We start from the raw sequence: 57671 nt of genomic DNA, 5'->3' as shown, positions 1-57671 counted from the left end.
GCGGTCGCTGGACGCGGTGGTCGAGGACTGTGTGAACGGCGTGGGTGTCGACGTCAACACCGCCTCCGCCCCGCTGCTGGCGCGGGTTTCCGGCATCAGCGCGGGCCTCGCGGAGAACATCGTGGCGCACCGGGACGCCAACGGGCCCTTCCGTTCCCGCTCGCAGCTCAAGAAGGTGCCCCGGCTGGGCCCGAAGGCGTTCGAGCAGTGCGCGGGCTTCCTGCGCATCCGCGGCGGAGACGACCCGCTGGACGCCTCCAGCGTGCACCCGGAGGCGTACCCGGTGGTGCGGCGCATGGTGAAGACCACCGGGCAGGAGGTCGCCTCCCTCATCGGCAACACGGGCGTGCTGCGGTCGCTGCGCCCGCAGGACTACGTGGACGAGACGTTCGGCCTGCCGACCGTCACCGACATCCTCAAGGAGCTGGAGAAGCCGGGGCGCGACCCGCGGCCCGCGTTCCGGACGGCCACGTTCAAGGAAGGCGTGGAGAAGATCTCCGACCTGTCCGCCGGGATGGTCCTGGAGGGCGTCGTGACCAACGTGGCGGCCTTCGGGGCGTTCGTGGACGTCGGCGTGCACCAGGACGGCCTGGTCCATGTGTCGGCGATGTCCAAGACGTTCGTGAAGGATCCGCGGGACGTGGTGAAGCCCGGGGACATCGTCAAGGTGAAAGTCCTCGACGTCGACATCCCGCGCAAGCGGATCTCGCTGACGCTGCGGCTGGACGACGAGGCGGCCGCGCAGGGGCGGCAGGGGCAGCAGCGCGAGCGCGGCGGGCGGCCCCCGCAGCAGCGGCAACGGCAGCAGCGCCAGGGCGGCCAGGGCCAGGGGCGTTCGGGGAACCAGCCCCGGCAGGGCCAGGCGGCGGCCAACAGCGCGATGGCCGACGCGCTGCGGCGGGCCGGACTGGCCTAGGCTCTCTGGTTTGGCGTACCGGCCCGGGAAGGCGGGGACAGGCTCGCCGAGGCCGGTCACGCCGCCGTGCCAGGGGCGCCCGTCCGGCGGGTGCCCTCGCCGCGAACGGTCGCTCGCCCCGCGGGTCTCCTGCCTGTCGCGCCTTGCCCGCCGGGCCGGCCCTGCCCGCCGGCGTAGGGACGCGCCCGCGGCGCCGGGCGGCGGGCGGGCCTGCCGCCCGACTCGCCGACCGCGATGAGCCGCCGTCGCGAGCAGCCCGTCCGCGCAGGGCCCCCCGGCCGAGCCGGTGGGGGCCGGAGCTCCGATGGCGGCCCGTCGTGCGTGCCGCTGCCGTACTCGCCCGTGAGACAGGCGTCCTGAGGACGCGGCCGGTGTCCCCGCGCCCGGGCCGGGGCCGCGCTCCGTAGCACGCGCCGAGGCAATCGCGGCGCGTCCAGTTCACCGTGCCTGACCGGCCGCATCCGCCGGGCAGTGGCCGGCCGGGCGCCGCCCGCTCCGGCGTGCCGCGCGCAGGCGACCGACGGGGCCACCCCTCCTCCGCGGCCCGCTCCCACCTGATCGCCATGGGGTCCCGGGCAGGCGCAGGTAACGAGTTGGTTGCCAGGAAGACGTTCCCCCTTGACGCCCCCTTCGCCGGACCCTTACGTTCCTCGCACTGATAGGAAACCTTCCTAACAGTCACAATGATGTGACGGCGCCCCCCCGCACGGACGGTGGCGGCGCGCCGGTGTACGAGGAGGCAGGTCCATGGCCGGTACGGCGGGTTCCCCCGGCACGCCGAGCGTGCTGCGCGCCATGAACGACCGCTCCGCGCTCGACCTGCTCGTCGCGCACGGACCGCTCACCCGCACCCGCATCGGCGAGCTGACCGGCCTGTCCAAGCCGACGACCTCGCAGATCCTGGGCCGTCTGGAGGCGGCCGGACTGGTGCGGAGCACCGGCAGCCAGACCGGCCGCCCCGGCCCCAACGCGGTGCTGTACGAGATCCGCCCCGAGGCCGCCCACGTCGCCGCCCTCTCCGCCGACCCGACCGGCATCACCGCCGTCGTCGCCGACATCACCGGCGCCGAGCGCGGCCGCTGCCGCATCGAGGCCGACGCCGTCGCCCAGGACGTGCGCCACCGCACCGCCCAGCTCGTCGCCGAAGCCACCGGCGGCGCCCTGCGGCAGGCCGGGCTCGGCCAGGACGAACTGACCGCCACCGTCATCGGCACCCCGGGTGCCATCGACCCGCGCACCGGCCGGCTGCGGTACGCCCCGCACCTGCCGGGATGGCATTCGCGCGCCCTGCGCACCGAGCTGGCGGAGGTGCTCGGCACCCCCGTCTCCATCGAGAACGACGTCAACCTCGCCGCGGTCGCCGAGCAGTACCAGGGCGTCGCCCAGGACCACGACGACTTCGTCCTCGCCTATGTCGACGAGGGCGTCGGCGCCGCCATCGTGCTCGGCGGCACGCTGCTGCGCGGCGCCACCGGCGGCGCCGGCGAGATCGGCTACATGCCGCTGCCCGGCGCTCCGCTGGCCCGCGGGGGCGCCGACGTCATCGCCCGGGAGGACGCGGGAGGCGGCTTCCAGAGCCTGGTCGCCGCGTCGGCGGTCCGGCGGCTGGCCGGCGGCACCGAGGACCTGGCCGAGGCGCTGGCCGACGCCACCGTGCTCGACGAGGTGGCCCGGCGCCTGGCCACCGGGCTCGCCGCCGTGGTCGCCGTCGTCGACCCCGAGCTCGTCGTCCTGTCCGGGCAGGTCGCCCAGGCCGGCGGTGACGCCCTGCGCGCCCGGGTCGAGGAGGAACTGACCGGGCTCGCCCTGCCCCGGCCGCTGCTGCGCATCAGCGACCTGGAGGGCGACCCCATCCTCACCGGCGCGCTGCGCACCGCCCTCACCCAGGCCCGCGACACCGTGTTCGACACGAGCAGCGCCTGACGCCCGGGAACCTCCCTCTCCCTCGCTCCCCTCCGATCCCCGTACACGTAAAGGACGTTCGTCATGCCGCGATGGCGTATACCCCTGCGCGCGCCCGTGGCGCTCGCCGCGGCCGGACTGCTGCTCGCAGGCTGCGCCAACCCGAGCACCGGCAGCGCCGACGACGACCCGGCCAAGCCGGTCACGCTGAAGTTCTGGCACGGCTGGTCGGCGCCCGGTGAGGTGAAGGCGATCAACGACTCGATCGCCCGCTTCGAAAAGCTCCACCCGAACATCGAGGTGCGGGCCACCGGGAACGTCACCGACGCCACCACCAACCAGGCGCTGCGCGCCGGCGGTGACGAGGCACCCGACGTCGTCTCCTCCTTCACCACCAACAACGTCGGCCAGTACTGCGACTCCGGGATGTGGGTCGATCTCGACCCGTTCCTGCGCAAGACCGGCCTGGACAAGAAGAAGGTCTTCCCCGAGTCCCTGCTGAACTACACGAGTTTCCAGGGCAACCAGTGCGCGCTGCCGCTGCTCGCGGACGCGTTCGGCATGTACTACAACAAGGACGCCTTCGAGGAGGCGGGCATCGCCCGGCCGCCGCGCACCATGTCCGAGTTCGTCGCCGCCGCGAAGAAGCTCACCGTCCGCAGCGGCAACTCCTACGAGCGCGTCGGGTTCATGCCCAACTTCCGCCTCTACCAGAACAGCCCCGACCGGCTGTTCGCGCAGTGGGGCCCGGCCTACTTCGACGAGGACGGGCACGCGCGGCTTTCGAAGGAACCGGCCGCCTACGACTTCTTCGAGACCGTGCAGAAGCTCAGGGACGCCCAGGGCGGGTACGAGGCCCTGGAGAGGTTCCGCACCTCGTTCGGCGACGAGATGTCGAACCAGAACGCCTTCCTGACCGGCAAACTGGCGATGCACCTCGACGGCGAGTGGCGCGGGCTGATGCTGAAGGATGCCGAGGCCGGCTTCGACTGGGGCGTCGCCCCGCTGCCCGTCCCCGACGACCAGGCCGAGACGTACGGACGCGGCTATCTCACCGGCACCGTCGTCGGCATCGCGCACAGCAGCAAGCACCAGAACGCCGCGTGGGAACTGGTGCGGTTCCTGACCGCGGACACCGATCAGGTCGTCGCCTTCGCCAACGCCATCCACAACGTGCCGTCCACGTACGCGGCCCTGAAGTCGCCGAAGCTGGACGCCGATCCGGCCTTCCGCACCTTCCTCGGCATCGCGCGGAACAAGTACAGCCAGGTACTGCCGCCCTCCACCAACGGCGGCATGTACATCGTGCAGTTGCAGGACTTCGCGTACGGCCAGGAGGCGGGTGAGGTCCCGGACCTGAGGAAGGGCCTGCGACGCCTGGACGAACTCATCGACGCCGACACCCTGCAGTCGCAGAACTGAGGAGCGCGCATGGCACTCACCCTTTCCCGCCCCGCGCGCCGCAGACTGCGCACGCTGGGCTTCCTCTCCCCCTGGCTGATCGGGTTCAGCGTCTTCTTCGCCTACCCGCTGATCGCCACGGTCTACTTCTCCTTCATGCACTACAACCAGATCAAGGCGCCCGCCTTCGTGGGGCTGCGGAACTGGAAGTACGTGTTCCAGGACATGCCGCTGTTCGGGCCCGCCCTGGGGAACACCCTGTGGCTGGTCGTGGTGATGGTGGCCCTGCGCGTCGTCTTCGGACTGTCGCTCGGACTGCTCGTCACCAAGATCAAGACGGGTGTGGGTTTCTTCCGCACCGCCTTCTACCTGCCGTACCTGGCGCCACCGGTGGCCGCGACGGTCGCCTTCGTCTTCCTGCTGAACCCGGCCACCGGGCCGGTGAACGAGGTCCTCTCCCACATCGGCGTCACCGGCCCCAACTGGTTCAACGACCCTTCCTGGGCGAAGCCGTCCCTGGTGATGCTCTCGCTGTGGGGCATCGGCGACCTCATGGTCATCTTCATGGCCGCGCTCCTCGACGTGCCCAAGGAGCAGTACGAGGCCGCGGAGCTCGACGGCGCCGGCGCCTGGGCCCGGTTCCGGTACGTGACCTGGCCGTCCATCACGCCGATCGTGATGTTCGCCGTCGTCACCGGTGTCGTGCAGACCATGCAGTACTACACCCAGGCCCTGGTCGCCGGGAAGATCGCCTCCGGTGTCTCCATCGGCCCCGGCACGGTCATCCAGCCCGGCTACCCCGACCACTCGACCCTCACGGTCCCCCAGCTCGTCTACTCGATGGGCTTCCAGAACTTCAACACCGGCGCGGCGTGCGTCCTCTCGCTCGTCCTGTTCGCCATCGCCATGGCCGTGACCATGCTGCTCATGCGCAAGCGCTCGGGCCTGCTCGCGGCGGAGGACTGACCGACATGACCTCTACGACACCGATCCCGGCCCCCGCCGCCGTCGCCGAGCGCGCGCACGAGAGCGGCCCGGCCGGGAAGCGCGCCCGCCGCAAGCGGGTCCTGAACTGGATCGCCGTGCACAGCATCGCCATCGCGGTGGCGCTGCTGTTCGTCCTGCCGTTCGTGTTCGTCTTCCTGACGTCCGTGATGAGCGACGACCAGGCCATGAGCGGCGAGCTGTGGCCGGACGCGTGGCACTGGGAGAACTACACCACCGTCTTCCGCACGGACGGCTTCCTGGACTGGTGGAAGAACTCCCTGATCTACGCCGGTCTGGGCACGCTGTTCACGGTCTGCTCGGCGATCCCCGTCGCCTACGCGCTCGCCAAGTTCCGCTTCCGCGGCCGCCGTACGGCGATGATCCTCGTCATCTCGACGATGATGCTGCCGCCCCAGGTCATCGTGATCCCGATGTACCTGGTGTGGGCCCAGCAGTTCCATCTGTCCGGGACGCTGTGGCCGCTGATCATCCCGATGGCGTTCGGCGACGCGTACTCGATCTTCCTGCTCCGCCAGTTCCTGCTGACGATCCCGAAGGAGTACATCGAGTCGGCGAAGGTCGACGGCTGCGGTGAACTGCGCACCCTGCTGCGGATCGTGGTGCCGATGGCCAAGCCGGGCATCGCCGCCATCGCGCTGTTCCAGTTCTTCTACTGCTGGAACGACTACTTCGGGCCGCAGATCTACGCGGCCCAGAACCCGGCTTCCTGGACGCTGAGCTACGGTCTGGAATCCTTCAAGTCCGCGCACAGCGTCAACTGGAACCTGACGATGGCCGCGACGCTCCTGGTGATGGCGCCGGTCTGCATCGTCTTCTTCTTCGCACAGAAAGCCTTCGTCGAAGGCGTCACCCTCACCGGAGTAAAGGGCTGAGAACTGCTATGAAGCTCGCTGTGGTCGGCGGAGGATCGACCTACACACCCGAACTCGTCGACGGATTCGCCCGGTTGAGGGACTCCCTGCCCATCGAGGAGCTCGTCCTCGTCGACCCGGCCGCCGACCGGCTGGAGCTGGTGGGCGGTCTGGCCCGGCGCATCTTCGCCAAGCAGGGCCACCCGGGCACCGTCCGCACCACGAGCGATGTGGACGCGGGGGTCGCCGACGCGGACGCGGTGCTGCTGCAACTGCGCGTCGGCGGGCAGGCCGCCCGCGCCCAGGACGAGACCTGGCCCCTGGACTGCGGCTGCGTCGGCCAGGAGACCACCGGCGCCGGCGGTCTCGCCAAGGCCCTGCGCACCGTGCCCGTCGTCCTCGACATCGCCGAGCGGGTGCGCCGCGCCAATCCGGACGCCTGGATCATCGACTTCACCAACCCGGTGGGCATCGTGACGCGCGCCCTGCTCCAGGCCGGGCACAAGGCGGTCGGCCTGTGCAACGTCGCCATCGGATTCCAGCGCAAGTTCGCGAAGCTGCTCGGGGTGGACCCGGCGCGGGTGCACCTCGACCACGTCGGCCTCAACCACCTCACCTGGGAGCTGGGCGTACGCCTGGGCGGCCCGGACGGCGCGGACGTGCTGCCGCGCCTGATCGGCGAGCACGGCGACGCGATCGCCGAGGACCTGCGCATGCCGCGCGCGATCGTCGACCGGCTCGGCGTCGTCCCCTCGTACTACCTGCGCTACTACTACCAGCACGACGAGGTCGTGCGGGAGCTGCGCACCAAGCCGTCCCGGGCCGCCCAGGTCGCGGAGATGGAACGGGAACTGCTGACGATGTACGGCGACCCCTCGCTCGACGAGAAGCCGGAGCTGCTGGCGAAGCGGGGCGGTGCCTTCTACAGCGAGGCGGCCGTCGACCTGGCCGCCTCGCTGCTCGGCGCGGGGGGCTCGCCGCACCAGGTGGTGAACACGTACAACAACGGCACGCTGCCCTTCCTCCCCGACGACGCGGTGATCGAGGTGCAGGCGGCCGTGGACGGCGAGGGCGCGCGCCCGCTGCCGGTGCCGCGCCTCGACCCGCTGTACGCGGGCCTGATCGCGAACGTCACGGCCTACGAGGACCTGGCCCTCCAGGCCGCCCTGCGCGGCGGGCGCGACCGCGTCTTCCGGGCGCTGCTCGCCCATCCGCTGGTGGGCCAGTTCGAGTACGCCGAGCGGCTCACGGACCAGCTGATCGCGCACAACCGGGAGCATCTGGCGTGGGCATGACGGTCCTCGCCATCGACGCGGGGAACAGCAAGACCGACGTCGCGGTGGTGACGGCCGGCGGCCGGGTCGTCGGCACGGCCCGCGGCGGCGGGTTCCAGCCGCCCAGGGTGGGCGTCGAGGCCGCGGTGGACGTCCTGGCGGACGCCGTCGGCCGCGCGTTCGCCGAGGCGGGCGTCGGCGCGGCCGGCCAGGTGTCGGCGTGCCTGGCCAACGCCGACCTGCCGGTGGAGGAGCGGGAGCTGGCGGCGGCGCTGCGCGCCCGCGGGTGGGCCCCGGCCGTCGACGTCCGCAACGACACCTTCGCGGTGCTGCGGGCGGGTCTGCTGGAGGACGCCGAACCGCGCGGCGTCGCCGTGGTGTGCGGCGCGGGGGTCAACTGCGCCGGCATGCTGCCGGACGGCCGCACCGCCCGCTTCCCCGCGATCGGGAAGATCTCCGGCGACTGGGGCGGCGGCGGGGGGCTGGCCGAGGAGGCCCTGTGGTACGCGGCACGGGCGGAGGACGGCCGCGGCGAGGCGACGGCCCTGATGCGGGCACTCCCCGCCCACTTCGGCCTGGACTCCATGTACGCCCTGATCGAGGCGTTGCATCTGGGCCGGATCCCGATGGACCGGCGCCACGAACTGACCCCGGTCCTCTTCGCCACGGCGGCGGAGGGCGATCCGGTGGCCCGCGCCCTGGTCGACCGGATGGCCGACGAGGTGGTGGCGATGTCGACGGTGGCGCTGCGCCGGCTGGACCTCCTGGACGACGAGGTGCCGGTCCTGCTGGGCGGCAGCGTCCTGGCGGCCCGCCACCCGCAGCTCAACGACCGCGTGGCCCGGCTGCTGAGGGACCGGGCGCCGAAGGCGACGCCCCGGGTGGTGACTCAGCGGCCGGTCCTGGGAGCGGCCCTGCTGGGCCTGGACGCGATCGGGGCTCCTCCGGACGCGCATGCGCGGGTGCGCCGCCACTTCGCGGGCTGACGGACGGGCCCGCGAGCGCCGGATCGCGCGGTGCGGTCCGGCGTCCGCGGACGCCCGCTGTGGTCCGGCGCCCGCGCAGGCCCCTCAGCGTTCCGTCACCTTGCCGTCGGCCACCTCCAGGCGGCGGGTCACGCGCACCGCGTCCAGCATCCGCCGGTCGTGGGTGACCAGCAGCAGGGTGCCCTCGTAGGCGTCCAGGGCCGACTCGAGCTGCTCGATCGCGGGAAGGTCGAGGTGGTTGGTCGGCTCGTCCAGCACCAGCAGGTTGACGCCCCGGCCCTGGAGCAGGGCGAGGGCGGCGCGGGTGCGTTCGCCCGGGGAGAGGCTGGCGGCGGGGCGCAGGACGTGGTCCGTCTTGAGGCCGAACTTGGCCAGCAGCGTGCGGACCTCGACCGGTTCGGTGTCCGGCACCGCGGCGCGGAAGGCGTCCAGCAGCGACTCGGGCCCGTGGAACAGCGCACGGGCCTGGTCCACCTCGCCCAGGAGGACGCCCGAGCCGAGCGAGGCGTGCCCGGCGTCCAGGGGGACCCGGCCCAGGAGGGCGCCGAGCAGGGTGGACTTGCCCGCGCCGTTGGCCCCGGTGACCGCCACCCGGTCCGCCCAGTCGATCTGGAGGGACACCGGGCCGAGCGTGAAGCTGCCGCGCCGCACCTCGGCGTCCCGGAGGGCGGCGACGACCGCTCCCGAGCGCGGGGCCGCCGCGATCTCCATCCGCAGCTCCCACTCCTTGCGGGGCTCCTCGACGGCCTCCAGGCGTTCGATGAGCCGCTGGGTCTGGCGGGCCTTGGCGGCCTGTTTCTCGCTGGCCTCGCTGCGGAACTTGCGGCCGGTCTTGTCGTTGTCGCCCGCCTTGCGCCGGGCGTTCTTCACGCCCTTGTCCATCCAGGCGCGCTGGGTCCGCGCCCGCTCCTCCAGGGCCGCCCTCCGGTCCGCGTACTCCTCGTAGTCCTCACGGGCGTGCCGCCGGGCGGTCTCCCGCTCCTCCAGGTAGCCCTCGTAGCCGCCGCCGTAGAGGTTGATCCGCCCCTGCGCGAGGTCGAGTTCGAGGACCTTGGTGACGGTGCGGGCCAGGAATTCCCGGTCGTGGCTGACGACGACCGTCCCGGCGCGCAGGCCGGACACGAAGCGTTCCAGGCGCTCCAGACCGTCCAGGTCCAGGTCGTTGGTCGGCTCGTCGAGGAGGAAGACGTCGTAGCGGGAGAGCAGGAGGGAGGCCAGGCCGGCCCGGGCGGCCTGGCCGCCGGAGAGCGAGGTCATCGGCTGCTCCAGGCCGACCGCCAGGCCCAGGGTGCCCGCCACTTCCTCGGCGCGCTCGTCCAGGTCGGCGCCGCCGAGCGCGAGCCAGCGCTCCAGGCTGGTGGCGTAGGCGTCGTCGGCACCGGGGGCGCCGTCGACCAGTGCCTGGGTGGCCTGGTCCATCGCGCGCTGGGCGTCGGCGACGCCCGTGCGGCGGGCCAGGAAGGCCCGGACCGTCTCGCCCGGGCGCCGCTCCGGCTCCTGGGGCAGGTGACCGACGGTCGCGGCCGGCGGGGACAGCCGGACCTCGCCCTGTTCCGGCGCGGCCAGCCCGGCGAGCATCCGCAGCAGCGTGGACTTGCCGGCGCCGTTGGCGCCGACCAGCCCGATCACGTCGCCGGGGGCGACGACGAGGTCCAGGCCGGTGAACAGGGAACGGTCGCCGTGGCCGGCGGCGAGGTCCTTGGCGACGAGGGTGGCAGTCATCAGACGCCGATCCTAACGGCCGCTCCCCCGCCGCCCCGGCCCGGTTTCCGGCGGGCGGCCACGAAGGCGGGCGGCCGGGGAGGCGGCCGGCACGTTTTCCGGCGCCCGCGCCGCCGCGTACGGCCGGGTGTTCCGCTACCGTCCCCGCGTGGAGACCGGACAGGGTGACGAGGTCGTCGTGGTCGGCGGCGGGGTGATCGGGCTGACGACGGCCCTCGTCCTCGCCGAACGGGGCCGGCGGGTGCGGGTGTGGACGCGGGAGCCCGCGGAGCGGACCACCTCCGCGGTCGCGGGCGCGCTGTGGTGGCCGTACCGGATCGAGCCGGTGGCGCTCGCCCGGGCCTGGGCGCTGCGTTCCCTGGACGTCTACGAGGAGCTGGCGGCGCGTCCCGGGGAGACCGGCGTGCGCATGGCCGAAGGGGTGCTGGGCGAGACCGGGCTGGACGAGGCCGTCGCGTGGACGGCGGCCCGGCTGCCCGGTCTGCGGGCGGCGACCGCCGAGGAGTACCGGGGGGCGGGGCTGTGGGCACGGCTGCCGCTCCTCGACATGCCCGCTCATCTCGCGTGGCTGCGGGGCCGGCTGGTGGCGGCGGGCGGGGTCGTGGAGGAGCGCGCGGTGTCCCATCTGGCGGAGGTCCCGGCCCGGACCGTGGTCAACTGCACGGGGCTGGGCGCCCGTGCGCTCGTACCGGATCCGTCCGTACGGCCCGTGCGCGGCCAGTTGGTCGTGGTGGAGAACCCCGGCATCCGCACCTGGCTGGTGTCCACCGGCCCGTCGGGAGGGATGGCGTACTTCTTCCCGCAGCCCGGCGGGCTGGTGCTGGGCGGCACGGCGGAGGAGGACGCCTGGTCGGCGGAGCCGGATCCGGCGACGGCCGAGGCGATCGTACGGCGGTGCGCGGCGCTGCGGCCCGAGATCGCCGGGGCGCGGGTCCTGGCGCACCGGGTGGGTCTGCGGCCGGCGCGGCACGCCGTGCGCCTGGAGCGCGAGGTGCGGCCGGACGGGCGGGTGGTGGTGCACAACTACGGGCATGGCGGCGCGGGTGTGACGGTGGCCTGGGGGTGTGCGCGGGAGGCGGCCGCGCTGGCGGAGGGCTGAGCACGGCCGCCCGGCCGCCCGGCCGCGCACGGCCGGCGGGCGAGGACGACGAGGCCCGAGGCGGCCGGCATGAACGCCGGCCGCCGGTGTGCGCCAGTCCGTCGAGCATGCGCGTCACAGGCAGCACCCTTCGGCCCGTACATGGCCGGATCTGTCCTTGGACGCGGCTTTTCTCCCCTGGGTGACGCCGCTCTCGACGCCTCAGCAGCGGGTGACGGGCTCGCCCGCCGTCAGGTGGTAGGCGGCGCGCTCGTCGAGCAGCAGCGGCACGAGAGCGCGGGCGGACTGCCGCAGGGGTATCAGGGCGCCGTCGCCGGCGCGGCGCGCGTGGACGCCGTGCAGGGCGAGTTCGTCGCCGAACTCCGCGTACTGGGCGGCGTCGAGCCGGTAGGCGCAGGGCGGGTCCGGGAGCACCTCGGAAGGCTCGGGCGGGTCGTTGTCGGCGCCGCCGAGGTAGACCGGGCCGGTGTCGCGCAGGCCCGCGGTGCGGGCGGCGCCGGTGGCCGCCCCGATGCGTCCGCGCCGCTCGTCGGCGTAGGCGAACAGGCCCTTGAGCGCCGCCAGTTGGGAGCGCACCCGGCGGCGGTTGTTGAGCGCCTCGTCGGTCCGCTCCTCGTCGGTGAGCGCGTCGACGCGGCTCTCGATGAGCAGGCCGACGGCGTGTTTGACGCCGGACATGTTCCGCAGGATGCGTTCCTGGCCGTCACCGGCGGTCTGCCGGACGGGGTCGCCGGTGACCGGGTCGGTCCAGATGCCGTAGGTGCCGGTCGAGTAGCCGGCCGCCCCCGCGGCGGGGCGCACGTACGCCCCGGACAGGACGCGGGCCTCGTCGTGGACGGCGTCCCGGGTGTTGAGGCTGCGCGGCCACAGGTCGAACAGGTCCTTGTCGTAGTACGGGGGCGTGGCGCCGTACTCGTGCAGGTCGTAGATGACGTCGGGGCGCCGGTCGCGGACGACGGCGGCCAGGGCGCGGGCCTCGGCGGTCTTCAGGGCGAGGTGGTCGCGGTTGATGTCGACGCCGTCGCCGTTGCCTCGGGTGTCGGCGGCCCGGCCGTCGGGGTTGGCGGTGGGGACGACGAGCACGGTGGTGCGGTCCAGGAAGCGCCGGGTGCGCCGGTCGGTCGCGTACGCCAGGTCGCGGACGGTGGACAGGCATGCCTCGCGGCCCGCGGGCTCGTCGCCGTGCTGGCTGCACACCAGCAGCACGGTGTGCGGGGCGGAGGCGCGGCCGAGGGTGACGAGCTGGATCGGCCGGCCCTGCCTGGTGGTGCCGACGCGGTCCACGGAGACCCGGTGGCTCGCCCGGTCGGCGGCGGCCAGGAGCCGCTGCTCCTCGGGCTGCGTGGTCCAGCGGGCGCCGTCCGACCGCTCGAAGCCGGTGCGGGGCGGGGCGGGCGCGGCGGCGCCGGCGGCCTGGGTCGGCGCCGTGACGAGGGACGCGGCGAGGGCCGCGGTGGTGAGGATCAGGACGTGGAAGCGGTTCACCGGCCTGCCCCCGGGACGCGGTGGGCGGCGGACGGCGCGGTGACGCCGTCGAGGGTGGCGGCCCCCGGCGCGGTGGCCGGGGAGCCGGCGGTGGCGCGGGCGAAGGCGGCGGGTCCGCCGGCGAACGGGACGCGGGCCGAGGTGCGGGCGAGGTCGAGGGTGAGGGTCGGCGTGTCGGCCGGGGGGTCGATGAGGTCCTTGTCCGTGCCCGCCACGATGAGCGCCAGCCGGTGCCCGGCCGGGACGACGTGATCGGTGGCGGCCAGGTCGAGGGTGATGGTGTACGGCTTGCCCGGGGTGAGCGGGACGCCCTTGCCGTCGTCGGCGTGGTTGCCGAGGTCGGCCCAGCCGCGGCTGACGATCGTGTAGTCGACGTCGGCCGTCCGGGCCGCCGTCTTCCGGAAGCAGGAGCTGTCGCCCGGTGTGCTCGCGCCCCAGCAGGTGCGGTCGGTGAGCGTGGTGATGCCCTCGCCGGCGTCGGCGTAGTCGCGGATGGTGGCGGGGCCCAGGTCGACGAGGACGGCGGACAGGTGGGCCGTCGGCGTGCTGGGCGTCGCGGTCACGGTGACCGTGGAGGAGCCGGACAGGCGCAGGTCGCGGGTGAGCGGGCCGGTGGTGAACCCGGCCTTGTCCGGTGTCGGTGTGTGGATCCGGGCCGCCCAGTCGGTCTCGCTCAGCTCCCGGTCGTCGGTGAAGGTCTCGGTGCCGCGGCCCGCGCGCAGGCCGAGGGTGCCGACGCCGGGCGCCGTGCCCCGGCCGGGGCGCAGGGTCGTGTCCCGGGTGCCGCGCGGCGGCCAGACGGCGGAGGTGACCCACTGGCCCGGGCGGCGTTCGATGTCGGCCATGGGTTCGCGGTCGATGCCGTTGTCGTAGCCGAGGAGTTCGTGGTCGAACCAGCGGTGCAGGGTGTCGACCCACTCGGCGCGGCGGAAGTCGAAGGGGTCGACGTGGCCGGTCTGGGAGAGCCAGATCTTGCGCTCGACGCCGTTCTTCGCGAGCGCGTCCCACCACGGACCGACGTGCCGCATACGGACGTTGAGGTCCTGCGTGCCGTGGATCAGGAAGACGCTCGCCTTGACCTTGCGCGCGGCGCGCACGTAGTCGCGCTCGGTCCACAGCGGGGTCCAGTCGCCGGTGCGCGGCGCCTGCTCGACGAGCTTGCGCTGCACCGCGCCGCAGGCGGCGCGGGCGTCGGGGCTGTTGACGTGGTTCGACAGCCGGTCGGGGCCGGTACCGTACAGCGGGGCGCCCTGGCTGAAGTAGTAGTCGTACCAGGAGGAGATGGCGGCGATCGGGACGATCGTCTCCAGGCCCTCGACGCCGGTGGCGGCGACCCCGTTGGCTATGGTGCCGTCCCAGCTCTTGCCGATCATGCCGGTCCGGCCGTTGGTCCAGCCGGCCCGGGCCCGCTCGGCGCCGGTGCGGGTGGTGTACGCCGCGGCGCGGCCGTTGAGCCAGTCGACGACGGCCTTGGCGGACTGGATGTCGGAGCGGCCGCCGACGTCGACACAGCCGTCGGAGCGGTTGGTTCCGGCCAGGTCCACGCCGACGAAGGCGTAGCCGCGGGGCACGAAGTAGTTGTCGTAGAACAGCGGCATCTGCACGACGTCGCCGTCGGCGTCGTATGTCTTCTTCTGGCCGTCGTTGCCGCGCCCGCAGCAGGAGTAGTACGGGCTGGCGTCCATGATGACGGGGACCTTCCGGCCCCGCTGGGCGGGTTCGGCGGGGCGGACGATGTCGACGGCGACCCGGTCGGTCCTTCCGTCGCCGTCCCCGTCGAGCCCGGTGTCCACCCATACGGCCTCGCGGATGGCGTCGCCGTACGAGTACACGGGTTCGCTCGCGCGCGGGGCGGCGGCCTGTGCCGCGGCGGGCGTGACGAGCGTGGCCAGGAGGGCGGCTGTGGCCGCCGTCGCGAGCGGTCTCCAGATCGTGCAGCGCGTGCGTGTCGGCATGCGCGGACGGTACATCGGTCAACTCCCGTACAGAAGAGGGCATCCGGACGCCGGACGGTGCTCGGGCCCGCTCGCCGGTCCGGTGGTGTGCGACGGGGACCGTGGAGCGGGGGTGACGGGAGGGGTGGCGGGGCCGGTGGCGCCGGGCGGGCGGAGCGCGCGCCGTGGTTCATGGCGGCCGAATGGCGATCGTGTGACAGGGGTGGTCATGGACATACCGGAGCCACCGGGGACTCACTAGGCTCCGAACAGACGTCCTAACTCTACGACTTGGAGTTTTCGTGCACCGCAGAATCATCGTGCCGGGAGCGCTCGCCATGGCCGCCCTGCTGCCGGCGATCCCGGCGTCGGCCGCGAGCTTCTCCCCCGGCGCGCCGGGCATCGGCGACCCCTACTACCCGGCCTACGGCAACGGCGGATACGACGTCTCCCACTACGACCTGCGGCTGAAGTACCAGCCGGCCACGGACCGGCTGGAGGGGACGGCGACGATCCTGGCCAGGACCACCCAGGACCTGTCGCGGTTCAACCTGGACTTCCTGCTGGACGTGAGCGAGGTGCGGGTGAACGGCGCCAGGGCGGCGTTCGCGACCGCCGGCGAGCACGAACTGGAGATCACCCCGAAGAGCCCGCTGCGCAAGGGCGCGCCCGTCACCGTGGTGGTGCGCTACAGCGGCGTGCCGTCCGAGCAGCGTGCCTACGGCTTCACCAGCTGGCACCGCACCCCGGACGGCGGCGTCGCGGCCAACGAGCCGGAGGCGGCCTGGTGGTGGTTCCCCGGCAACGACCATCCCCTCGACAAGGCCACCTTCGACGTCTCCGTGCAGGTGCCGGACGGCAGCCAGGCCATCTCCAACGGCACGCTCCAGTCCTCCACCTCCCGGGCGGGCTGGACGCGGTGGAACTGGCGGTCCGACAAGCCGCAGGCCACCTATCTCGCCACGCTGGCCGTCGGCCGGTTCGACCTCACCACCTCCACCACCGACAGCGGCATCCCGGTCGTCAACGCCTACAGCGAGGACCTCGGCCCGCACGCCGGCGCCGCACGGGCCAGCGTCGAGCGGACCGGGGAGATCGCCGACTGGCTGACCGGCTACTTCGGGCCGTACCCGTACAACGCGCTGGGCGGGTACGTACCGAACACCGACACCGGATACGCGCTGGAGACGCAGACCCGGCCGTTCTACAGCCCCCGGCAGTTCGCGAACGGCTCCAACACCTCCGTGGTGGTGCACGAGCTGGCCCACCAGTGGTACGGCGATCTGGTGTCCGTGACCGGCTGGAAGGACATCTGGATCAACGAGGGCTTCGCCCGGTACGCGCAGTGGCTGTGGTCCGAGCACGAGGGCGAGGGCACGGCGCAGGAGCTCGCCGATTACGTCTACGCCTCCCACCCGGCGGACGACCCGTTCTGGACGGTCAAGCCCGGGGACCCGGGGCCGGAGAACCAGTTCGACATCGCCGTCTACGACCGGGGCGCCCTGGCCCTGCAAGCGCTGCGCGACGAAATCGGGGACGAGGCGTTCTTCGCGATCCTCAAGGGCTGGCCCCGGACGTACGCCCACGGCAACGCGACCGTCGCCGACTTCCGCCGGTACGCCGAGGAGGTCTCCGGCCGGCCGCTGGCGGCGCTCTTCGACACCTGGCTGTACCAGCCGTCGAAGCCGGCCGCGCCCGCGGCACGGGCGGCGTCCATAGCGCCCGCCGCGGGCACGCCGGTGCCGCCGAAGTCCTGGAAGAAGATCGCGGCGACCAACGGCGTGCACGAGCACGGCCATGGGCAGGAGCGTGGGCAGGCGCACGAGCGCTGAGCGGGCGGCGGGGCGGCCCGCTCAGGCCCCCTTCGGCCCCCTTCGGCCGCCGTCCCCACCGGCCGTCGCCCTCGCCGGGGGCGCGGAGCCGGGTCCTCGGACGGCCGGGCGTCAGGCGCGAGGCATCGCCGGGCCCGCCCGGCCTACGCGAAGGCGGCGTCACCCCGGACACCGTGGTGTCCGGGGTGACGCCGCCGCGGGGGCCGCCACCGCCGGCGCCGGCCGGGGCGGCGCTACTTCATCAGCTCGGTGCGCTCCCCGGCGGCGTTCTGGCCGACGCGGCGGCGGACACCGAACCAGCCGGCGATCAGCATGACCGCGATCACCGGGATGAGCAGGAGGGTCTTGCGGCCGACCTCCGGGTCGTTCCACATCATGCCGAGGCAGGCCAGCAGGAACGCGATCGTGGCGATCTCCGTGACCGGGCTGCCCCACAGGCGGAAGTGGGGCCGGGTGACCAGACCGGCCTTGGCGCGGCGGACGAAGATCGCGTGGCAGATCATGATGATCACCCAGGTGCTGATGATGCCCAGGGAGGCGACGTTCAGCACGATCTCGAACGCCTGGCTCGGCACCAGATAGTTCAGGCCGACACCGAGCACACAGATCCCGCAGGTCAGCAGGATGCCGCCGTAGGGGACCTGGCTGCGGCTCATCACGCTGGTGAACTTGGGCGCGGAGCCCGCCATCGCCATGGAGCGCAGGATGCGGCCGGTGGAGTACAGGCCGGAGTTCAGCGAGGACATGGCCGCCGTCAGGACGACGAGGTTCATCACGTCGCCGGCGGCGGGGACGCCGATCTTGGACAGGACGGTGACGAAGGGGCTCTCGCCGGCCGAGTAGACCGAGCCGGGCAGCAGCAGCGCCAGCAGGACGACGGAGCCGACGTAGAACAGGCCGACCCGCCACATGATCGAGTTCACCGCGCGCGGGACGACCTTCTCCGGCTCGGCGGTCTCGCCGGCGGCGACGCCGACCAGCTCCAGCGCGGCGTACGCGAAGATCACGCCCTGCATGACCAGGACCACGGGCATCAGGCCGTGCGGGAAGACACCGCCGTGGTCCGTGATCATGTGCAGGCCGGGCTTCTCTCCGCCGACCTCGTGCTGGGTGGCCAGCAGGAAGACGCCGATCAGCATGAAGCCGACCAGGGTGGCCACCTTGACGATCGCGAACCAGAACTCCATCTCGCCGAAGATCTTCACCGAGATCAGGTTCACGGCGAGGACCACGGCGAGCGCGATCAGGGCGAGCACCCACTGCGGGATGCTCGTGAACATGCTCCAGTAATGCGTGTACAGCGCGATCGCGGTGATGTCGGCGATACCGGTCGTCGACCAGTTCAGGAAGTACATCCAGCCGGCGACGTACGCGCCCTTCTCGCCGAGGAACTCGCGCGCGTACGACACGAAGGACCCGGACGAGGGCCGGTACAGGACCAGCTCGCCGAGCGCGCGTACGACGAAGAACGCGAAGACGCCGCAGACGAGGTAGGCCAGCGCCAGGGCCGGGCCGGCGTTGTGCAGACGGCCACCGGCGCCCAGGAAGAGGCCGGTGCCGATGGCGCCGCCGATGGCGATCATGTTGACGTGGCGGGCCTTGAGGTCCTTGCTGTAGCCGGCGTCGCCCGCGTCCGCGGGCGTCTGGGCTGCCTGGGGGTGGTCGGCAGCCTGTGCCGTGTCCACGGCGTCCTTGCTCACGGGTGGTACCACTCTCTGGTGCGCCCGGGCGGGGTACGCCCGGGACGTCCGTACGTGTCCTGGCCCGCACCACCCATCAACGGGGCACAGACCAAGGCAGCACTTTCCCATACGATCGCGGTCACATGCGGTGGCGCATGTCACAGAGCGTGACTTCTCACATGATCCACGGCCGGTCTCCACCGCGGCCACCGCGCCTTCACCGCGCGGTCACGCGGGGCCGCACCGAGGTTTCACAGCACTGGTGAGACAGTGATACTGCTGCACATGACGACCGACACCGAGCAGCCGACCCTCACGATCGACGAGCTGGCCGCGCGGGCCGGTGTCACCGTGCGCACGGTCCGCTTCTACGGCACCAAGGGCCTGCTGCCGCCCCCGGCGCTCGGTCCGCGCCGGGTGGGGCGGTACGGCAGGGAGCACCTGGCCCGGCTGGCGCTGATAGAGGAGCTCCAGCACCAGGGCATGACGCTCGCCGCGATCGAACGGCGGCTGCGGCGGCTGCCGCCCGGCCTGTCCGCCGAGGATCTCGCCATCCACCGCGCGGTCGTCGCCTCCTGGGCGCCGGACGCCGTGGAGACGGTCACCCCGAAGGAGCTCGGGCGGCGGGCGGGCCGGCCGCTGACCGGCGAGGAGGTGGAGCGGCTGGCGGCGATGGGCGTCGTCGAGCGGGACGGGGACGCCTACCGCGTCGACACCGGGCTGCTCCGGCTCGGTGTCGAGCTGCTCGACGTACCCCTGTCCCACCGCACGATCCTCGCCGCCCGCACGGCTCTGCTGGAGCACTCCCGCGCCGCCGCGCAGGATCTGTCGCGGCTGCTGCGGGAGGCGGTCGGCGAACGCGGGACCCGGGACGTGAAGTCCCTGTCCGCCCACATGCAGCCGCTGGTCGTGCAGGCCCTGCTGACCACCTTCCAGCGCTCGCTGCGCGAGGAGCTGCGGGAGTGGCTCGGCGGGGACGCCGGGAGCGACGGGCCGCGGGGCTGATCGGCCGCGGGGCCGGGGGCCTCAGCGGCCGTCCGTGAAGATCTCCCCCTTCTCCGCCTTCTCCACCAGCAGGGCGGGCGGCGCGAACCGGTCGCCGTAGCGCTCGGCGAGCTCCCGCGCGCGGGCCGCGAAGCCCGGCAGGCCCCTTGCCGTCCCGGCGCCGCCGTCGTAGCCGTTGATGTACTGGAGCACGCCTCCGGTCCAGCCGGGGAAGCCGATGCCGAGGATCGAGCCGATGTTGGCGTCGGCGACGGAGGTCAGCACGCCCTCCTCCAGCAGCCGGACGGTGTCCAGCGCCTCGGCGAACAGCATGCGCTCCTGCATGTCCCGGAACGGGATCCGGTGGCCGGGCCTGGTGAAGTGCTCCCGCAGGCCCGGCCAGAGCCCGACGCGCTTGCCGTCCTCGCCGTAGTCGTAGAAGCCGGCGCCGCCGCTGCGGCCGGTGCGGCCGAACTCGTCGACCATGCGGTCGATGACGGCCTCGGCGGGATGCGGGGTCCAGGTGCCGCCCGCCTCCTCCACGGCGCGCTTCGTCTCGCCCCGGATCTTGCGGGGCAGGGTGAGGGTGAGTTCGTCCATCAGGGACAGCACCTTGGCCGGGTAGCCCGCCTGGGCGGCGGCCTGCTCCACCGACGCGGGCTCGATGCCCTCGCCGACCATCGCCACGCCCTCGTTGATGAAGTGGCCGATGACACGGGAGGTGAAGAAGCCGCGCGAGTCGTTGACGACGATCGGCGTCTTGTTGATCTGCCGGACGAGATCGAAGGCGCGGGCGAGCGCCTCCTCCCCGGTGCGCCGCCCCTTGATGATCTCGACGAGCGGCATCTTGTCGACGGGCGAGAAGAAGTGCAGCCCGATGAAGTCGGCCTGCCGCTCCACGCCCTCGGCGAGGGTGGTGATGGGCAGGGTGGAGGTGTTGGAGCACAGCAGCGCGTCGGGCGCGACGACGTTCTGCACCTCCTGGAACACCTTGTGCTTGAGGGCGGTGTCCTCGAAGACGGCCTCGATGACCGCGTCGCAGCCCGCGAGGTCCCGCGCCTCGGCGGTGGGCGTGATGCGGGCGAGCAGGGCGTCGGCCTTCTCCCGGGTGGTGCGGCCCGTGGCCACGGCCTTGTCGCAGAGCTTCTCCGAGTAGCCCTTGCCCCTGGCGGCGGCCTCCGGGGAGACGTCCTTCAGGACCACGTCGATGCCCGCGCGGGCGCACGCGTAGGCGATGCCGGCGCCCATCATCCCGGCGCCGAGGACGGCGGCCTTGCGGACCTGGCGGGGCCGGACGCCCCGGGGGCGGTTGGCGCCGGAGTTGACGGCCTGGAGGTCGAAGAAGAACGCCTGGATCATGTTCTTCGACGTCTGCCCGGCCGCCAGCTCGACGAAGTAGCGGGCCTCGATGACCTGCGCGGTCTCGAAGTCGACCTGCGCGCCCTCGACGGCGGCGGCGAGGATGTTGCGCGGCGCCGGGTAGGGGGCGCCGCCGGTCTGCTTGCGCAGGTTGGCCGGGAAGGCGGGCAGGTTCGCCGCGAACTTGGGGTGGGCGGGGGTGCCGCCGGGGATGCGGTAGCCGGGCCGGTCCCAGGGCTGCCGGGACTCGGGGTGGGCGTCGATGAAGGCGCGGGCCCGGGCGATCAGCTCCTCGCGGGTGCCGGCCACCTCGTCGACGAGGCCGTTGTCCAGCGCGCGGCGCGGGCTGTACTGGGTGCCCTGGAGGAGGACCTTCAGCAGCGCGTCGGTGATGCCGAGGAGGCGGACGGTGCGGACGACGCCGCCGCCTCCCGGGAGCAGGCCGAGGGTGACCTCGGGGCAGCCGATCTTGGAGCCGGGCGCGTCCAGGGCGATGCGGTGGTGGCAGGCCAGGGCGATCTCGTAGCCGCCGCCGAGCGCGGCGCCGTTGAGGGCGGCGACGACCGGTTTGCCGAGGGTCTCGATGCGGCGGAGGTTTCGCTTGATCGCCATGCCGCCGTCGAACAGCTCCTGCGCGGTCTCGGGGGTGACCCGGATCAGGTCGCGCAGGTCGCCGCCGGCGAAGAAGGTCTTCTTGGCGGAGGTGACGATCACGCCGCGGATGGTGTCCTGCTCGGCCTCCAGGCGGTCGGTGATCGCGGCGAGCGATTCCCGGAACGCCCGGTTCATGGTGTTGGCGGACTGGTTCGGGTCGTCGAGGACGAGGGTGACGACGCCGGTGTCGTCCTGTTCCCAGCGGATGGTGGTGCTCTCGGTCGTCATGACGGGGGTCTCCAGTGAGGTCTCGTGATTCCGCGGGGAGTTCAGACGCGCTCGACGATCGTGGCGATGCCCATGCCGCCGCCCACGCACAGCGTCGCCAGGCCGTAGCGCTTGTCCTGGCGCTCCAGTTCGTCGACGAGCGTGCCGAGGATCATCGCGCCGGTGGCGCCGAGAGGGTGGCCGAGCGCGATGGCGCCGCCGTTGACGTTGACCTTGTCCAGGGACAGCCCCATGTCCTTGACGAAGCGCAGGACGACCGCGGCGAACGCCTCGTTGATCTCGACGAGGTCGATGTCGTCGATGGTCAGCCCGGCCTTGGCGAGCGCCTTGCGGGTGGCGGGGGCGGGGCCGGTGAGCATGATGGTGGGCTCGGAGCCTGACACGGCGGCGGAGACGATCCGCGCGCGGGGGGTGAGCCCGTACCGGTCGCCGGTCTCCTTGGAGCCGATGGCGACCAGGGACGCGCCGTCGACGATGCCGGAGGAGTTGCCCGCGTGGTGGACGTGGTCGATCCTCTCGATCCAGTGGTACTTCTGCAGGGCGACGGCGTCGAAGCCGCCCAGTTCGCCGATGTCGGCGAAGGACGGCTTGAGTCCCGCGAGGGAGTCGGCGGTGGTGCCGGGGCGCATGTGCTCGTCGCGGTCGAGGACGACCAGGCCGTTGCGGTCCCTGACCGGCACCACGGACCGCGCGAAGCGGCCCTCCTTCCAGGCCGTGGCCGCCCGCTCCTGGGACAGGGCGGCGTACTCGTCGACGTCCCGCCTGGAGAAGCCCTCCAGGGTGGCGATCAGGTCGGCGCCGATGCCCTGGGGCACGAAGTTGGTGGCGAGGTTGGTCATCGGGTCGTTGAACCAGGCGCCGCCGTCGGAGGCCATCGGCACCCGCGACATCGACTCGACACCGCCCGCGAGGACCATGTCCTCCCAGCCCGAGCGCACCTTGGCGGCGGCCAGGTTGACGGCCTCCAGACCGGAGGCACAGAAGCGGTTCTCCTGCACCCCGGCCACGGTGTCCGGGAGCCCGGCGGCGATGGCGGCGATGCGGGCGATGTCGGAGCCCTGGTCGCCGACCGGGCCGACCACGCCGAGCACGATGTCGTCGATGGCGGCCGGGTCCAGGCCCGGGAAGCGGGCGCGGAGCTCGTGGATGAGTCCGACGACCAGGTCGACGGGCTTGGTGCCGTGCAGGGCACCGCCGGCCTTGCCGCGTCCGCGCGGGGTGCGGATCGCGTCGTACACATACGCTTCGGTGGTCACTGGCTGGCCTTTCACTGGGGGTTTTCGGGCGGGTCCGGCGCGGGGTCGGGCGCGGCGGGGGCCGCGGTCACGGGGTCAGGAGCCGGGGGACGTCCCAGTCGCGGGCGACGGATTCGGTGTCGGCGCCCGGCAGGGCGGGGCCGGTGCGGACGGCGGTGGCGGTCGCGGAGAAGCGGGGCGCGGGGGCGGGCTGGGTGAGGCCGCCGTGCTCGGTGAAGGTGGAGCGGGCGGCGAGGTGCGGATGGTGCGGGGCCTCGCGCAGTGACAGGACGGGCGCCACGCAGGCGTCGGAGCCTTCGAAGACGGCCGTCCACTCGTCCCTGGTGCGGGTCCTGAAGCGGGCGGCGATCGCCTCGCGCAGCTCCTCCCAGCGGGCCGGGTCGTCGCGGGCCGGGGCCTGGTCCGCAATGCCGAGGAGGTCCAGGAACTCGTCGTAGAACCGCCGCTCCAGCGCGCCGACCGCCATGTACCGGCCGTCGGCCGTCTCGTAGGCGCCGTAGAACGGGCAGCCGCCGTCGAGGAGGTTGGCGCCGCGGCGGTCCTGCCAGCCGCCGGCGGCGAGCATGCCGTGGATCATCGCGGCGAGGTGGCTGGCGCCGTCGACGATGGCGGCGTCCACGACCTGGCCGGTGCCGCTCGCACGCGCGTGGTGCAGGGCGGCGAGCAGGCCGACGACGAGGTAGAGCGAGCCGCCCGCGTAGTCGCCGAGGAGGTTGGCCGGTACGGCGGGGGGCCGGTCCGGCGCGCCGATCATGCCGAGCGTGCCGGTGAGGGCGAGATAGGAGATGTCGTGCCCCGCGCGGGGGGCGAGCGGCCCCTGCTGGCCCCAGCCGGTCATACGGCCGTAGACCAGGCGGGGGTTGCGGGCGTGGCAGGGTCCGGGGCCGACGCCCAGGCGCTCGGCCACACCGGGGCGGTAGCCCTCGATCAGGAGGTCGGCGCGGGCGGCGAGGTCGAGGACGCGGCCGGGGCCGTCCGGGGACTTGAGGTCGATCACCACCGAGCGCTTGTTGCGGTTGGTGACGTCGCGGGCGGGGTCGATCCCCAGTCCGGGGCCGCCCGGGCGGTCGACGCGCACCACGTCGGCGCCGAGGTCGGCGAGGAGCATGGCGGCGAAGGGGCCGGGCCCGATGCCGGCCAGCTCGACCACCCGCACGCCGGTGAGCGGGCCGCCGCCCGGCTCGTCCGCCTTCGTCATCGAGCCCCCAGCTCCGTGACACAACCGATGTAACACCAGTGATGCTAGGAACGCGCTCCACCCGGCACAAGGGCCTGGGCAAGCAAGCGCTTAGCCTCTTCCGTCCGGCGGTGGCGCCCCGGGCGGTCCGCCGCGCGTCCGGCTCCGCCCCGCGGCCACGGCCGCCCGCTCCGCCTCCGGGCTCGTCATCGCACCTTGCGCATCCCTCACGCTAGCCTCGGCCACCGACAACGGCGCGTGGGTGCGGACCGGCGGCGACAGAGAGGCCAGTGGGTGTCATGAGCAGGCTGGACAGGACGGACCGTCCGTACGACATCGTGCTCTTCGGGGCGACCGGATTCGTCGGCGAGCTCACCGCGGAGTACCTCGCCGCCCACGCGCCCGAGGGACTGCGCTGGGCGATCGCGGGACGCCATGAGGACAGGCTGCGGCGGCTGCGGGACGGGCTGTCCGCCCGGCGGCCGGGCGGCGTGCGGGCGGGCGTGCTGCGGGCGGACGTCACCGACCCCGCCTCGCTGCGGGAACTCGCCCGCCACGCGCGCGTGCTGGCCACGGCGGTGGGACCGTACGCGGCGTACGGGGAGCAGGTCGTCGCCGCCTGCGCCGACAGCGGCACGGACTATCTCGATCTCACGGGCGAGCCCGAGTTCGTGGACCTGATGTACGTCCGCCATGACGCACGCGCGCGGGAGACCGGTGCGCGGCTGGTGCACGCCTGCGGCTTCGACTCGGTCCCGCACGACCTGGGCGTGTACCTCACGGTGCGGCAGCTGCCCGAGAGCGTGCCGCTGACCGTGGACGGGTTCGTCACCGCGCACGCCGCCTTCTCGGGCGGGACGTTCGCCTCCGCGCTGGGGCAGTTCGCGCGCGGGCGCCAGGTGGTGGCCGCCGCGCGGGACCGCCGGCGGCACGAGCCGCGGCTGGTGGGGCGCCGCGTGGTGGCGGCGGCGGGGGCGCCGCGGTTCGCCCCGGAGGTCGGCGCGTGGGCGCTGCCGCTGCCGACCGTCGACCCGCGGATCGTGCGGTGCTCCGCGCGGGCGCTGCCCCGCTACGGCCCCGACTTCCGCTACCGCCACTACGCGGCCGTACGGCACCTGCCCGTCGCGGTGGGCGCGGTGGCGGCGGTCGGCGCGCTGGTGGCGGCGGCGCAAGTGCCGCCGGCCCGGCGCTGGCTGTCGGGCCGGATCAGGCCCGGCGACGGGCCCGGGCCGCAGCGGCGGGCACGGAGCCGGTTCTCGGTCCGCTTCGTCGGCGAGGGCGGCGGGCGGCGCGTGCTCACGGAGGTCGCGGGCGGCGACCCCGGCTACGACGAGACGGCGAAGATGTTCGCCGAGGCGGCGCTGTCCCTGGCCCTCGACGACCTGCCGCCGACGGCGGGCCAGGTCACCCCGGCCGTCGCGATGGGCGACGCGCTGATCGGACGGCTGCGGGCGGCGGGGATCCGCTTCCGGTCGGCGACGGCCGCCTGAGCCGCCGCCCCGCGGGCGCCCGGGGTGTCCGCCCGGCCCCGGACCGGGCGGGCGCCACAGCACCGCGCCGGCGGGCCGCCGCTCTACAGCCACCACCCCGCGACGGTGTAGATCATTCCCCCGACCCAGGCGAGGCCCGCCGTCACGCCGAGGACCAGCCCGGCCGTCACGGCACGCTCGGTGGGCCGGCCGGGGCGGGCCGCGGTCTTCGGGGTGCGGTGCGTCGTCATACCGCCGAGCCTGCCGGTCCGGGCGGCGGCGCCGCATCCGTACAGGTACTCAGAGGAGGTAATCGGCCGCCCTTCGGCGGACGTGCCCGGCCGCCCGGCCCGCCGGCGTACGCGACCGGTCCGCCCCAGCGGCCGCCCGCCCTCCCCCGGATTTGGGACTTCGGGGAGCCGCTCCGCCCGCCACCAGCCCGCACCCGCGCCGAACTGCCAAGAAGGAGTTCAATGAAACACTCGAAGGTATGAAATTCGTTCTCGAGGTGACCATGGACGACGGCGCGTTGGCCGAGGACCCGGCGGGCGAGCTCGGCCGGATCCTGCGGTACTGGGGCGGCAATCTGCGCCACTGCGCCCTGGGGCCCGGCGACGGCTCGGCCGTGTACGACTCGGCCTACCGGGAGGTCGGCGGCTGGCGGATCGAAGGACCCGCCGGGTGACCCCGGGCCCGCCCGGACGCGCCCGCGCGGGTCAGGCGGGCCCGGACGCCGCGCGCAGCGCCGCGCGGCACAGGGCGTCCGCCCGGCGCGTCGTCTCCGGCAGACGGTAGGCGGGGGCCAGGGCGAGGGTGTGCGCGCAGGCGTTGCCGAGGCCGACGCGGTGGCCGACGGAGACGAAGACCGGCTTGACTCCGTCCCGGGTGCGCAGCGCGCGGCCCACCTCGTCGGTTCCCGCCAGCAGCGGGGAGGTACTGCCGCGCGGCGCGGCCGGCTCGTCGTAGGCGAAGGTGAACGGGTTCTTGGCCACGCCGATCGTGGGCAGCCCCGTGAGCACGCCGAGATGGCTGGCGAGGCCGAAGCGGCGCGGATGGGCGAGGCCGTAGCCGTCGCAGACGATGAGTCCGGGCGGGCAGGGCAGGGCGTCCAGGGCGGCGAGGACGGCCGGCAGCTCCCGGAAGGCGAGCAGGCCGGGGACGTAGGGGAAGGAGACCGGGCCGACGGCGGTGGCCTCGGCGACGACGGCCAGGGTCGCGGCGTCCAGGACGACGGCCGCGGCGGCGACGAGGTCCCGCTCGTCGTCGTAGGCCACGTCGACCCCGGTCACCCGGCCGGTCCCCGGTGGCGGGCCGGGCTCGTCGAGCACCACCCGCCCGCGCAGCCGGTCCTGGACGGCGCGGGCCTGCTCCGTGGTCGCGGGCCAGTCCTCCGGAATGGGTACGGTCGTCATGGTGGGGCCGAGCGTACGGGCCCCCCGGGGCCCGCGGACCGCCGGGGGCCGGTTCGCGGTCACCGTCGAGCCGGTCCGCCCCACCCGCGAAGCGGTACCGCCGGGGGACGCCACCCGGCGTCCGGGCGGAAGGCCCCGCGACGGCGGGGTGATCACCGCGGGGGCGGCGGACCGGGCGCGGACCGGGGAGACCGACACGGGCGGTCCGTTCGCCACCGGCGGTGTGCGCCGGCACCGCGTCGCCGCGTTTCACCGCCACGACGACGGCGCCGGGAGGCACCCCGCGGAGCCGTACGGCTCACTTGCCGCCCAGGGCGCGTTGCAGCTCGCTCTTGTTCATGTGCGAACGGCCCTGGATGTCACGGCGCTTGGCCTCCTGGTACAGCTGGTCGTATGTGGCCTCCCCGGAGCCCTGGCCCGGCCGCCGGCCGCCGCCGGACGAGGTGCTCTTGGCCGAGCCGCCTCCGGAGCCCTTCGTCTCGCCGGACCGGGCGCGTTCCTTGTTCACCGTGCGGGCGGCCATCTCCTTGGCCCGTCCGGTGCTCGCGCCGCGCTCCCGCGCGCTGTCCTTGATGTGCTCGTACTGCCGCTCCCGCTTGGAGCCCGAACCACGTGGCATGTCCGTTCACTTCCTCTCACGCTCAGCGAACGGGTACCCCCGTCGCGGACACAACACGGCACATCAGTCGGGCTGCCGCCGGGCGTGCGGCACCCCCCGGAGGGCGGCGCGGTTCCCGTGCATGGCGGCGGTGACAGAGGTCACTCGTGCGGGGTGTGCACGGATCGGCTCGTTCCGTCGTCTTTTCCCGTGCCCGGCCTCACCGCCCCGCCCGAAAGCCCGTCCAGCCGACACGAGGGAGCAGGCGTTGTCCACCGTCATCGAGCAGCCCGTAGAGGCCCGCCTCGTCGCCGCCGCGCCGCGGATGCCGAACATCCCCGCCACGCTGCACTACGACCGGCGCGATCCGTTCGCCGTCCACATGACCTTCCCGGCCCCGGCCACCCTGGAGGGCGTGGACGTCTGCTGGACCTTCTCCCGCGAGCTCCTCACCGCGGGGATGGAGCAGCCCGAGGGGCACGGCGACGTACGGGTGCGGCCCTACGGGTACGACCGCACCGTCCTGGAGTTCCACGCCCCCGAGGGCACCGCCGTGGTGCACGTCCGCTCCGGGGAGCTGCGCCGCTTCCTCGCCGCCACCAACGAGCTGGTCCCCGTGGGCCTTGAGTACCTTCAGCTGGACCTGGACCGCGACCTGGAGGAGCTGATGCGGGGCAGCCACTGACCCGCGGGCCCGGGCGGCCGGTGCGGCGGCCGCCGGAGAATTCACGTTGACAGCCCTCTCCGGCCGTTCGTACCGTGGTGAACGGTCCTGTTGCCGTCGATTGGAGAAGGACGTTGCTCGTCTGAGGTCCTGAGACACCGCGTCACACCGATGAGGTGTGTGCGCCGCGTGCGACCTCGGCGTTCGAGCCGTCCCCGACGAGCAGGGCTTTTCTCATGCCCGGGGCTGCCCGGAGCTTCGCCTCTCCCCCGCGGTTCTCCCGCGGCGGTCGCCGCCTTGCGGTGTCTCGATACGCGTTCGCCCTGACCGCATCGCGCACCCGCGGAGGCCCGCATGTCTACGTCCATCAGCTGTACGTCCCTCTCGTTCGCCTGGCCCGACGGCACCCCCGTCTTCGACGGGCTCGACGTCGCCTTCGGTCCCGGCCGGACCGGACTCGTCGGCGTCAACGGGTCGGGAAAGTCCACCCTGCTGAAACTGATCGCCGAAGAACTCACCCCGTCCGACGGCACCGTCCGGGTGGCCGGCGAGATCGGCCGGCTCCCCCAGAACGTCACCCTGGACACCGCCCTGCGGGTCGACGAGGTGCTCGGCATCGCCGCGCGGCGGGCGGCGCTGCACGCCATCGAGGCGGGGGAGGTGTCCGAGGAGCACTTCGAGACCGTCGGTGACGACTGGGACGTGGAGGAGCGCGCCCTGGCCACCCTCGGCGAGCTGGGCCTCGGCCACGTCACGCTGGACCGCACCATCGGCGAGGTGTCCGGCGGCGAGTCCGTGCTGCTCCGGCTGGCGGCGCTGCTGCTCGCCCGCCCGGACGTGCTACTGCTCGACGAGCCGACCAACAACCTCGACCTGTACGCGCGGCGGCGGCTGTACGCGGCCGTCGCGTCCTGGCCGGGCGTGCTGGTCGTCGTCAGCCACGACCGGGAACTGCTGGAGCTCGTCGACCAGATCGCCGACCTGCGCTCCGGGGAGGTCACCTGGTACGGCGGCAACTACTCGGCCTACGAACGGGCCCTCGCCGTCGAGCAGGAGGCCGCCGAGCGGATGGTGCGGGTCGCCGAGGCCGACCTGCGCAAGCAGAAGCGCGAACTGACCGACGCCCAGGTCAAGCTGGCCCGCCGCAAGCGGTACGGCCAGAAGATGTGGGACCAGAAGCGCGAGCCGAAGATCGTCATGGGGGCGCGCAAGCGCGCGGCGCAGGAGTCCGCGGGCAAGCACCGGATCATGCACGAGGAGAAGCTGGCCGAGGCCCGGGAACGGCTCGACGAGGCGGCGGAGGCCGTACGGGACGACGACGAGATCCGCGTCGACCTGCCGTACACCTCCGTACCGCCGGGACGGTCCGTGCTCACCCTGCGCGATCTGGAGCTGGCCTACGGCGCCCGGGTGAAGGGCGGATTCGATCTGCACGGCCCGGAGCGGATCGCGCTGATCGGGCGCAACGGCGCGGGCAAGACCACGCTGCTGCGCACGATCGCCGGGGAGCTGCGGCCGGTGGCGGGCGAGGCGACGGCCCATGTGCCGCTGCGGTTCCTGCCGCAGCGTCTGGACGTGCTCGACGACACGCTCAGCGTCGCGGAGAACGTGGCCCGGTTCGCTCCGGGCGCCACCCACAACCGGGTCCGGGCGCGCCTGGCGCGCTTCCTGTTCCGGGGTGCCCGCGCCGACCAGAAGGCGGCGACGCTGTCCGGCGGCGAACGCTTCCGCGCCGCGCTGGCCGCGCTGATGCTGGCCGAGCCCGCGCCGCAGCTGCTGATGCTGGACGAGCCGACCAACAACCTGGACATGGCGAGCGTCCGCCAGCTCACCACGGCCCTGGAGTCGTACGAGGGGGCGCTGATCGTGGCCAGCCACGACCTGCCGTTCCTGGAGTCGGCCGGCATCACCCGCTGGCTGCTGCTGGAGGAGGTAGAACTGAGGGAAATCACGCCGGAAGCCGTCGGGTATCCCGCTTAGGGCCTGTCGTCACACTCCCGTGTGGATCATGCCGGGCTCGCGGGTCCGTCCTGATCCGGACGGAAGGCCCTGGCCCCGAAAGCGCCGCGCGGGGAGCCGGTTCGGGGGCCGCCGTACGGCCGCGGGCCGCGGATTTCGCCGCCGGGGACCCGCCCTGCATCATGACGGACCGGCGCCGCATCATGGTGCCGCAGAGACATCGCCGATACGGAGACCCCAGTGCCCAGCAAGAAGGCCCTCGTCCGCCGCCCCAGCCCGCGCCTCGCCGAGGGGCTGGTGACCCATGTCGCGCGGGAGAAGGTGGACGTCGATCTCGCCGTCGAGCAGTGGGAGGCGTACGTCGGGGCCCTGCACGCCCACGGCTGGGAGACGATCGAGGTGGACCCCGCCGACGACTGCCCCGACTCGGTGTTCGTCGAGGACACCGTGGTCATGTACAAGAACGTCGCGCTGATCACCCGGCCCGGCGCGGAGTCCCGGCGGGCGGAGACGATCGGCGTGGAGGAGGCCGTGGCCCGGCTGGGCTGCTCGGTCAACTGGATCTGGGAGCCGGGCACCCTGGACGGCGGCGACGTGCTGAAGGTCGGCGACACCATCTACGTCGGCCGCGGCGGGCGGACCAACGCGGCCGGTGTGCAGCAGGTGCGGGCGGCGTTCGAACCGCTGGGCGCGCGGGTGGTCGCCGTGCCGGTGAGCAAGGTGCTGCACCTGAAGTCGGCGGTCACGGCGCTGCCCGACGGGACGGTCGTCGGGCACATCCCGAAGATGGACACGCCGTCGCTGTTCGGCCGTTTCCTGCCGGTGCCGGAGGAGTCCGGGGCGCACGTCGTGCTGCTCGGCGGGAGCAAGCTGCTGATGGCGGCGAGCGCGCCGCGGACGGCGGAGCTCCTCTCCGGCCTCGGCCATGAGCCGGTCGTGGTCGACATCAGCGAGTTCGAGAAGCTCGAGGGCTGTGTGACCTGCCTCTCGGTGCGCCTGCGGGAGCTGTACTCCTGACGGTGGCACACCGGCCGGCCGGCCCCGGGACCCCAGCGGTTCCCGGGGCTTTTCCGTGCGCCGGGAACCACGGGAACACCGGGCCGCCGACACGCCGTCACCGCCCCCGGCCCGGCTGAACAGGCTCCTTTACGGCGCGTTTAACCTACGGACTCGTAACCTACGGATACGTAGCCTACGATTCCGTAGGTTCCGGCACCGCTCGCCGGTCGCACTTCCGCATTGCCGTACGTCCCCCTGGAGTACCCATGACGATCACTTCCCCCCAGCTCGGCAGCCCCTCCGTATGGACCGACGCCCGGCTGTTGTACGCCTTGGAGGAAGTGGTCGAGAAGGAACTGAACCGGCACCTGAAGGTCGCCAAGGACTGGATGCCCCACGAGTACGTGCCGTGGAGCGACGGCCGCAACTTCCCCGGCTTCTTCGAGGACGGCGAGTCCTGGGACAAGGAGCAGTCCAAGGTCACCGAGGTGGGCCGGATCGCCCTGGTGGTCAACCTTCTGACGGAGGACAACCTCCCCAGCTACCACCACGAGATCGCCTCGCTGTTCGGCCGGGACGGAGCCTGGGGCACCTGGGTGCACCGCTGGACGGCCGAGGAGGGCCGGCACGGCATCGTGATGCGGGACTACCTGCTCACCTCGCGCGCCGTCGACCCGGACAAGCTGGAGCAGTTCCGCATGGCCCACATGAGCGAGGGCTTCGAGTCGGACAACCGGCACTCGATGCTGCACTCGGTGGCCTACGTCGCCTTCCAGGAGCTCGCCACCCGCATCTCGCACCGCAACACCGGCCACCAGTCCGGCGACCCGGTCTGCGACCGCATGCTGGCCCGTATCGCGACCGACGAGAACCTGCACATGGTCTTCTACCGGAACCTGCTCAAGGCGGCCTTCGAGCTGGCGCCCGACCTGACGATGCAGGCCGTGCGCGACGTGGTCGTCAACTTCCGGATGCCCGGGCACGGCATCCCCGGCTTCGAGCGGGCCGCGGCCCAGATGGCGATCGGCGAGGTGTACAACCTGCGCATCCACCACGACGACGTGCTCCAGCCCGTGCTGCGCCACCTGAAGGTCATGGAGATCGACGGCCTCGGCTCCGACGGGCTGCGGGCCCAGGAGGAACTGGGCCTGTTCTTGGGCGGGCTCGACGCGCAGGCCGCCAAGTTCGACGAGAAGCTGGCGGCGCGCAAGGCGCGGCTGGCCGCCCGCGCGGGCGGCTGACGGCCCGCGGCCGGGACACGGCCGCCGCCCCCTGCGGGGCCGCGTCCCGTACGCCGCGACCGGGTGGCGGCGCGGCGCGCGGCCTGACGTCCGTACGGCCCGCGGCGCACCGGCTCGTCGGACACCGGAGGCGCCGCGGCCGGCCGCCGGGCGCGCTCGGCGCGCTCGCGTGTGCGCCCGGTGTCCGGTGGAGCGGCCGGCCCCCGCCCGTTCACCGGTGCGGGGGGCCGCTCGCGCGGGCCGGGCGGCCCGGTCAGTGGGCGGTGCGCCGCAGTTCCAGCCGTTCCTTCTCCGACAGACCGCCCCACACGCCGAAGCGCTCGTCGTTGCTGAGCGCGTACTCCAGGCAGGCCGAGCGGATCGGGCACAGACCGCAGATGCGCTTCGCCTCGCGTACGGAGCTGCCGGGCTCGGGGAAGAAGAACTGTCCGCCGGTCTGCGCGCACAACGCCTCCTGCTGCCAGTCGGTCTCGGGCGGCGACGTGATCGTTTCCAGGTGCATGGACAGGATCGTGCCCGGCGGCGAAAAACGTCCGATCAACGCGGGATCAACGGGCGGACCGGGGCCTGCGGCCGTCTCGATGGTCCCCGGTGAGGCGCCGGTGCGCACGGCGGCGCGCGGGGGCGGGGCGGCCGGTCCGCTCCGGCGGCGGGTGCCGGTGAGCGGTGCGAGACTCGGCAGAGCAGGCAAACGGGACCCTTCCGAGGAGGGCGATGATGCTCACCACCCGTTTCGTCGACGGCGCCCCGAACTGGATCGACGTCGGCACGTCCGACATCGGCGGCGCCTCCTCGTTCTACGGCGCTCTCTTCGGCTGGCGCTTCCGGTCGGCGGGGCCGGAGGCGGGCGGTTACGGCTTCTTCCAGCTGGACGGCAGGACGGCGGCCGGCGGCATGCGGATTCCCCCGGAGCAGGGCCCGCCGTCGTGGACGGTGTACTTCCGCAGCCCGGACGCGGAGGCCACCCTCCGGGCCTGCGAGCAGGCGCACGGCGGGGTGCGCATGCGGCCGATGGACGTCATGGGCAAGGGCCGCATGGCGATCCTGGCCGACCAGGCGGGCGTGCCGTTCGGCATCTGGCAGCCCGGGTCGCTGGCGGGCCTGGAGGTGGCCGGGGAGACCGGCTCGCTGTGCTGGGTGGAGCTGTACACGCCGGATGTGGCCGCCGCGGCCGCGTACTACCGGGCCGTGCTCGGCCTGGAGACCTCGGCCGTGTCCTTCCCCGGCGGTACGTACACCTGTATGAACCCCGCCGGCCGGGGAGAGGACGCCATGTTCGGCGGTGTCGTGCCGCTGGCCGACGATCCGTCCGAGACGGAGCCGTACTGGCTGCCGTACATCGCGGTGGCCGACGTGGACGCCGCGGTCTCCCGGGCGCAGGAGCTGGGCGGCACGGTGCGCTTGCCGGCCACGGACATCCCGGACGTCGGCCGCGTCGCCCGGCTCGCCGATCCCTGCGGTGCCCGGTTCGCGGTGATCCGGCCCCTGCCCCGGCAGGCGTAGGTCCCCGGGGAGTTACCGGCGACCGGACGGGGGTCCCGACCCGCGACGCGTCCCGCACGGCGGCGACGGCGTGTGGCGCCGGCCGTCGCGGGAGAGCCCGCCCCCGCCCGTCAGTGCGCGTGAGAGGCGTCCGCTCCCGGGCTCGGCGACGGCTGGGAGGCGTGTCCGCGGTCGTGCGGGTCGTACCCGGGAATCGTCCCGTCCGCCTTCTTCACCAGGAACAGCCCCACCATCCCCATGTCCGAGTGGCTCTGCACGTGGCAGTGGTACATCCACGCCCCGGCGCCCACTCCCTCGCCCGCGATCACCTGGAAGCCGAAGGAGTCCGCGGGGCCGGTGATCTTGTTGTCGATGACCTGGCTCGGGTCCTCGGGGCCGGTGAGCAGGCCCGTGCGGTTGTCCGCCCAGCGGTGACCGTGCAGGTGGAAGGTGTGGTAGTACTCGCCGTGCGTGATCACCACGAACTCCACGCGGTCGCCCACGGTGGCCTCGAAGTCCGGTCCCGTGTGCGGGGGTCTGTTGTTGATGAGCATGTCGTTGAAGACGACGGTGTGCGTCCGGTCCGGCAGGAAGTCGCCCTCGCGGCGGACGATCACCGCGCCGTACAGGCCCTTGCGGATGCCGCCGGTGCCGTGCTCGGTGCCGACCACATGGTCGTGGTAGTGCCAGTAGCCCGCGCTGCCCGCCCGCCAGGTGCCGTCCTTGCGGCGGCCGGGTGCGTGGGTGCGCCAGGTGTAGGTGCGGGTGCCGCCCGGCTCCACGTCGCTCTTGTTCGGTTTCGTGCCGTCGCTGGAGATCTCGTAGTCCAGGCCGTGGACGTGCAGGCTCGCCCGCACGTCCATCGTGTTCTCCAGCTCGACGTGCAGCGTGTCGCCCTCGTTGAGTTCGATCAGCGGGCCGGGGATGGTCGCCTTGCCCTTCTCCAGGCCGTAGCCCATCTGCCCGTCGGGCAGCTTCTCGGCGTACAGCTTGAGGTGCCTCACCTCACCCCCGGCCGGGGCCGTCCGCAGCGCGGCGGCGGTGGCGGCGTCGGCGGTGCCGGCGGACTCGGACACCAGCGGCAGCGATGTCGCCGCGGCCGCGCCCCCCAGCAGCATCCGCCGGTTGAAGCTGCGTCTGTCCATGCCGAACTCCCCACGCTGGTAAGGAACGTGCCGGGACGTGGCTGTGATGAGCCGGTGCGACCGTACCGGGCACCGACCCGTTTATCCACACTCAGGACAAAGTTCGTGGCATCCCGGTCATATCTATTGGCGAACCGCGCAAAGAGGTCTAGCTTCCATGGCGCTGTTGCTGCCGTCGCGACCCAGGAGGGGTGGGTGACCGCATGCGCTTCACATCGCATCGCGAATCCATGCGCTTACGAGCATCGAGCGCACGAAGCACCTTGAGCGCCGGGGGCCCCGGAGACACGGGTGGCACCGCGGGCGCCGCCGGCCACAGGAGACGGGTCTGGGCGGCCTCCCTGACCGCGGGGGCCGTGGCCGCCGGGCTCCTGTCGGGACCGGCGGCCAGCGCCCGCCCGGCGCCCGATCCGTCCCTGACAACGATGTCGATCACCTCGCCGCCGGGCGGCGCCAACGTCCGCGTCCTGATCTTCTACGGGTCGGCCGCGCCTGGCGACGAGTCGCCGCTCGTCAACGCCGGTATCGCGGCGATCGAGCAGATCGGCCTGTCCGGCCCGGCGGGGCAGCGCTTCCGGGTGGAGGCCACGGACGACGCCGCGGTGTTCACCGACGACCGCAGGCTCAGCCGGTACAACGCCGTCGTCTTCCTGACCGGCGGCGGCGATGTGCTCGACCCGGAACAGGAGGCGGGCCTGGAGGCGTACATGGAGGCCGGCGGCGGTTTCGTCGGCATCCACGACGCGGCGCGCGCCGAGCCGTACTCCGACTGGTTCACGGGGCTGGTCGGCGCCCGCCCGGCCACCTCCAGCCCGGCGGAAGTCCAGCGGGCCACCGTCGAGGTCGGCGACCGGCTCCACCCGGCCACCAGGGATCTGCCGGTGCAGTGGAAGCGGCCGGACACGTGGCTGAACTGGGTGAAGAACCCCTCCGGCGAGGTGCACACCGTGGCACGGGTGCGCGAGTCGACGTACCGGCCCGGCGCGAGCGCCAACGGCTGGGACCACCCGGTGAGCTGGTGCCGGGACTACGACGGCGGGCGCTCCTTCTACACCGGCATGGGCGGCACCGTGTCGTCGTACGACGAGACGGACTTCCGCGAGCACCTGCGCGGGGCGCTCCTGTGGACCACCCGGCTGGTGCGGGCCGACTGCAAGGCGACCATCAGCGGCAACTACCAGGCGGAGCGGCTGACCCGGCCCAACCAGCCGGGGCAGAATGACCAGATCGGCGAGCCGCACGGCCTGGTCACCGCCCCCGACGGCCGGGTGTTCTACATCGGCCGCGGCGGCGCCGACGCCTCCCAGCCGGTGGTCACCGACTGGAGCGACCCGGACATCGGCAAGGGCAAGGGCCAGATCCACGTCTACGACCCGGGGACGAAGAAGGTCACGCTCGCGGGCGAGCTGACGGTCTTCGGCAACAAGGGCGGCGGCGAGGAACTGGTCAAGGTGGAGGAGGGGCTGCTCGGCATCGAGCTGGATCCGCGGTTCCAGGAGAACGGGTGGGTGTATCTGCACTACACACCGCACTCCCGGATCAACCGCGACACCCACATGGCCGAGCGGCGCGTCTCCCGGTTCACCTTCGACGAGGCCACCGGCACGCTGGACCCGGGCAGCGAGAAGGTGCTGCTGCACTGGCCGGTGCAGATCCACAGCTGCTGCCACGCCGGCGGCGGAATGGCCTGGGACTCCCGGGGCAACCTGTACATCGCCACCGGTGACAACAACTCCAGCGGCTTCAGCGGCGGTTACTCCGGCAACAACCCGCAGCCGAACTTCAAGGGCGTCTCCTTCGCCGACGCCCGCCGCACCGCCGGCAACACCAACAACCTCAACGGCAAGATCCTGCGCATCCACCCGGAGCCGGACGGGACGTACACGATCCCCGAGGGCAACCTCTTCACCGGCGAGGAGACCGACGAGGGCGGCGGCAAGACCCGCGGCGAGATCTATGTGATGGGCGTCCGCAACCCGGCGCGCATCTTCGTCGACAAGTCGACCGACATCCTCTACGCGGGCTGGGTCGGCCCGGACGCGAGCAGCCCGTCGCCTGCCTGGGGGCCGGCCAAGTACGACCAGTTCGCCGTCATCACCGAGGCGGGCAACCGGGGCTGGCCGTACTGCGTGGGCAACAAGCAGCCCTACCGGGACCGCAACCTGCCCGATCCGTCGCAGCCGCTGGGCTGGTACGACTGCGACCGTCCGAGGAACGAGTCGCCCAACAACGACGGGCTGGTCGATCTGCCCCCGGTGACCGGCAACAACATCTGGTACGCGCCCGACGGCGGCGGCCCGGACTTCCCGCGCGACGCCGACGGCGTCCCCTCCTACCGGCAGGCGGAGGCCGCCTACCGGCTGCCGTGGCTCAAGGGCGGCGGCCAGGCGGCGATGAACGGTCCCGTCTACCGGTTCGACGCCGCGAGCGACAGCGCGGCCCGGTGGCCGCGGTACTGGGACGGCAAGTGGTTCGTCGGCGACTTCTACGACGGCGACCAGCCGCGCAACGCGGTACTGATGGACCCGAAGACGCAAGGTGACGGCGGGGTGCCGGTGCACGCGGAGTCGCTGAAGAGGATCGTGCCGGTCGGCAGCGACGGCATCCGGAACCTGATGGACTGGAAGTTCGGCCCGGACGGCGCGCTGTACCTCCTTGACTACGGGCGCGGATTCTTCACCTCCGACTCCAAGTCGGCCCTGTGGCGGGTCACCTACACGGGCGGCGGGCCCACCCCGCCGGCCGACCGGCTGGCGAGGGGGACGCGGTGATACGGCAGCGAAGAGTCTGGGCCGCCCTGCTGGCGGGCCTGCTGATGGTGCTGGGGCTCCAGGCGGTGCCCGCGGCCGGACGGCCCGAGGCCGCCGGCGCGACCGCCGGACAGGTCCTGACCTGGACCGCGGGCGACGACATCACCCGCTACACGTCGGCGCCGCAGACGGCGGTGGCCGGACCGGCGACCATCGTCTTCGAGAACAGCGAGGCGACCGGCAACACCACCGCCATGCCGCACACGCTGACGTTCGTGACCAGCGACCCGGAGTACAACGGCGACGTCCAGCTCAACATCCTGGCCAGCCCCCTCGACGACCGAGGCGGCCGGCACACCGCCGAGGTCACCCTCTCCCCCGGCCGCTACCTCTACCACTGCACGATCCCCGGGCACGGGGAGATGAAGGGCGTGCTGGTGGTGACCGAGGGCGGCGGCACCGACACGACCGCGCCCGAGACGACGGCGGAGGTCACCGGCACGCGGAACGCCGAGGGCGCCTACGTCGGTTCGGCGAGCGTCACGATCGGCGCCACCGACGCGGGCGGATCGGGCGTCGAGCGGATCGAGTACGCGATCGGCGGCACCGGTGCCTGGCAGCCGTACACGACACCGGTCGTCGTCGACCGGGCCGGCACGCACACGATCCGCTACCGGGCCTTCGACAAGGCGGGCAACGCCGCCGCGGAGAAGAGCGTGACCTTCACGGTCGTCCCGCCGCCGTCGGACGACACGGTTCCGCCGGAGACGTCGGCGACGGTGAGCGGGGAGCGGAACGCGGACGGGGCGTACGTGGGCACGGCGACCGTGACGGTCTCCGCCTCCGACACCGGGTCGGGCGTCAGCACCGTCGAGTACGCGATCGGCGACGGCGCCTGGCAGCCGTACACCGCCCCCGTGATGGTGCACCAGGCGGGCACCCACACCGTGCGCTACCGCGCCACCGACAAGGCGGGCAACGCGGCGGCGGACCGGAGCGTCACCTTCACCGTGGCCGCCGCTCCCCCGCAGGACACCACCGCTCCGGTCACCGGCGCGACGGTGGAGGGCACGAGGAACTCCGACGGGGCGTACGTCGGCAGCGCCCGGGTGACCGTGAGCGCCACGGACGAGGGCGGCTCGGGCCTGGACCGGATCGAGTACTCGCTCGACGGCGGCCCCTATCTGGCGTACGGCGGGCCCGTGGTCGTCGACCGGGCGGGCCCGCACACCGTGGCCTACCGGGCGAGCGACAAGGCGGGCAACACCTCCGCGCCGCGCACCGTGAGCTTCACGGTGGTGGCGGGCGGCGGGGTGCCGGCGCCGCCCTGCCCGGAGTACGACGAGCGGCTGACGGTGATCGTCGGCACGGTCGACTCGGGCGTGCCCAACCGGGTGACGGACAACCGGTGCCGGATCGGCGAGCTGATCGAGGACGAGAAGGAGTGGACGTCCCAGGCGCTGTTCCTCAAGCATGTGAAGACCGTCCTGGACGCGCTGCTGAAGGAAGGGGCCGTCGACCAGCGCGAGTACGACCTCATCCAGCGGGCCGCCCGCCGGTCCGGGATCGGCGAGCCGGGCCAGACCGACGGGTACCGCAAGATCTTCGACGGCAGCGCCGCGTCCCTGGCCAGATGGGAGCAGGTCGGCGGGGGTTCGTTCGCCCTGAACCCCGACGGGTCGATCACCTCCGGCACCACCCGGGCGGGCCTGGGCATGCTGTGGTTCCCCGAGCGCAAGTACGGGGACTTCTCGCTGCGGCTCCAGTGGCGTGACGACGCCCCGGGCACCGGCAACGCCAACTCCGGCGTCTTCGTGCGGTTCCCGTGGGTCCACGACCACCCGGAGGAGTCCCGGCCGGAGTGGGCCGCCATCAAGTACGGGCACGAGGTGCAGGTGTTCGACAGTCCCGGTGGCGATCTGTACAAGACGGGCTCCGTCTACGGCTTCGACCGCGTCTCACTCGCCGGGGCGGGCGTGACGCAGAAGGGCACCTGGAACGACTACGAGATCCGCGTGGTCGGCCAGCACTACTCCGTCTACCGCAACGGCGCGCTGATCAACGAGTTCGACAACACCGGCGGGCAGGAGTTCAGTCCCCCGCGCGCGGACGACCCGGGCACGGACGGGCGGCGCTTCGCCGCCGGCTACATCGGGCTCCAGGTCCACGGCACGACCGACGTGGTGTCGTACCGGGACGTCCGGATCAGGGAGCTGTAGCCGCGGCGCGTCACTCCGCGCGCGGGCCCGGCTTCTTCGCCCGGCTCGGCTGTACCCGCCTGGGTTCCCCCGGCATCTTCGGATACTCGGGCGGGTACGGCAGATCGCCGAGCCCGTGGTCGCGCTCGTCCTGGGCGGCCAGCTCCAGCAGGGCCTCCAGGCCGTAGGCGTGGTCGTCCATGTCCGCGTGCACGTCGCCGAGTGCGGCGAAGCGCGCGGGCATGGTCGCGAGATCGAAGTCCCGGGGGTGGGCGACGCCCACCTCGTCCCAGCGCAGGGGCGCCGAGACCGGGGCGTGCGGGCGGGGCCGTACGGAGTAGGCCGAGGCGATGGTGCGGTCCCGGGCGGTCTGGTTGTAGTCGACGAAGATGCGTTCGCCCCGCTCCTCCTTCCACCACTTGGTGGTGACGCGGTCTGGCATCCGCCGCTCCAGCTCCCGGGCGGCGGCGATGGCCGCGCGCCGGACCTGGGTGAAGGTCCACCGCGGCCGGATGGGCACATAGACGTGCAGGCCCCGGCCGCCGGAGGTCTTGGGCCAGCCGCGCAGCCCGCCGAACTCCTCCAGCACGGCGCGTAGTTCATGGGCGGCGCGGACGGCGTCGTCGTAGTCGGTGCCGGGCTGCGGGTCGAGGTCGATGCGCAGTTCGTCGGGGCGGTCGACGTCGTCGCGCCGCACCGGCCAGGGGTGGAAGGTGAGGGTGCCGTACTGAGCGGCCCACAGCACCGCCGCCTCCTCGGTGGGGCACATCTCGTCCGCGCTGCGCCCGCTGGGGAAGGTGATGTGGGCGGTCGGGATCCAGTCGGGCATGTTCCTGGGCGCCCGCTTCTGGAAGAACCACTCGCCGGTGACGCCGTCCGGGTAGCGCTCCAGGGTGGTGGGCCGGTCGCGCAGGGCGCGCAGGATGCCGGGGGCGACGGCCTGGTAGTAGCGGGCCAGGTCCAGCTTGGTGAAGCCCCGCTCCGGGAAGAAGACCTTGTCCGGGTTGGACAGCCGCACGGTCCGGCCGCCCGCCTCCAGTTCCACCGCTTCGCCCATGCGAGCCACCGTAGGCGTACCGCCCCGACCTCGCACATCAGGCACCGATCGGGATGTACGCGCAGAATCGGACCATGGATCTGCCGGTCATGCCGCCCGTGAAGCCGATGCTCGCCAAGTCCGTGGCGAAGATCCCGCCGGGCATGCAGTACGAGGCGAAGTGGGACGGGTTCCGGGCGATCGTCTTCCGCGACGGTTCGGAGGTCGAGCTCGGCAGCCGTACCACCAAGCCGCTGACCAGATACTTTCCCGAGCTGGTGACGGCCGTCCAGGAGCGGTTGCCCGAGCGGTGCGTCCTGGACGGGGAGATCGTGATCGCGCGGGAGGGCCGGCTGGACTTCGACGCGCTGACCGAGCGCATCCACCCGGCCGACTCCCGGGTGCGGATGCTGGCGGAGAGGACCCCGGCCTCCTTCGTCGCCTTCGACCTGCTGGCGCTGGACGACGAGTCCCTGCTCGACGTACCGCTTACCGACCGGCGGGCGCTGCTGGTCCGGGCGCTGGCCGAGGTCGCCGCCCCGGTGCACGTGGCGCCCGCGACGACCGACGTCGAGGTGGCGCGGCACTGGTTCGAGCAGTACGAGGGCGCCGGGCTGGACGGTGTCGTCGCCAAGCCGCTGAACCTGCGCTACCTCCAGGACGAGCGGGCCATGTTCAAGGTCAAGCACGAGCGGACGGCGGACGTGGTGGTCGCCGGTTACCGGTTCCACAAGAGCGGGCCCGTCGTCGGTTCGCTGCTGCTCGGCCTCTACGACGAGCGGGGCGCCCTCCAGCACGTGGGCGTGTCCGCCGCCTTCTCCATGAAGCGGCGGGCCGAGCTGGTGGCGGAACTGGAGCCGCTGCGCATGGACGACGTCTGCGGGCATCCCTGGGCGGCGTGGGCGGACGAGGCGGCGCACGAGACGGCGCGGCTGCCGGGCGCGCCGAGCCGCTGGTCCGGCAAGAAGGACCTGTCCTGGGTACCGCTGCGGCCGGAGCGGGTCGCCGAGGTGGCCTACGACCACATGGAGAACGGAGCCCGCTTCCGGCACACGGCCCGCTTCCGCCGCTGGCGCCCGGACCGTACGCCGGAGAGCTGCACCTACGCCCAGCTGGAGGAGCCGGTGCGCTACGATCTCGCGGAGATCTTCGCGCCGCCGGCCGAGTCGTCGCGGGGCTGAGCCGCCGCAGGACTGAGGGCGGCTGCGGGGCTGGACCGCCGCGGGTCCGCCCCGTCAGGGCTTCAGCAGCACCTTGACCGCGCCGTCCTGCTTCTTCTGGAACATCTCGTAGGCGTGCGGCGCTTCGGCGAGCGGCACCCGGTGGGTGGCGAAGTCGTCCACGCCCAGCGGGTCCTCTTCCGTGAGGTACGGGAGGATGTCGTCGCTCCAGCGCCGGACGTTGGCCTGCCCCATCCGCAGCTGGATCTGCTTGTCGAACAGGGTGAGCATCGGCATCGGGTCGGCCATGCCGCCGTACACGCCGGACAGCGAGATGGTGCCGCCGCGCCGCACCAGGTCGATGGCGGTGTACAGGGCGGCGAGCCGGTCGACGCTGAAGCGCTCGGCGAGCCGGCCGCCGATGGCCCGGGGCAGTATCGCCGCCCCCTGCTGGACCAGCTTGGCGGCGGCGCTGCCGTGGGCCTCGGTGCCGACCGCGTCGATCACCGCGTCGGGGCCGCGGCCGCCGGTCTCGTCCTGGATCGCGGCGACCAGTTCCTTCTCGCTGTCGAAGGACCTGAGGTCGTACGTCTCCACGCCCCGCTCGCGCGCCCGGCGCAGCCGTTCGGGGACCCGGTCCACACCGAACACCCGCCCGGCGCCCTTGGCCTGGGCGACCCGGCAGGCCATGTCGCCGATGGGGCCGAGACCGAGCACGGCGACGCTGCCGCCCTGCGGGACATCGGCGTAGGCGACGGCCTGCCAGGCGGTGGGCAGGACGTCGGAGAGGTACACGAACCGGTCGTCCGGCGGCCCGTCCGGCACCTTGATCGGCCCGTAGTGCGCCTGCGGGACGCGCAGGTACTCGGCCTGCCCGCCGGGCACCGCGCCGTACAGGCGGGTGTAGCCGAACAGGGCGGCGCCCATGCCCTCGCCGGTGACCTGGGTGGTCTCGCACTGGGTCGGCAGCCCCGTGCCGCACATGAAGCAGTGGCCGCACGCGATCTGGAACGGGACGACGACCCGGTCGCCCGGCTTGAGGCCGGGTACCTCGGGGCCGACCTCCTCGACGACGCCCATCGGCTCGTGCCCGAGGATGTCGCCCGGGGTCATGAACGGGGTGAGCACCTCGTACAGATGCAGGTCGGAACCGCACAGTCCGGCGGAGGTGACCCGGATGACCGCATCGGTCGGTTCCTGGATCTTCGGGTCGGGAACCTCCTCCACCCGCACGTCCCGCTTGCCCTGCCAGGTCACTGCCTTCATCGCCTCGCGCTCCCTCCGTCGCCGTGCGCGTCCGTCCTGGAGTGGTCGCCGAGTACCCGGGGGCCACTCGGCCGAATCGCGGGCCGTCCGGTGGGGTCGATCAGCCGAAATGCGGCTCTCGATCACAAGCAGTCGGGTATGGCCACAAATGCATCAAGAAGCACATGACCGATGACACAGGACGGTGGGTGGGTGGTGGGGATGCGACGAACGGCGCGTGCCCGGCGCGGTGCGGTGGCGGCGCTGCTGGCGGCGATGGCGCTGTCCCTGGGCGCGGGCTGCACGGCGGGGCCGGGACAGGGCGACGACGGGCGGCCCCGCCCGAAGCCGTCCAAGAGTCCGGACGGCACCGCAGCGCCGGTGCTCGCCCGGCCCCACCCGAAGCCGTCGAAGAGCCCGGTCACCACCGCCGCGCCGGTGCTCGCCGTGAAGATCGACAATGTGCGCGCGGCCCGGCCGCAGACGGGTCTGGACGCCGCCGACGTCGTCTACGCGGAACCGGTCGAGGGCGGGCTGAGCCGGCTGATGGCGGTGTACGCGACGCGGCTGCCCCGGAGCGTCGGCCCGGTGCGCAGCGCACGGGAGGCCGATCTGGAGCTGCTGGGCCAGTTCCGCCGGCCGACGCTCGCCTTCTCCGGCGCTCAGGGCAGGCTGCTGCCGCTGATCGGCCGGGCGCCGCTGCGGGCCGAGACGCCCGGCCGGACGCCGGGCGCGTACGTCCGCGACTCCGGCCGCCCCGCCCCGCACAACCTCTATCTGGACCCCGGCCGGCTGATGCCCTCGGCTCCCGGCGCCGCCGCCCTGACGACCGGCTTCCGCTACGGCGCGGCACCGGCCGGCGGCGTGGCCGCACCCTCCCGCACGGTGCGCTACCCGGCGGCCCGCTTCACCTTCACCTGGTCCGGGCGGCACGCGGGATGGCTGGTCGCCCTGGACGGCACACCCGCCGTCACGCCCGGCGGCGGGCCACTGGCACCGGCGACGGTGGTCGTGCAGTACGTGACGGTGCGCGACTCCGCCTACCGCGACTTCCTCGGGAACACCACGCCGTACGTGGAGACGGTGGGCTCCGGACGGGCGCAGGTGCTGCGCGACGGGCGGGCGTACGACGTGCGCTGGAAGCGCGGCTCGGCCGCGGAGGGCACGCGGTTCACCACGCCGGACGGCGCGCCGGTGAACTTCGCCCCGGGCCAGGTGTGGGTGGTGTTCGCGCCGCGCTGACGACCGGCGGAAACGGCTCCTGGGCGTGAGGGCCCCCGGGCGGCCGCGCGCCCGCCCGGCGGCCGGGGCCGTCCCGTCAGCGCCGCGCGGCCACCGGCTCCCCGGGGTTGCGCAGCCCCTCCGCCGCGTCCGCGACCCGGCGGATCAGGTCGAAGAAGACCGTCTGCTCCTCGGCGGAGAGCGGGGCGAGGAAGACCTGGTTCATCCGGGCCGTGCGCACGGTCAGCTTGCGGTGGGTACGCTGCCCCTCGCCCGTCAGGCGCAGCAGGAAGCGGCGGCCGTCCCGCGGGTCGCGGACCTTGTCGAGCAGTCCGCGGCGGCCGAGCCGGCTGATCACCTCCGCGATCGTGGACCGGTCCAGGCCCACCCGCTCCCCCACCGTGCGCTGGTCCAGGCCGGGTTCGGCGACGAGCGCGTTGAGGACCGCGAACTGCGGCGAGGTGATCTCCTCGGAGACCATCGTGTTCCACAGCAGGTAGTGCGCCTGCTGGAGCCGCCGGGCCAGGTGCCCGGGGTGGCTGGTGAGGTCCACCGCGGCCATGTGCGCTCCCGTGATCGTATTCGTTGGTGCACTGAACGATACCCGCTCACCAAGAGACTGTCTGTGCACCCGGTCGGCGACGAAGGCGGCATTTGCCGAGGTCTTGACGGTAGAGCTCTCTGGTGGCAGCGTGTGGGACACCTCGCTGAAATACTCAGTGCCCTGACTATCTGGACCATCTGGTCCCGGGGTGCTGGCGGAGAGATGGGGCTTCTCGATGGACAAGGTGGTCGCCACGGCCGGGGAGGCGGTGGCCGATGTACCGGACGGCGCGTCGCTGGCGGTGGGCGGTTTCGGGCTGAGCGGTGTGCCGAACGTGCTGATCCAGGCGCTGTACGAGCGCGGGGTCGGCGGGCTGTCGGTGGTGTCGAACAACTGCGGCGCGATGGAGTCCGGGCTGGCGGTGCTGCTGGCGGCCGGGCGGATCGCGCGGGTGACCGGCTCCTACATCGGCGCGAACAAGGAGTTCGCGCGGCAGTACCTGGCCGGGGAGCTGGAGGTGGAGCTGATCCCGCAGGGCACGCTGGCCGAACGGCTGCGGGCCGGCGGCGCCGGCATCCCCGCCTTCTACACCCCCGCCGGCGTCGGCACCCAGGTCGCCGAGGGCGGACTGCCCTGGCGCTACGACGGTGAGGGCGGCGTCGCGCTGGCCTCGCCGGCGAAGGAGGTACGCGAGTTCGACGGCACGGAGTACGTGCTGGAGCGCGGCATCCGCACCGACTTCGCCCTGGTCCGCGCCGCCCGGGGCGACCGGCACGGCAACCTCGTCTTCAACAAGGCGAGCCGGAACTTCAACCCCCTCGCGGCCATGGCCGGCCGGATCGCGATCGCCGAGGTGGAGGAGCTGGTCGAGCCCGGCGAGCTCGACCCGGACGCGGTCCATCTGCCCGGCATCTTCGTGCAGCGCGTCGTCGCCCTCACCCCCGAGCAGGCGGCGGACAAGAAGATCGAACGGCGTACGATTTCCGCGCCTGCGGCGCGAGGGACGGTGAGCCACTGATGGCCTGGACACGTGAACAGATGGCCGCCCGCGCCGCGCGCGAGCTGAAGGACGGCCAGTACGTCAACCTCGGCATCGGCCTGCCGACCCTCATCCCCAACTACCTTCCGGCGGACGTGGAGGTGGTCCTGGAGTCGGAGAACGGCATCCTGGGCACCGGCCCCTACCCCACCGGGGACCAGGTCGACCCCGACCTGATCAACGCGGGCAAGGAGACCGTCACCGTCCTGCCGGGCGCCTCCTTCTTCGACTCCGCCCTCTCCTTCTCCATGATCCGCGGCGGGCACATCGACGTCGCCGTCCTCGGCGCGATGCAGGTCTCCGCCCGGGGCGACCTCGCCAACTGGGCCGTCCCGGGGAAGATGGTCACCGGCATCGGCGGTGCGATGGACCTCGTGCACGGCGCCCGCACCGTGATCGTCGTGATGACCCACACCGCCAAGGACGGCAGCCCCAAGATCGTCGAGGAGTGCGCGCTGCCGCTCACCGGCAAGCGGTGCGTGAACCGGATCATCACCGACCTCGGCGTCCTGGACGTCACCGAGGACGGACTGGTACTGGCCGAGACGGCTCCGGGCGTCACCGTGGAAGAGGTCATCGCCAAGACCGACGCCAAGATCACGACCATGGAGGGCGTGAAGTGAAGGACGTCTACCTCGTCGACGCCGTCCGCACCCCGGTCGGCAAGTACAACGGCTCCCTGGCCGCCGTCCGCCCGGACGACCTGGCCGCGCACGCGATCCGCGAACTCCTCGCCCGCACCCCCGGCCTCGACCCGGCCCGGATCGAGGACGTCTACTTCGGCAACGCCAACGGCGCCGGCGAGGAGAACCGCAACGTCGGCCGCATGGCCGCCCTGCTCGCCGGCCTGCCCACCTCGGTGCCCGGAGTGACCGTCAACCGCCTGTGCGCCTCCGGCCTCGAAGCGGTCGTCCAGGCCGCCCGCGCCATCGCCTGCGGCGACGCCTCCATCGCCCTGGCGGGCGGCGTGGAGTCGATGACCCGGGCGCCCTACGTCCTCCCCAAGAGCGACAAGCCGTTCCCCGCCGGGCACACCGAGCTGTACTCCACCACTCTCGGCTGGCGCATGGTCAACCCGAGGATGGAACCCCAGTGGACCATCCCGCTCGGCGAGTCCGCCGAACTCATCGCCGACAAGCACAAGATCACCCGTGCGCAGCAGGACGAGTTCGCCCTGGCCAGCCACCAGAAGGCCGCCCGCGCCCGCGCCGAGGGCCTGTTCGACGCCGAACTGGCCCCCGTGACCCTCCCGCAGCGCAAGGGCGACCCGGTCGTCTTCGCCGCCGACGAAAGCGTCCGGCCCACCGCCTCCCTGGAGGCGATGGCCAGGCTGAAGCCGTCCTTCCGCACCGACGGGGGCACGGTGACGGCGGGCAACGCCTCCCCGCTCAACGACGGCGCCGCCGCCCTGCTCCTGGTCGACGAGGAGGGCCTGAAGGCCACCGGCCGCGAGCCACTGGCCCGGATCTCGGCGACCGGCGTGTCCGCGACCGACCCGCAGTACTTCGGCCTCGCTCCCGTCGAAGCCGTCAACCGGGCACTGGCCAAGGCCGGCCGGACCTTCGCCGACCTGGACGTGCTGGAGCTCAACGAGGCGTTCGCCGCCCAGGTGCTGGGCTGCGTGGCCGAGTGGCCCGAGTTCGACCCGGCGATCCTCAACCCCCAGGGCGGTGCCATCGCCCTCGGCCACCCGCTCGGCGCCTCCGGCGCCCGCCTGGCCGGAACCGTCGCCCACCAGCTCGCCCGCAAGGGCACCGGAGTCGGCGTCGCCACCCTCTGCATCGGCGTCGGCCAGGGCCTCGCCCTCGTCCTCGAACGCTAGGTCTCCCCCGCCAGGAAGCGCACAGGAATTCCCATGACTCTCACCCAGCAGGACATCGACGCGGAGATCGCGGCCGAGCACGCCGCGTACGAGAAGCGGGTCGCCGACGGCGGGCCCGTCGAGCACCACCCGCGCCGCGACTACGCCCCGTACCGCTCCTCGGTGCTGCGCCACCCCCAGCAGCCGCCGGTCGCCATCGACGTCACCAAGGACCCGGAGCTGGTGGAGCTGTCCTCCCCCGCCTTCGGGGAGCGGGACATCACCGAGATCGACAACGACCTGACCCGGCAGCACTCCGGCGAGCCGATCGGCGAGCGCATCACCGTCTCCGGCCGGCTGCTGGACCGCGACGGCCGGCCCGTGCGGGGCCAGCTCGTCGAGATCTGGCAGGCCAACTCGGCGGGCCGCTACGCCCACCAGCGCGAGCAGCACGACGCCCCGCTCGACCCGAACTTCACCGGCGTGGGCCGCACCCTCACCGACGACGACGGCTTCTACCGGTTCACCACCATCCAGCCCGGCCCCTACCCGTGGCGCAACCACGTCAACGCCTGGCGCCCGGCCCACATCCACTTCTCGGTCTTCGGTTCGGCGTTCACCCAGCGGCTGGTGACGCAGATGTACTTCCCGAACGACCCGCTGTTCCCGTACGACCCGATCCTGCAGTCGGTGACGGACGACGCCGCCCGGCAGCGGCTGGTGGCGACGTACGACCACAGCCTGTCGGTGCCGGAGTTCTCCCTCGGCTACCACTGGGACATCGTGCTCGACGGCCCGCACGCCACCTGGATGGAAGAAGGACGCTGACCCGCCATGACGAAGATCGACACCAGCAGCCCGGAGAACGTGCTGCCCACGCCGTCGCACACGGTCGGCCCGTTCTACGGGTACGCGCTGCCCTTCCGCGGCGGTGAGGAGATAGCCCCGCTCGGCCACCCCGAGACGATCACCGTGCACGGGTACGTGTACGACGGCGAGGGCAAGCCGCTGCCGGACGCGCTGCTGGAGGTCTGGGGACCCGACCCGGACGGCAACCTGCCCACGGCGGACGGCTCGATGCGCCGGGACCCGGCCACCGGCGGCTTCCTCGGGCGCAACGGCGTGGAGTTCACCGGGTTCGGGCGGATCCAGACCGACGCCGACGGCCACTGGTACGCGCGCACGCTGCGCCCGGGGGCGCGCGGCGCCAACGCCCCCTACCTGAGCCTGTGCGTCTTCGCGCGCGGCCTGCTGGTGCACCTGTTCACCCGGATCTACCTGCCCGGCGACGAAGCGGCGCTCGCCGCCGACCCGCTGCTGTCGCGGGTGGAGGAGGGGCGGCGCGGCACGCTGATCGCCGCCGACGAGGGCAACGGCACGTACCGTTTCGACATCCGCCTTCAGGGCGAGGGCGAGACGGTCTTCCTGGAGTTCCAGTGACATCAGCAGTATCCGGTGAGAGCCTGCTCGCCCCCGGGTGGGCGGGCTCCCCGGCCGCCGGTGCCACCAGTGACAGCGCCTACCTGCGGGCGCTGCTGGAGGCGGAGGCGGCCCTCACCCGCGCCCAGGCCGCGCTCGGGCTGGCCCCGGACGAGGCGGCGACGGCGGTGACCGAGGCCGCCGACCCGGCCCGCTTCGACACCGCCTCGCTGGCCGAACGCGCCCGCGGCGGCGGAAATCCGGTGATCCCGCTCGTCGCCGACCTGACGAAGGCGGTCGGCGAGGAGTACGGCCCCTACGTCCACCGGGGCGCGACCAGCCAGGACATCCTGGACACGGCGACGATGCTGGTCGCCGCGCGCACCCTGGACCTGATCCTGGCCGACCTGGAGCGCACCGGGCGGGCGCTGGCCCGGCTGGCCGCCGAGCACCGCGGCACCGTGCTGCCGGGCCGGACGCTCACCCAGCACGCCGTGCCGACGACGTTCGGGCTGAAGGCCGCCGGGTGGCGGTCGCTCGTGCTCGACGCCCGCGACCGCGTCGCCGCCGTGCGCGGCGCTCTGCCCGCCCAGCTCGGCGGCGCCGCGGGCACCCTGGCGGCCTTCGGGGCGTACGGCGCACCGGACCCGGCCGCGCTGCCCGCGGCGTACGCCCGCGAACTGGGCCTGGCGGTTCCTCTGCTGCCGTGGCACACCCTGCGCACGCCCGTGGCCGACCTCGCCGGGTGCCTCGCCTTCACCGCCGGGGCGCTCGGCAAGATCGCCGCGGATGTGCTGGTGCTGTCCCGCACCGAGACCGGCGAGGTGGCCGAGGGCAGCGGCGGCGGCTCGTCGGCGATGCCGCACAAGGCCAACCCCGTGCGCTCCACGCTGATCGCGGCGGCGGCCCGGCGGGCCCCGCAGCTCGCCGCCACACTGTACGGCTCGCTGGCCGCCGAGGACGAGCGGCCGGCCGGCGCCTGGCACGCCGAGTGGGAGCCCCTGCGGGACCTGCTCCGGCTGGCCGGCGGCGCCGCCCGGGACGCCGCCGAACTGGCCGAGGGGCTGCGCGTGCGGCCCGAGGCCATGCGCGCCCACCTCGATCTCACCCACGGGCTGGTCGTGTCGGAGCGGCTCTCCGCCGAACTGGCCCCCGTGCTCGGGCGGGCCCGCGCCCGGGCGCTGCTCACCGAGCTCGCCCGGCGCGCCTTCTCCGAAGGCCGCTCTCTGGGCGAACTGCTCGCCGAGGAGCCGGAGCTGAAGGATTCCGGCCTCGACCTCGGCGCCCTCACCGACCCCGCCCGGTACACCGGCTCCGCCGGACCGCTCACCGACCGTGCTCTGGAGCGACGTTGACACCCCTGCTCAATCACCGCGCCGAAGGCCCCGCCTCCGCTCCCCCGCTGCTGCTCGGGCCCTCGCTCGGCACCTCCCTCGCCCTGTGGGACCAGGTGGCCCCCGAGCTGTCCATCGGCCACCGGGTGATCCGCTGGGACCTGCCGGGTCACGGCGGCTCCCCGGCCGGGCTGCTCCGCGCCGGCGCCACCGTCGGCGACCTGGCCGGTCTGGTGCTCGCGCTCGCCGACGCGCTCGGCGTGGAGCGGTTCGCCTACGCGGGGGTGTCGCTGGGCGGCGCGGTCGGCCTCCATCTGGCCCTGCACCACCCGGAGCGGGTCTCCTCACTCGCCGTGATCTGCTCGTCGGCGCACTTCAACGGGGCCAAGCCCTGGCAGGAGCGGGCGGCGCTGGTCCGGCGCGAGGGCCTGGCCCGCCTCGCCGAGAGCGCCGACGACCGCTGGTTCACGCCCGGCTTCACCGTGCCCCGGCTGGTCGGGGACCACCGGGACGCCGACCCGGAGGCGTACGCCGCCTGCTGCGACGCGCTCGCCGCGTTCGACGTGCGCGACCGGCTCGCCGGCATCACCGCGCCCACCCTTCTGATCGCCGGCCGCGAGGACCCCGCCACGCCCCCCGCCCACCTGCGGGAAATCGCCGACGCGGTGCCGGGCGCCACCCTGGTGGAGGTCCCGGGCGCCTCTCATCTGGCGCCCGCGGAGCGCCCGGAAGCCGTCCTGTCGGCGCTGCGCGGGCACCTCGACGGGGGCGCGAAGCGGGGCATGGCGGTGCGGCGCGCGGTGCTGGGCGACGCGCACGTGGACCGGGCACAGGCCCGGCAGACCCCCTTCACCGCCCGCTTCCAGGACTTCATCTCGCGCTACGCCTGGGGCGAGATCTGGACCGACGAGACGCTCTCCCGCCGCGAGCGCAGCATGATCACGCTGACGGCGCTGGTGGCGCACGGCCACTACGAGGAACTGGCCATGCATGTGCGGGCGGCCCGGCGCAACGGGCTGACGCCCGAGGAGATCGGCGCGGTGCTGCTCCAGACCGCCGTGTACTGCGGGGTCCCGGCGGCGAACTCGGCGTTCGCGACGGCCCAGCGGGTGCTGGCGGAGGAGGACGGCGGCGGCGCCGGGTGACCCGCCGGGCGCGGCGCGCTACAGCGCCGCGCCCGCCATCGCCAGGGCTTCCTCGGCCTGTGCCACCAGTCCGTCCGCGCCGCAGGAGCGGGCCAGGTCCAGGCCCCGTTCCAGCTCGGCCGCCGAGCCGGCGGCGATGCCGTACTCGACGCGGGCCGCGGCGTGCTCGTACTGGCAGGGCGAGGCCTCCAGGTAGGCGGCCGCCTGGGCGGCGAGCCGGACCGCGCGCTGCCCGGTCTCCAGGGCGGCGGCGCAGCGCAGGGCCTCGCCGATGGCGGTGTCCGTGCCGAACCGCTCGGCCTGCCGGCGGGCCTCGGAGGCGAGCCGGGCGGCACGGGCGGGGTCGGTGCCGGCCAGGGCCCGGGCCAGGTCGACCGCCCAGGGGACCAGTACCGGGTTGTGGTGGCCGCGGGTGGCCGCCGCCTGCTCCGCGGCCTCCAGTTCGCCGATGCCGTCCTCGGTGCGGCCCACCGCCAGCAGCAGCCGGCCGCGCACCGAGCGCGGGTCGGGCAGCACGATGGTGGACGGGTACGGCGGGGCGAAGCCGTACTGCTCGGCGATCGACCACGCCTCCTCGACATGGCCGCGGGCGAGCAGCGTGTCGACCAGGTTGCAGGTGGCGGACCAGTACAGCGGCAGGCCGCGGCCGACCCGTTCGGCCAGGCGCAGCGACTCGCGCAGGGCTGCTTCCGCCTCCCGCAGGCGGCCCCGCCGGCGGTGGCCGAGCCCCAGGTAGGCGTGGGCGAGGGCGAGGTGGCCACCGCTCCAGCCGGCGGTCTGGTAGGCGCGCAGGGCGTCGGTGAAGAGGGCTTCGGCGCGGTCGAGGCGGTCGGTGTAGGCGTAGGTGCTGGCCAGCATCATCAGCGGTTCCATGCCCCACTCGGTGTCGGTCCAGCCGAGTCCGGGCGCGAGGCGGCCGTTGACGAGGGCGCGGTCGCACAGGGCGACGACCTCCTCGGCGTTCTCGCCGTGGGTCATGGCGTCGAAGCCGCGCAGGATAAGCAGGGCCCGCTCGGCGTTGTCGCGGCCGGTGCAGGTGGCGGCGAGGCCGGCGAGGCGTGCGGAGCGGTCCGGTGAGACCGTCTCACCGGCGTGGATGCCCTCCCACATGTACTGGACGGCCTGGAGCCGCAGCCGGGCCGGCCCTTCGGGGAGCCGGGCGGCCTCCGCCTCGACCGTGCGGACGGCCTCGTCCAGCTGGTCGTTGTGGAGCAGTGCCTGGGAGAGACGGAAGACGGCGTCGACGCGTGCCTGCCCGTCCAGGCCCGGCATGGTCAGGGCGGTACGCAGGTGGGCGATGGTCGTGGCGGGCGCGGTGAGCAGCGTGGCGCAGCCCAGTTCGAAGAGCACGCGCGCGTGGGCGTCGGGCAGCGGCGGTTCCTCCAGGGCGCGTTCGAGGCAGCGGCGGGCCGCGTCGGGGGCGCCGACGGCGAGGTGCTCGCGGGCGGCCTCGCGCAGTTGCTCGACCACTTCCTGGTCGTCGTCCGGATGGACCTGGATCAGATGGCGGGAGGCGGCCGCGGCACCGAGTCCCAGGTCGGTGACGATCCGGGCGGCGATGCCGTGCATGGCGCGGCGCAGCGCGTCCGGGATGGAGTTGTAGACGGCGCTGGCGATCAGCGGGTGCACGAACTCCAGCTCGCCGGTGCCGGCGGGTCCGGCGGCGGGATCGGGTTCGGTGAGGATGCGGGCGCCCCGCAGCAGCTCGGCGCAGCCGAGGGCGTGGTCGCGGTCCATGGTGGCGAGCCGGGCGACCATGTCGACGGTGATGCCGGTGCCGAGGATGGCCGCCGCCCAGGCGAACCGGGTGGCGTCGACGCCGAGGTCCTCCAGGCGGGAGACGAGGCCGCCGCCGCGGGCCGCGCGGTTCAGGGCGCGCAGTTCACCGGCGCGCGCCTCGACCGGTTCGAGTTCGCTGTCGCGCACCTTGGCGAGGAGTTCGACGGTGTCGTACGGGTTGCCGCCGGTGACGGCCCACACCTCGCGGCAGAACGGGGTGTCGGCGTGCGCGCCCAGGGTGGCGCGGGTGAGTCCGGCGGTCGCCTCCGGGGTGAGGGCGCTGAGCGTGGCCAGGGGACGGGCCGCGGCGGCGACCGTCTCGAGGTGGCGGGCGCTCACGCCGGTCACCTCGCCGGGCCGGCGGGCCACCACGACCAGGACGGGCACGTCGTCCAGCCGCTCGGCGAACGCGGCGAGCCAGCGCAGGGTCTCCTGGTCCGCCCAGTGGACGTCGTCGAGGAGCAGCACCAGCGGATACTCCTGCCGGGCGAGCCGGCGTACGGCGGTGACGAGGCCGTCGCAGACGCCCTGGGGGTCGGCCTGCCGCGCGCCGGGGTCCGCTATGCCGAGGGCGGGGCCGACGATGTCGTACCGGTCGCCGAGGTACTCCCGCGCCTCGTCCGGGAGCATCGACACCAGCGCGGGCTGGAGCAGCTGCCGGACCACGTTGAAGGGGACGGAGCGGAGGGTCTCGCCGCCGCGTGCCGCCCACACCGTGCAGCCGGCGCGTTCGGCGATGCGCCGGGCCTCGGCCAGCAGGGCGGTCTTGCCGAGTCCCGCCTCGCCGCGGAGCACCAGGAGCGTGCCGGGCGACGAGCGGTCCGCGCGCAGGGCGTCGACCGCCTGCGTGAGAGCGGCGATCTCCGCGTCGCGCTCCCACAGGGAAGCCGAGGTGGCGGCCGTGGGCCGTACCTCCGTCATCCCGTTACCTCCCCAAGTCGCCCGAACGACGTACGGATCCCGAGCGTAGCCGCCCGGCGGACTGAGTGGTGAGTGGTCCGGGCAGGAGTTGCCGAGACGGGTGACACGGGGTATAGGCGGGCCGTGCGGTGGGCCGCCCACCAGCCACGCGTCACCCCACGGGCAGTCAACGAACGGCCGGGAGGCGGGCGTTGGGACGGAGGCGGGGAGGGGACGGAGACCGGCGGGACCGGCCGGGCGGGCCGGACGGGGCACGCGCCCGCCGGGCTCTGGTCGCGGGCTCGGTGGGCAATCTCATCGAGTGGTACGAGTTCGGCGTCTACGGCTACTTCGCGACGGTCATCGCGGAGCGGTTCTTCACGCCCGAGGGCGGCGGCGAGGCCGAGGCCCTGGTGAGGACGTACGCCTCGTTCGCGCTGGCGTTCTTCTTCCGGCCCGTCGGCGCGGCGCTGTTCGGCCGGCTGGGCGACCGGATCGGGCGCCGGCCGGTGCTGGTCCTGGTGATCTCCCTGATGACGGGGGCGACGACGCTGATCGGCGCGTTGCCGACGTACGCGCAGGCCGGGGCCGTCGCGCCGTGGCTGCTGACCTTCCTGCGGGTCCTGCAAGGGCTGTCGGCGGGCGGGGAGTTCGGGGGCGCGGTGTCGGTGATGACGGAGTTCGCCCCGCCGGGCCGGCGCGGGCTGTACGGGTCGTGGCAGTCCTTCACGGTGGCGCTCGGGCTGCTCGGCGGGGCGGGCGCGGCGGCGTTCCTGGCGACCGTGCTGACGGAACAGCAGCTGGGCGCGTGGGGCTGGCGGCTGCCGTTCCTGCTGACGCTGCCGCTGGGGCTGGGGGCGCTGTGGCTGCGGCTGCGGCTGGACGAGACGCCGGCGTTCCGCGGGGAGGGGGCGCGGGTGACTCCGCCCGCGCGGGAGGTGGCGGCGGCGATCGCGCTGGGCGCCGGGCGGATCATGGGCTGGGCGGCGGCCGGCTACACCTTCCTGGTCGTCCTGCCGTCGTACCTGCAAAGCAGCCTGGACGCGAGCTTCCGCCAGGCGCTGGTCGCCACCGTGCTGGCCAACGCGGGGTTCGCGGTGACGATCCTCCCGGCGGGGCTCCTGAGCGACCGGGTCGGGCGGCGGCCGGTGATGCTGGCGGGGGCGCTGCTGGTGGCGGTGTCGTCCCTGCCGCTGCTGAACCTGCTCCAGGACCCCGGCGCCTCGGACGCCGAGAAGGGCGCGGCCGTCCTCGCCGCGGGTGCCGTGGTGGGGCTGATGGCGGGACCGGGACCCGCGCTGCTGTCGGAGATGTTCCCGACGCGGGTGCGCTACACGGGACTGGGGCTGGCCTACGCGCTGTCCAACGCGGTGTTCTCCGGGTGCGCGGGGCTGGTCATCACCGAGACCGTGGGGCGGACCGGGAACGTGGACGTCCCCGCGTACTACGCGGCGGCGACCTGCGCGGTGAGCGCGCTCGCCCTCGCCGCCACCCCCGGGCGGACGGGGCGCCGGGCGGACGCCGCCGGGGAAGCGGGGTGACCTGATGAGGACACCGGGCGTGCCGGGGACGCCGAGAACACCGCGGGCGCCGTGGACGGCGTGGACGGCGTGGGCCACCGGGGCGGTGCGGGCGGCGAGGATGGCGCGGTCGACGCGGGTGATCGGGCTGATGTCCGGCACGTCGTACGACGCCATCGACGCGGCGGCGGCCGATCTGCGCCCGGCCGGGGACCGCCTGGTGCTGGAGCCGCTCGGGACGGTGAGCGAACCGTACGACGACGAGGTGCGCGAGGCGCTGGCCGCCGCGCTGCCCCCGGCCGCGGTGACGCTCGCCGACGTGTGCCGGCTGGACACCCGGATCGGGCAGGCGTTCGCCGCGGCGGCCGTCCGGGCCGACCGCGAACTGTGCGGCGGCACGGCGGAGCTGGTCGCCTCGCACGGGCAGACCGTCTACCACTGGGTGGAGCGGGGGCGGGTGCACGGCACCCTTCAGATCGGGCAGCCGGCCTGGATCGCCGAGGCGACCGGGCTGCCCGTGGTCGCCGACTTCCGGCCGCGGGACATCGCCGCCGGAGGGCAGGGCGCCCCGCTGGTCAGCCTGGTGGACTCCCTGTGGCTGCGCGGCCGGCCGGGCGCGCCGGTCGCGCTGAACATCGGCGGGATCGCCAACCTCACCGCGCCGGACGGGACCGCCTTTGACACCGGGCCGGGCTGCGCCCTCATCGACGCCGCCGTCCGGGAGTTCGGCGGCGGGCGCCTGGCGTGTGACGCGGACGGCGCGCTGGCCGCCCGGGGCCGAGTGCACGGGCCGCTGCTGGAGCGGCTGCTCGCCGAGCCGTACTACGCGCTCGCCCCGCCGAAGACGACGGGCAAGGAACTCTTCCACGCCGGCTATCTGCGCGAGGCGCTGGCCGGGCTGGGGACGCTTCCCGCCGAGGACGTCGTCGCCACGCTGACCCGGCTCACCGCCCGCACGATCGCGGACGCCGTGCGGGCGGCCGGTGCGACGGAGGTGATCGCCTCGGGCGGCGGGACCCGCAATCCGGTGCTGATGGACCTGCTCGGGCGGTCCCTGCCGGGGGTGGCGCTGCGCACCTCGGGCGAACTGGGGCTGCCGGAGCAGGCGAAGGAGGCGTACGCGTTCGCCGTCCTGGGGTTCCTGACGGCGCGCGGCCTGCCGGGCACCGATCCGGTGAGTACCGGGGCGCGGCACCCGAGCGTGCTGGGCTCGGTGACACCGGGGCGGGACGGGCTGCGGCTGCCGCCGCCGGCGCGGAGGCCCCCGGTGCGGCTGGTGGTGGCCGGCGCGGCCGGCGGCGACCCGGCCCGGGGGTCCGGCCGGCGCGCGGGCCTCGGTGCCGGATCGGGGGCGGTCCTCTCATCGCGCTTTCACCGACGCCTCATACGGTGGGCCCATGACGCAGGTGACTCCTCCCGGGTGGTATCCGGACCCCGGGCAGACAAGTGACGGTCCCCCGACCGAACGCTGGTGGGACGGCAAGGCGTGGACGGACCGGATCCGCCCCGCGGGGCCCGCCGTCACGGACGATCCCCCGCACCAGGGGGATGGGGCACGGTCCGAGCAGGCGGCCCAGCCGCCCGTGGACGGGGCCGGCGCCAAGAGCCCGGCGACCGCCGCCCAGCCCGGAGAACCGGCCCAGCCCTCGGCGGACGGGACCGGGACCGGGGCCGGGACCCCGGTGACCGCCGTCCAACCCCGACAGCAGGCCCAGGCCCCGGTGGACGGGACCGGGTCCGGGGACACGGCGGCCACGGAACAGACCGGACCGCCCGGACCATCGGTCCAGCCCCCGGCCGAGGGGACGCAGCCGGCGCCTGCGGCGTACCCGGCACCGCCGGGCCAGCCCCCGGCCGAGGG

46 protein-coding genes and 1 pseudogene (1 of these 47 only partly in view) are annotated in these 57671 nt (G+C 73.6%); 31 read left to right on the top strand and 16 right to left on the bottom strand.

From position 1 onward, the window contains the following. From AB0L74_RS06010 to AB0L74_RS05980, 7 genes are all read left to right on the top strand, one after another. Positions 1-916 carry the 3' portion of a Tex family protein gene (locus tag AB0L74_RS06010; RefSeq protein WP_365646013.1) on the top strand. It extends 1481 nt beyond the left edge of the window, so the window shows 916 of its 2397 coding nt (coding positions 1482-2397); the start codon falls outside the window, past its left edge; it ends in the stop codon at positions 914-916. Positions 917-1663: 747 nt separating this feature from the next. Beyond that, positions 1664-2839, top strand: a complete 1176-nt coding sequence (locus tag AB0L74_RS06005) for an ROK family transcriptional regulator (RefSeq protein WP_365646011.1) — start codon at positions 1664-1666, stop codon at positions 2837-2839. 63 nt (positions 2840-2902) lie between these two features. After that, entirely contained in the window at positions 2903-4240 is a 1338-nt protein-coding gene (locus AB0L74_RS06000; RefSeq protein WP_365646009.1) for an ABC transporter substrate-binding protein, read from the top strand. A gap of 9 nt (positions 4241-4249) precedes the next feature. Then, on the top strand, positions 4250-5185 hold the full coding sequence (locus AB0L74_RS05995) for a sugar ABC transporter permease (protein WP_365646007.1): 936 nt from the start codon (positions 4250-4252) through the stop codon (positions 5183-5185). 5 nt (positions 5186-5190) lie between these two features. Next, entirely contained in the window at positions 5191-6099 is a 909-nt protein-coding gene (locus AB0L74_RS05990; protein ID WP_365646005.1) for a carbohydrate ABC transporter permease, read from the top strand. Between the two features lie 8 nt (positions 6100-6107). Next, positions 6108-7373 (top strand): 6-phospho-beta-glucosidase, encoded by a 1266-nt coding sequence (locus AB0L74_RS05985; protein ID WP_365646003.1) that lies wholly within the window; start codon positions 6108-6110, stop codon positions 7371-7373. Beyond that, entirely contained in the window at positions 7370-8338 is a 969-nt protein-coding gene (locus tag AB0L74_RS05980; RefSeq protein WP_365646068.1) for a BadF/BadG/BcrA/BcrD ATPase family protein, read from the top strand. Before AB0L74_RS05985 ends, AB0L74_RS05980 begins: the two co-directional genes overlap by 4 nt. A gap of 84 nt (positions 8339-8422) precedes the next feature. Here AB0L74_RS05980 and AB0L74_RS05975 read toward each other — a convergent pair whose 3' ends face one another. Further along, a complete protein-coding gene (locus tag AB0L74_RS05975; protein WP_365646001.1) occupies positions 8423-10060 on the bottom strand; it encodes an ABC-F family ATP-binding cassette domain-containing protein in 1638 nt (545 codons plus the stop codon). Positions 10061-10208: 148 nt separating this feature from the next. Here AB0L74_RS05975 and AB0L74_RS05970 point away from each other — a divergent pair, with 148 nt between their 5' ends. Then, positions 10209-11159, top strand: a complete 951-nt coding sequence (locus AB0L74_RS05970; protein WP_365645999.1) for an FAD-dependent oxidoreductase — start codon at positions 10209-10211, stop codon at positions 11157-11159. Positions 11160-11360: 201 nt separating this feature from the next. Here AB0L74_RS05970 and AB0L74_RS05965 read toward each other — a convergent pair whose 3' ends face one another. Both AB0L74_RS05965 and AB0L74_RS05960 read right to left on the bottom strand, forming a co-directional pair. Further along, positions 11361-12644, bottom strand: coding sequence for a M14 family metallocarboxypeptidase (locus tag AB0L74_RS05965; protein ID WP_365645997.1), 1284 nt, complete (start codon positions 12642-12644; stop codon positions 11361-11363). Then, entirely contained in the window at positions 12641-14599 is a 1959-nt protein-coding gene (locus AB0L74_RS05960; protein WP_365645995.1) for a Xaa-Pro dipeptidyl-peptidase, read from the bottom strand. Before AB0L74_RS05960 ends, AB0L74_RS05965 begins: the two co-directional genes overlap by 4 nt. Positions 14600-14880: 281 nt before the next feature. Between AB0L74_RS05960 and AB0L74_RS05955 the strand changes: the two genes are divergently transcribed. Next, positions 14881-16410: a M1 family metallopeptidase gene (locus tag AB0L74_RS05955; RefSeq protein WP_365645993.1), complete on the top strand. Its 1530-nt coding sequence runs from the start codon at positions 14881-14883 to the stop codon at positions 16408-16410. 233 nt (positions 16411-16643) lie between these two features. On the opposite strand, the gene AB0L74_RS05950 is transcribed toward AB0L74_RS05955, so the two are convergent. Then, a complete protein-coding gene (locus tag AB0L74_RS05950) occupies positions 16644-18110 on the bottom strand; it encodes an amino acid permease (RefSeq protein ID WP_365645991.1) in 1467 nt (488 codons plus the stop codon). A gap of 267 nt (positions 18111-18377) precedes the next feature. Here AB0L74_RS05950 and AB0L74_RS05945 point away from each other — a divergent pair, with 267 nt between their 5' ends. Further along, on the top strand, positions 18378-19097 hold the full coding sequence (locus AB0L74_RS05945) for a MerR family transcriptional regulator (RefSeq protein WP_365645989.1): 720 nt from the start codon (positions 18378-18380) through the stop codon (positions 19095-19097). 21 nt (positions 19098-19118) lie between these two features. Here the strand turns inward: AB0L74_RS05945 and AB0L74_RS05940 are convergent, their stop codons facing one another. From AB0L74_RS05940 to AB0L74_RS05930, 3 genes are all read right to left on the bottom strand, one after another. Next, positions 19119-21317 (bottom strand): 3-hydroxyacyl-CoA dehydrogenase NAD-binding domain-containing protein, encoded by a 2199-nt coding sequence (locus AB0L74_RS05940; protein ID WP_365645987.1) that lies wholly within the window; start codon positions 21315-21317, stop codon positions 19119-19121. 41 nt (positions 21318-21358) lie between these two features. Continuing rightward, the gene (locus AB0L74_RS05935) at positions 21359-22573 is read right to left on the bottom strand and encodes an acetyl-CoA C-acetyltransferase (protein WP_365645985.1); all 1215 of its coding nucleotides are present in this window, start codon (positions 22571-22573) and stop codon (positions 21359-21361) included. A 67-nt stretch (positions 22574-22640) separates the two neighbouring features. Continuing rightward, positions 22641-23771: a CaiB/BaiF CoA-transferase family protein gene (locus AB0L74_RS05930; RefSeq protein ID WP_365645983.1), complete on the bottom strand. Its 1131-nt coding sequence runs from the start codon at positions 23769-23771 to the stop codon at positions 22641-22643. Between the two features lie 278 nt (positions 23772-24049). Here AB0L74_RS05930 and AB0L74_RS05925 point away from each other — a divergent pair, with 278 nt between their 5' ends. Continuing rightward, positions 24050-25240, top strand: coding sequence for a saccharopine dehydrogenase NADP-binding domain-containing protein (locus AB0L74_RS05925; RefSeq protein WP_365645981.1), 1191 nt, complete (start codon positions 24050-24052; stop codon positions 25238-25240). An 83-nt stretch (positions 25241-25323) separates the two neighbouring features. Here the strand turns inward: AB0L74_RS05925 and AB0L74_RS05920 are convergent, their stop codons facing one another. After that, positions 25324-25470, bottom strand: coding sequence for a hypothetical protein (locus AB0L74_RS05920; protein WP_365645979.1), 147 nt, complete (start codon positions 25468-25470; stop codon positions 25324-25326). Positions 25471-25709: 239 nt separating this feature from the next. Between AB0L74_RS05920 and AB0L74_RS05915 the strand changes: the two genes are divergently transcribed. Beyond that, positions 25710-25904, top strand: a complete 195-nt coding sequence (locus AB0L74_RS05915) for a hypothetical protein (RefSeq protein WP_365645977.1) — start codon at positions 25710-25712, stop codon at positions 25902-25904. Positions 25905-25935: 31 nt separating this feature from the next. Here AB0L74_RS05915 and AB0L74_RS05910 read toward each other — a convergent pair whose 3' ends face one another. After that, entirely contained in the window at positions 25936-26631 is a 696-nt protein-coding gene (locus tag AB0L74_RS05910; RefSeq protein ID WP_365645975.1) for an endonuclease V, read from the bottom strand. Positions 26632-26929: 298 nt separating this feature from the next. Then, positions 26930-27250, bottom strand: coding sequence for a plasmid stabilization protein (locus tag AB0L74_RS05905; RefSeq protein ID WP_365645973.1), 321 nt, complete (start codon positions 27248-27250; stop codon positions 26930-26932). Between the two features lie 247 nt (positions 27251-27497). On the opposite strand from AB0L74_RS05905, the gene AB0L74_RS05900 reads away from it, so the two are divergent. The 4 genes from AB0L74_RS05900 to AB0L74_RS05885 all read left to right on the top strand — a co-directional run bounded on the left by AB0L74_RS05900 (position 27498) and on the right by AB0L74_RS05885 (position 32092). Continuing rightward, positions 27498-27914, top strand: a complete 417-nt coding sequence (locus tag AB0L74_RS05900; RefSeq protein ID WP_365645971.1) for an SsgA family sporulation/cell division regulator — start codon at positions 27498-27500, stop codon at positions 27912-27914. A gap of 333 nt (positions 27915-28247) precedes the next feature. Then, positions 28248-29873 carry an ABC-F family ATP-binding cassette domain-containing protein gene (locus tag AB0L74_RS05895; protein WP_365645969.1) on the top strand — a complete coding sequence of 542 codons (1626 nt, stop codon included), beginning with the start codon at positions 28248-28250 and terminating at the stop codon, positions 29871-29873. Positions 29874-30092: 219 nt separating this feature from the next. Next, complete coding sequence (gene ddaH, locus AB0L74_RS05890; protein ID WP_365645967.1) at positions 30093-30869, top strand: dimethylargininase; 777 nt, start codon at positions 30093-30095, stop codon at positions 30867-30869. 248 nt (positions 30870-31117) lie between these two features. Continuing rightward, on the top strand, positions 31118-32092 hold the full coding sequence (locus AB0L74_RS05885; protein WP_365645965.1) for an acyl-ACP desaturase: 975 nt from the start codon (positions 31118-31120) through the stop codon (positions 32090-32092). Positions 32093-32345: 253 nt separating this feature from the next. Here AB0L74_RS05885 and AB0L74_RS05880 read toward each other — a convergent pair whose 3' ends face one another. After that, a complete protein-coding gene (locus AB0L74_RS05880) occupies positions 32346-32594 on the bottom strand; it encodes a WhiB family transcriptional regulator (protein WP_365645963.1) in 249 nt (82 codons plus the stop codon). A gap of 215 nt (positions 32595-32809) precedes the next feature. Between AB0L74_RS05880 and AB0L74_RS05875 the strand changes: the two genes are divergently transcribed. Then, the gene (locus AB0L74_RS05875; protein ID WP_365646066.1) at positions 32810-33595 is read left to right on the top strand and encodes a VOC family protein; all 786 of its coding nucleotides are present in this window, start codon (positions 32810-32812) and stop codon (positions 33593-33595) included. 110 nt (positions 33596-33705) lie between these two features. Here AB0L74_RS05875 and AB0L74_RS05870 read toward each other — a convergent pair whose 3' ends face one another. Further along, positions 33706-34719, bottom strand: coding sequence for a multicopper oxidase domain-containing protein (locus tag AB0L74_RS05870; RefSeq protein WP_365645961.1), 1014 nt, complete (start codon positions 34717-34719; stop codon positions 33706-33708). A gap of 341 nt (positions 34720-35060) precedes the next feature. Here AB0L74_RS05870 and AB0L74_RS05865 point away from each other — a divergent pair, with 341 nt between their 5' ends. Together AB0L74_RS05865 and AB0L74_RS05860 are read left to right on the top strand one after the other, a co-directional pair. After that, positions 35061-37490: a ThuA domain-containing protein gene (locus AB0L74_RS05865; RefSeq protein ID WP_365646064.1), complete on the top strand. Its 2430-nt coding sequence runs from the start codon at positions 35061-35063 to the stop codon at positions 37488-37490. Between the two features lie 44 nt (positions 37491-37534). Continuing rightward, positions 37535-39688 carry a family 16 glycoside hydrolase gene (locus AB0L74_RS05860; RefSeq protein WP_365646062.1) on the top strand — a complete coding sequence of 718 codons (2154 nt, stop codon included), beginning with the start codon at positions 37535-37537 and terminating at the stop codon, positions 39686-39688. Positions 39689-39698: 10 nt separating this feature from the next. On the opposite strand, the gene ligD is transcribed toward AB0L74_RS05860, so the two are convergent. Continuing rightward, positions 39699-40724 (bottom strand): non-homologous end-joining DNA ligase, encoded by a 1026-nt coding sequence (ligD, locus tag AB0L74_RS05855; RefSeq protein WP_365645959.1) that lies wholly within the window; start codon positions 40722-40724, stop codon positions 39699-39701. 74 nt (positions 40725-40798) lie between these two features. Between ligD and AB0L74_RS05850 the strand changes: the two genes are divergently transcribed. Beyond that, positions 40799-41884 carry an ATP-dependent DNA ligase gene (locus AB0L74_RS05850; protein WP_365645957.1) on the top strand — a complete coding sequence of 362 codons (1086 nt, stop codon included), beginning with the start codon at positions 40799-40801 and terminating at the stop codon, positions 41882-41884. A gap of 54 nt (positions 41885-41938) precedes the next feature. Here AB0L74_RS05850 and AB0L74_RS05845 read toward each other — a convergent pair whose 3' ends face one another. Continuing rightward, positions 41939-43129 (bottom strand): zinc-dependent alcohol dehydrogenase, encoded by a 1191-nt coding sequence (locus AB0L74_RS05845; protein WP_365645955.1) that lies wholly within the window; start codon positions 43127-43129, stop codon positions 41939-41941. Positions 43130-43330: 201 nt separating this feature from the next. Between AB0L74_RS05845 and AB0L74_RS05840 the strand changes: the two genes are divergently transcribed. After that, positions 43331-44350, top strand: coding sequence for a DUF3048 domain-containing protein (locus AB0L74_RS05840; RefSeq protein ID WP_365646060.1), 1020 nt, complete (start codon positions 43331-43333; stop codon positions 44348-44350). 76 nt (positions 44351-44426) lie between these two features. On the opposite strand, the gene AB0L74_RS05835 is transcribed toward AB0L74_RS05840, so the two are convergent. Continuing rightward, positions 44427-44891 (bottom strand): MarR family transcriptional regulator, encoded by a 465-nt coding sequence (locus tag AB0L74_RS05835; protein ID WP_365645953.1) that lies wholly within the window; start codon positions 44889-44891, stop codon positions 44427-44429. Between the two features lie 217 nt (positions 44892-45108). On the opposite strand from AB0L74_RS05835, the gene AB0L74_RS05830 reads away from it, so the two are divergent. Genes AB0L74_RS05830 through pcaD form a run of 7 tightly spaced genes read left to right on the top strand, consistent with a single transcriptional unit; the run spans position 45109 to position 51611 of the window. Then, entirely contained in the window at positions 45109-45891 is a 783-nt protein-coding gene (locus AB0L74_RS05830; protein ID WP_365646058.1) for a CoA transferase subunit A, read from the top strand. Beyond that, on the top strand, positions 45891-46535 hold the full coding sequence (locus AB0L74_RS05825; RefSeq protein ID WP_365645951.1) for a CoA transferase subunit B: 645 nt from the start codon (positions 45891-45893) through the stop codon (positions 46533-46535). Before AB0L74_RS05830 ends, AB0L74_RS05825 begins: the two co-directional genes overlap by 1 nt. Beyond that, positions 46532-47734 carry a thiolase family protein gene (locus AB0L74_RS05820; RefSeq protein WP_365645949.1) on the top strand — a complete coding sequence of 401 codons (1203 nt, stop codon included), beginning with the start codon at positions 46532-46534 and terminating at the stop codon, positions 47732-47734. The genes AB0L74_RS05825 and AB0L74_RS05820 overlap by 4 nt, the downstream gene beginning before the upstream one ends. Before the next feature lie 33 nt (positions 47735-47767). Next, positions 47768-48541, top strand: a complete 774-nt coding sequence (gene pcaH / locus AB0L74_RS05815; protein ID WP_365645947.1) for a protocatechuate 3,4-dioxygenase subunit beta — start codon at positions 47768-47770, stop codon at positions 48539-48541. A gap of 6 nt (positions 48542-48547) precedes the next feature. After that, positions 48548-49153, top strand: coding sequence for a protocatechuate 3,4-dioxygenase subunit alpha (pcaG, locus tag AB0L74_RS05810; RefSeq protein WP_365645945.1), 606 nt, complete (start codon positions 48548-48550; stop codon positions 49151-49153). Beyond that, a complete protein-coding gene (gene pcaB / locus AB0L74_RS05805) occupies positions 49150-50487 on the top strand; it encodes a 3-carboxy-cis,cis-muconate cycloisomerase (RefSeq protein WP_365645943.1) in 1338 nt (445 codons plus the stop codon). Before pcaG ends, pcaB begins: the two co-directional genes overlap by 4 nt. Continuing rightward, on the top strand, positions 50484-51611 hold the full coding sequence (gene pcaD, locus AB0L74_RS05800) for a 3-oxoadipate enol-lactonase (protein ID WP_365645941.1): 1128 nt from the start codon (positions 50484-50486) through the stop codon (positions 51609-51611). Before pcaB ends, pcaD begins: the two co-directional genes overlap by 4 nt. Before the next feature lie 18 nt (positions 51612-51629). On the opposite strand, the gene AB0L74_RS05795 is transcribed toward pcaD, so the two are convergent. Beyond that, positions 51630-54311, bottom strand: coding sequence for an AAA family ATPase (locus AB0L74_RS05795; protein WP_365645939.1), 2682 nt, complete (start codon positions 54309-54311; stop codon positions 51630-51632). A gap of 284 nt (positions 54312-54595) precedes the next feature. On the opposite strand from AB0L74_RS05795, the gene AB0L74_RS05790 reads away from it, so the two are divergent. The 3 genes and pseudogenes from AB0L74_RS05790 to AB0L74_RS05780 all read left to right on the top strand — a co-directional run. Continuing rightward, entirely contained in the window at positions 54596-55831 is a 1236-nt protein-coding gene (locus tag AB0L74_RS05790) for an MFS transporter (protein WP_365645937.1), read from the top strand. 100 nt (positions 55832-55931) lie between these two features. Continuing rightward, positions 55932-57260: an anhydro-N-acetylmuramic acid kinase gene (locus tag AB0L74_RS05785; protein WP_365646056.1), complete on the top strand. Its 1329-nt coding sequence runs from the start codon at positions 55932-55934 to the stop codon at positions 57258-57260. Further along, positions 57208-57330, top strand: a pseudogene (locus tag AB0L74_RS05780) (DUF2510 domain-containing protein); the annotation flags it as partial. The gene AB0L74_RS05785 and the pseudogene AB0L74_RS05780, both read left to right, overlap by 53 nt. Between the last annotated feature and the right edge of the window lie 341 nt (positions 57331-57671).

Source organism: Streptomyces sp. NPDC052020, assembly GCF_040680575.1.
Classification (GTDB): Bacteria; Actinomycetota; Actinomycetes; order Streptomycetales; family Streptomycetaceae; genus Streptomyces.
The sequence above is the reverse complement of the archived record's forward strand: the minus strand, read 5'-3'. Positions and strand labels throughout refer to the sequence as shown.

Coding starts and splice junctions, on each gene's coding strand:
- AB0L74_RS06005 (WP_365646011.1), top strand. CDS start 1,664: ATGGCCGGTACGGCGGGTTCCCCCGGCACGCCGAGCGTGCTGCGCGCC.
- AB0L74_RS06000 (WP_365646009.1), top strand. CDS start 2,903: ATGCCGCGATGGCGTATACCCCTGCGCGCGCCCGTGGCGCTCGCCGCG.
- AB0L74_RS05995 (WP_365646007.1), top strand. CDS start 4,250: ATGGCACTCACCCTTTCCCGCCCCGCGCGCCGCAGACTGCGCACGCTG.
- AB0L74_RS05990 (WP_365646005.1), top strand. CDS start 5,191: ATGACCTCTACGACACCGATCCCGGCCCCCGCCGCCGTCGCCGAGCGC.
- AB0L74_RS05985 (WP_365646003.1), top strand. CDS start 6,108: ATGAAGCTCGCTGTGGTCGGCGGAGGATCGACCTACACACCCGAACTC.
- AB0L74_RS05980 (WP_365646068.1), top strand. CDS start 7,370: ATGACGGTCCTCGCCATCGACGCGGGGAACAGCAAGACCGACGTCGCG.
- AB0L74_RS05975 (WP_365646001.1), bottom strand. CDS start 10,060: ATGACTGCCACCCTCGTCGCCAAGGACCTCGCCGCCGGCCACGGCGAC.
- AB0L74_RS05960 (WP_365645995.1), bottom strand. CDS start 14,599: ATGCCGACACGCACGCGCTGCACGATCTGGAGACCGCTCGCGACGGCG.
- AB0L74_RS05945 (WP_365645989.1), top strand. CDS start 18,378: ATGACGACCGACACCGAGCAGCCGACCCTCACGATCGACGAGCTGGCC.
- AB0L74_RS05940 (WP_365645987.1), bottom strand. CDS start 21,317: ATGACGACCGAGAGCACCACCATCCGCTGGGAACAGGACGACACCGGC.
- AB0L74_RS05930 (WP_365645983.1), bottom strand. CDS start 23,771: ATGACGAAGGCGGACGAGCCGGGCGGCGGCCCGCTCACCGGCGTGCGG.
- AB0L74_RS05925 (WP_365645981.1), top strand. CDS start 24,050: ATGAGCAGGCTGGACAGGACGGACCGTCCGTACGACATCGTGCTCTTC.
- AB0L74_RS05920 (WP_365645979.1), bottom strand. CDS start 25,470: ATGACGACGCACCGCACCCCGAAGACCGCGGCCCGCCCCGGCCGGCCC.
- AB0L74_RS05915 (WP_365645977.1), top strand. CDS start 25,710: ATGAAATTCGTTCTCGAGGTGACCATGGACGACGGCGCGTTGGCCGAG.
- AB0L74_RS05910 (WP_365645975.1), bottom strand. CDS start 26,631: ATGACGACCGTACCCATTCCGGAGGACTGGCCCGCGACCACGGAGCAG.
- AB0L74_RS05905 (WP_365645973.1), bottom strand. CDS start 27,250: ATGCCACGTGGTTCGGGCTCCAAGCGGGAGCGGCAGTACGAGCACATC.
- AB0L74_RS05895 (WP_365645969.1), top strand. CDS start 28,248: ATGTCTACGTCCATCAGCTGTACGTCCCTCTCGTTCGCCTGGCCCGAC.
- AB0L74_RS05885 (WP_365645965.1), top strand. CDS start 31,118: ATGACGATCACTTCCCCCCAGCTCGGCAGCCCCTCCGTATGGACCGAC.
- AB0L74_RS05880 (WP_365645963.1), bottom strand. CDS start 32,594: ATGCACCTGGAAACGATCACGTCGCCGCCCGAGACCGACTGGCAGCAG.
- AB0L74_RS05875 (WP_365646066.1), top strand. CDS start 32,810: ATGCTCACCACCCGTTTCGTCGACGGCGCCCCGAACTGGATCGACGTC.
- AB0L74_RS05870 (WP_365645961.1), bottom strand. CDS start 34,719: ATGGACAGACGCAGCTTCAACCGGCGGATGCTGCTGGGGGGCGCGGCC.
- AB0L74_RS05860 (WP_365646062.1), top strand. CDS start 37,535: ATGGTGCTGGGGCTCCAGGCGGTGCCCGCGGCCGGACGGCCCGAGGCC.
- ligD (WP_365645959.1), bottom strand. CDS start 40,724: ATGGGCGAAGCGGTGGAACTGGAGGCGGGCGGCCGGACCGTGCGGCTG.
- AB0L74_RS05850 (WP_365645957.1), top strand. CDS start 40,799: ATGGATCTGCCGGTCATGCCGCCCGTGAAGCCGATGCTCGCCAAGTCC.
- AB0L74_RS05845 (WP_365645955.1), bottom strand. CDS start 43,129: ATGAAGGCAGTGACCTGGCAGGGCAAGCGGGACGTGCGGGTGGAGGAG.
- AB0L74_RS05840 (WP_365646060.1), top strand. CDS start 43,331: ATGCGACGAACGGCGCGTGCCCGGCGCGGTGCGGTGGCGGCGCTGCTG.
- AB0L74_RS05835 (WP_365645953.1), bottom strand. CDS start 44,891: ATGGCCGCGGTGGACCTCACCAGCCACCCCGGGCACCTGGCCCGGCGG.
- AB0L74_RS05830 (WP_365646058.1), top strand. CDS start 45,109: ATGGACAAGGTGGTCGCCACGGCCGGGGAGGCGGTGGCCGATGTACCG.
- AB0L74_RS05825 (WP_365645951.1), top strand. CDS start 45,891: ATGGCCTGGACACGTGAACAGATGGCCGCCCGCGCCGCGCGCGAGCTG.
- pcaH (WP_365645947.1), top strand. CDS start 47,768: ATGACTCTCACCCAGCAGGACATCGACGCGGAGATCGCGGCCGAGCAC.
- pcaG (WP_365645945.1), top strand. CDS start 48,548: ATGACGAAGATCGACACCAGCAGCCCGGAGAACGTGCTGCCCACGCCG.
- AB0L74_RS05795 (WP_365645939.1), bottom strand. CDS start 54,311: ATGACGGAGGTACGGCCCACGGCCGCCACCTCGGCTTCCCTGTGGGAG.
- AB0L74_RS05785 (WP_365646056.1), top strand. CDS start 55,932: ATGGCGCGGTCGACGCGGGTGATCGGGCTGATGTCCGGCACGTCGTAC.